This is a genomic window from Pseudomonas sp. RV120224-01b (assembly GCF_003208145.1).
Lineage (GTDB): Bacteria > Pseudomonadota > Gammaproteobacteria > Pseudomonadales > Pseudomonadaceae > Aquipseudomonas > Aquipseudomonas monteilii.
Window position 1 is genome coordinate 53654 of the sequence record NZ_QKMQ01000005.1, and the last position, 55050, is coordinate 108703.

62 protein-coding genes and 3 pseudogenes (2 of these 65 only partly in view) are annotated in these 55050 nt (G+C 59.5%); 52 read left to right on the forward strand and 13 right to left on the reverse strand.

Going from position 1 to position 55050, the window contains the following annotated elements:
• The 23 genes and pseudogenes from N436_RS10245 to N436_RS28705 all read left to right on the forward strand — a co-directional run.
• Positions 1–539: the 3' portion of a phage portal protein gene (locus N436_RS10245; RefSeq protein ID WP_371920903.1), read on the forward strand. Its footprint begins 703 nt before the window's first position; only the last 539 of its 1242 coding nucleotides appear in the window; the start codon falls outside the window, past its left edge; the stop codon is at positions 537–539.
• 16 nt (positions 540–555) lie between these two features.
• Entirely contained in the window at positions 556–1413 is an 858-nt protein-coding gene (locus N436_RS10250; protein ID WP_110740940.1) for a head maturation protease, ClpP-related, read from the forward strand.
• A gap of 2 nt (positions 1414–1415) precedes the next feature.
• Complete coding sequence (locus N436_RS10255; protein ID WP_110740941.1) at positions 1416–2597, forward strand: phage major capsid protein; 1182 nt, start codon at positions 1416–1418, stop codon at positions 2595–2597.
• 47 nt (positions 2598–2644) lie between these two features.
• Positions 2645–3130 (forward strand): hypothetical protein, encoded by a 486-nt coding sequence (locus tag N436_RS10260; protein ID WP_110740942.1) that lies wholly within the window; start codon positions 2645–2647, stop codon positions 3128–3130.
• A 4-nt stretch (positions 3131–3134) separates the two neighbouring features.
• Positions 3135–3476, forward strand: a complete 342-nt coding sequence (locus N436_RS10265) for a head-tail connector protein (RefSeq protein WP_110740943.1) — start codon at positions 3135–3137, stop codon at positions 3474–3476.
• Positions 3477–3502: 26 nt separating this feature from the next.
• Positions 3503–3793, forward strand: coding sequence for a phage head closure protein (locus N436_RS10270; protein WP_110740944.1), 291 nt, complete (start codon positions 3503–3505; stop codon positions 3791–3793).
• Positions 3769–4260, forward strand: a complete 492-nt coding sequence (locus tag N436_RS10275) for an HK97-gp10 family putative phage morphogenesis protein (protein WP_218277656.1) — start codon at positions 3769–3771, stop codon at positions 4258–4260. Before N436_RS10270 ends, N436_RS10275 begins: the two co-directional genes overlap by 25 nt.
• A 4-nt stretch (positions 4261–4264) precedes the next feature.
• Positions 4265–4612 carry a DUF3168 domain-containing protein gene (locus N436_RS10280; protein ID WP_110740946.1) on the forward strand — a complete coding sequence of 116 codons (348 nt, stop codon included), beginning with the start codon at positions 4265–4267 and terminating at the stop codon, positions 4610–4612.
• Between the two features lie 8 nt (positions 4613–4620).
• Positions 4621–5091 carry a phage tail tube protein gene (locus N436_RS10285; RefSeq protein WP_110740947.1) on the forward strand — a complete coding sequence of 157 codons (471 nt, stop codon included), beginning with the start codon at positions 4621–4623 and terminating at the stop codon, positions 5089–5091.
• Positions 5091–5558 (forward strand): phage tail assembly chaperone, encoded by a 468-nt coding sequence (locus tag N436_RS10290; RefSeq protein WP_110740948.1) that lies wholly within the window; start codon positions 5091–5093, stop codon positions 5556–5558. Before N436_RS10285 ends, N436_RS10290 begins: the two co-directional genes overlap by 1 nt.
• A 23-nt stretch (positions 5559–5581) precedes the next feature.
• Positions 5582–5878: a DUF4035 domain-containing protein gene (locus N436_RS10295; protein WP_110740949.1), complete on the forward strand. Its 297-nt coding sequence runs from the start codon at positions 5582–5584 to the stop codon at positions 5876–5878.
• Between the two features lie 62 nt (positions 5879–5940).
• The gene (locus tag N436_RS10300) at positions 5941–6297 is read left to right on the forward strand and encodes a hypothetical protein (protein ID WP_110740950.1); all 357 of its coding nucleotides are present in this window, start codon (positions 5941–5943) and stop codon (positions 6295–6297) included.
• 37 nt (positions 6298–6334) lie between these two features.
• Positions 6335–9706, forward strand: a complete 3372-nt coding sequence (locus N436_RS10305; RefSeq protein WP_110740951.1) for a tape measure protein — start codon at positions 6335–6337, stop codon at positions 9704–9706.
• A complete protein-coding gene (locus tag N436_RS10310; protein WP_110740952.1) occupies positions 9703–10182 on the forward strand; it encodes a DUF1833 family protein in 480 nt (159 codons plus the stop codon). Before N436_RS10305 ends, N436_RS10310 begins: the two co-directional genes overlap by 4 nt.
• Positions 10179–10559 carry a nitrite transporter gene (locus tag N436_RS10315; RefSeq protein ID WP_110740953.1) on the forward strand — a complete coding sequence of 127 codons (381 nt, stop codon included), beginning with the start codon at positions 10179–10181 and terminating at the stop codon, positions 10557–10559. The genes N436_RS10310 and N436_RS10315 overlap by 4 nt, the downstream gene beginning before the upstream one ends.
• The gene (locus tag N436_RS10320; RefSeq protein WP_110740954.1) at positions 10556–13555 is read left to right on the forward strand and encodes a host specificity factor TipJ family phage tail protein; all 3000 of its coding nucleotides are present in this window, start codon (positions 10556–10558) and stop codon (positions 13553–13555) included. The genes N436_RS10315 and N436_RS10320 overlap by 4 nt, the downstream gene beginning before the upstream one ends.
• Before the next feature lie 9 nt (positions 13556–13564).
• Positions 13565–14047 (forward strand): hypothetical protein, encoded by a 483-nt coding sequence (locus N436_RS10325; protein WP_110740955.1) that lies wholly within the window; start codon positions 13565–13567, stop codon positions 14045–14047.
• Between the two features lie 44 nt (positions 14048–14091).
• Complete coding sequence (locus N436_RS10330) at positions 14092–16395, forward strand: hypothetical protein (RefSeq protein WP_110740956.1); 2304 nt, start codon at positions 14092–14094, stop codon at positions 16393–16395.
• A 125-nt stretch (positions 16396–16520) separates the two neighbouring features.
• Positions 16521–18269, forward strand: coding sequence for a hypothetical protein (locus N436_RS28390; RefSeq protein WP_146232423.1), 1749 nt, complete (start codon positions 16521–16523; stop codon positions 18267–18269).
• Between the two features lie 62 nt (positions 18270–18331).
• Positions 18332–18820, forward strand: a complete 489-nt coding sequence (locus tag N436_RS10335) for a glycoside hydrolase family protein (protein WP_110740957.1) — start codon at positions 18332–18334, stop codon at positions 18818–18820.
• Positions 18817–19035 (forward strand): DUF6527 family protein, encoded by a 219-nt coding sequence (locus N436_RS10340; protein ID WP_371920902.1) that lies wholly within the window; start codon positions 18817–18819, stop codon positions 19033–19035. Before N436_RS10335 ends, N436_RS10340 begins: the two co-directional genes overlap by 4 nt.
• 82 nt (positions 19036–19117) lie before the next feature.
• Complete coding sequence (locus N436_RS10345; RefSeq protein ID WP_110740958.1) at positions 19118–19633, forward strand: DUF2514 domain-containing protein; 516 nt, start codon at positions 19118–19120, stop codon at positions 19631–19633.
• Positions 19634–19646: 13 nt separating this feature from the next.
• Positions 19647–19870: pseudogene (locus N436_RS28705) on the forward strand (hypothetical protein).
• Here the strand turns inward: N436_RS28705 and N436_RS10355 are convergent.
• Positions 19867–20610 carry a hypothetical protein gene (locus N436_RS10355; RefSeq protein ID WP_110740959.1) on the reverse strand — a complete coding sequence of 248 codons (744 nt, stop codon included), beginning with the start codon at positions 20608–20610 and terminating at the stop codon, positions 19867–19869. The pseudogene N436_RS28705 and the gene N436_RS10355 overlap by 4 nt on opposite strands.
• 127 nt (positions 20611–20737) lie before the next feature.
• Between N436_RS10355 and N436_RS10360 the strand changes: the two are divergent.
• The 3 genes and pseudogenes from N436_RS10360 to N436_RS28710 form a co-directional block, all read left to right on the forward strand.
• Positions 20738–20980, forward strand: a pseudogene (locus tag N436_RS10360) (DUF2514 family protein); the annotation flags it as partial.
• Between the two features lie 12 nt (positions 20981–20992).
• Positions 20993–21202: a hypothetical protein gene (locus N436_RS10365; protein WP_110740960.1), complete on the forward strand. Its 210-nt coding sequence runs from the start codon at positions 20993–20995 to the stop codon at positions 21200–21202.
• Positions 21203–21223: 21 nt separating this feature from the next.
• Positions 21224–21430 (forward strand): hypothetical protein, encoded by a 207-nt coding sequence (locus N436_RS28710; RefSeq protein WP_110741061.1) that lies wholly within the window; start codon positions 21224–21226, stop codon positions 21428–21430.
• Here the strand turns inward: N436_RS28710 and N436_RS10375 are convergent.
• The gene (locus N436_RS10375; protein WP_110741060.1) at positions 21393–22112 is read right to left on the reverse strand and encodes an SOS response-associated peptidase family protein; all 720 of its coding nucleotides are present in this window, start codon (positions 22110–22112) and stop codon (positions 21393–21395) included. The genes N436_RS28710 and N436_RS10375 overlap by 38 nt on opposite strands.
• 103 nt (positions 22113–22215) lie before the next feature.
• Here N436_RS10375 and N436_RS10380 point away from each other — a divergent pair, with 103 nt between their 5' ends.
• The 5 genes from N436_RS10380 to N436_RS10400 all read left to right on the forward strand — a co-directional run bounded on the left by N436_RS10380 (position 22216) and on the right by N436_RS10400 (position 25925).
• Positions 22216–22644 carry a LexA family transcriptional regulator gene (locus N436_RS10380; protein ID WP_110741062.1) on the forward strand — a complete coding sequence of 143 codons (429 nt, stop codon included), beginning with the start codon at positions 22216–22218 and terminating at the stop codon, positions 22642–22644.
• Entirely contained in the window at positions 22634–23908 is a 1275-nt protein-coding gene (gene umuC / locus N436_RS10385; protein ID WP_110740961.1) for a translesion error-prone DNA polymerase V subunit UmuC, read from the forward strand. The genes N436_RS10380 and umuC overlap by 11 nt, the downstream gene beginning before the upstream one ends.
• Before the next feature lie 397 nt (positions 23909–24305).
• Entirely contained in the window at positions 24306–24482 is a 177-nt protein-coding gene (locus N436_RS28475; RefSeq protein ID WP_158286270.1) for a hypothetical protein, read from the forward strand.
• 4 nt (positions 24483–24486) lie between these two features.
• Positions 24487–25635, forward strand: a complete 1149-nt coding sequence (locus N436_RS10395) for a radical SAM protein (RefSeq protein WP_256589940.1) — start codon at positions 24487–24489, stop codon at positions 25633–25635.
• 74 nt (positions 25636–25709) lie between these two features.
• Entirely contained in the window at positions 25710–25925 is a 216-nt protein-coding gene (locus N436_RS10400) for a hypothetical protein (protein WP_110740964.1), read from the forward strand.
• Positions 25926–26533: 608 nt separating this feature from the next.
• Here N436_RS10400 and N436_RS28395 read toward each other — a convergent pair.
• The 3 genes and pseudogenes from N436_RS28395 to N436_RS10420 form a co-directional block, all read right to left on the reverse strand.
• Entirely contained in the window at positions 26534–26953 is a 420-nt protein-coding gene (locus N436_RS28395) for a hypothetical protein (protein WP_146232422.1), read from the reverse strand.
• An 821-nt stretch (positions 26954–27774) separates the two neighbouring features.
• Positions 27775–28017: pseudogene (locus N436_RS28720) on the reverse strand (site-specific integrase); the annotation flags it as partial.
• 693 nt (positions 28018–28710) lie between these two features.
• On the reverse strand, positions 28711–29046 hold the full coding sequence (locus N436_RS10420) for a hypothetical protein (protein WP_256589928.1): 336 nt from the start codon (positions 29044–29046) through the stop codon (positions 28711–28713).
• 341 nt (positions 29047–29387) lie between these two features.
• Between N436_RS10420 and N436_RS10425 the strand changes: the two genes are divergently transcribed.
• The 4 genes from N436_RS10425 to N436_RS10435 all read left to right on the forward strand — a co-directional run bounded on the left by N436_RS10425 (position 29388) and on the right by N436_RS10435 (position 31602).
• Positions 29388–29945 (forward strand): GNAT family N-acetyltransferase, encoded by a 558-nt coding sequence (locus tag N436_RS10425; protein WP_110740966.1) that lies wholly within the window; start codon positions 29388–29390, stop codon positions 29943–29945.
• A gap of 548 nt (positions 29946–30493) precedes the next feature.
• Positions 30494–30634: a hypothetical protein gene (locus tag N436_RS28560; protein WP_177410303.1), complete on the forward strand. Its 141-nt coding sequence runs from the start codon at positions 30494–30496 to the stop codon at positions 30632–30634.
• Positions 30635–30788: 154 nt separating this feature from the next.
• Positions 30789–31163 carry a hypothetical protein gene (locus tag N436_RS10430; protein ID WP_110740967.1) on the forward strand — a complete coding sequence of 125 codons (375 nt, stop codon included), beginning with the start codon at positions 30789–30791 and terminating at the stop codon, positions 31161–31163.
• A 130-nt stretch (positions 31164–31293) separates the two neighbouring features.
• A complete protein-coding gene (locus N436_RS10435; protein ID WP_060501703.1) occupies positions 31294–31602 on the forward strand; it encodes a hypothetical protein in 309 nt (102 codons plus the stop codon).
• Between the two features lie 280 nt (positions 31603–31882).
• Here N436_RS10435 and N436_RS10440 read toward each other — a convergent pair whose 3' ends face one another.
• Positions 31883–32101 (reverse strand): hypothetical protein, encoded by a 219-nt coding sequence (locus N436_RS10440; RefSeq protein ID WP_105948040.1) that lies wholly within the window; start codon positions 32099–32101, stop codon positions 31883–31885.
• A gap of 158 nt (positions 32102–32259) precedes the next feature.
• Positions 32260–32460 carry a hypothetical protein gene (locus N436_RS10445; RefSeq protein WP_105948041.1) on the reverse strand — a complete coding sequence of 67 codons (201 nt, stop codon included), beginning with the start codon at positions 32458–32460 and terminating at the stop codon, positions 32260–32262.
• 200 nt (positions 32461–32660) lie between these two features.
• Between N436_RS10445 and N436_RS10450 the strand changes: the two genes are divergently transcribed.
• Positions 32661–33020 carry a hypothetical protein gene (locus N436_RS10450; RefSeq protein ID WP_016715626.1) on the forward strand — a complete coding sequence of 120 codons (360 nt, stop codon included), beginning with the start codon at positions 32661–32663 and terminating at the stop codon, positions 33018–33020.
• A gap of 1 nt (position 33021) precedes the next feature.
• On the opposite strand, the gene osmE is transcribed toward N436_RS10450, so the two are convergent.
• Together osmE and N436_RS10460 are read right to left on the reverse strand one after the other, a co-directional pair.
• Positions 33022–33378 carry an osmotically-inducible lipoprotein OsmE gene (gene osmE / locus N436_RS10455; protein WP_105948042.1) on the reverse strand — a complete coding sequence of 119 codons (357 nt, stop codon included), beginning with the start codon at positions 33376–33378 and terminating at the stop codon, positions 33022–33024.
• A gap of 34 nt (positions 33379–33412) precedes the next feature.
• Positions 33413–34648 (reverse strand): NADH:flavin oxidoreductase/NADH oxidase family protein, encoded by a 1236-nt coding sequence (locus N436_RS10460; RefSeq protein WP_105948043.1) that lies wholly within the window; start codon positions 34646–34648, stop codon positions 33413–33415.
• A gap of 111 nt (positions 34649–34759) precedes the next feature.
• On the opposite strand from N436_RS10460, the gene N436_RS10465 reads away from it, so the two are divergent.
• The gene (locus tag N436_RS10465; protein WP_110740968.1) at positions 34760–35179 is read left to right on the forward strand and encodes a MerR family transcriptional regulator; all 420 of its coding nucleotides are present in this window, start codon (positions 34760–34762) and stop codon (positions 35177–35179) included.
• A 27-nt stretch (positions 35180–35206) separates the two neighbouring features.
• Here the strand turns inward: N436_RS10465 and N436_RS10470 are convergent, their stop codons facing one another.
• Entirely contained in the window at positions 35207–35413 is a 207-nt protein-coding gene (locus N436_RS10470) for a hypothetical protein (RefSeq protein ID WP_105948204.1), read from the reverse strand.
• Positions 35414–35640: 227 nt separating this feature from the next.
• Here N436_RS10470 and N436_RS10475 point away from each other — a divergent pair, with 227 nt between their 5' ends.
• The 6 genes from N436_RS10475 (at position 35641) to N436_RS10505 (ending at position 41068) form a co-directional block, all read left to right on the forward strand.
• The gene (locus N436_RS10475; protein WP_110740969.1) at positions 35641–36621 is read left to right on the forward strand and encodes a quinone oxidoreductase; all 981 of its coding nucleotides are present in this window, start codon (positions 35641–35643) and stop codon (positions 36619–36621) included.
• Positions 36622–36634: 13 nt separating this feature from the next.
• Positions 36635–37483: a TauD/TfdA family dioxygenase gene (locus tag N436_RS10480; RefSeq protein WP_019097549.1), complete on the forward strand. Its 849-nt coding sequence runs from the start codon at positions 36635–36637 to the stop codon at positions 37481–37483.
• A gap of 54 nt (positions 37484–37537) precedes the next feature.
• Entirely contained in the window at positions 37538–38590 is a 1053-nt protein-coding gene (locus N436_RS10485) for a 3-keto-5-aminohexanoate cleavage protein (RefSeq protein WP_110740970.1), read from the forward strand.
• Positions 38591–38806: 216 nt separating this feature from the next.
• Positions 38807–40087: an MFS transporter gene (locus N436_RS10495; RefSeq protein ID WP_105948047.1), complete on the forward strand. Its 1281-nt coding sequence runs from the start codon at positions 38807–38809 to the stop codon at positions 40085–40087.
• A 4-nt stretch (positions 40088–40091) separates the two neighbouring features.
• Positions 40092–40745: a DsbA family oxidoreductase gene (locus tag N436_RS10500; protein ID WP_110740972.1), complete on the forward strand. Its 654-nt coding sequence runs from the start codon at positions 40092–40094 to the stop codon at positions 40743–40745.
• On the forward strand, positions 40742–41068 hold the full coding sequence (locus N436_RS10505) for a Rieske 2Fe-2S domain-containing protein (RefSeq protein ID WP_110740973.1): 327 nt from the start codon (positions 40742–40744) through the stop codon (positions 41066–41068). Before N436_RS10500 ends, N436_RS10505 begins: the two co-directional genes overlap by 4 nt.
• On the opposite strand, the gene N436_RS10510 is transcribed toward N436_RS10505, so the two are convergent.
• On the reverse strand, positions 41065–42075 hold the full coding sequence (locus N436_RS10510; RefSeq protein WP_110740974.1) for an AraC family transcriptional regulator: 1011 nt from the start codon (positions 42073–42075) through the stop codon (positions 41065–41067). The genes N436_RS10505 and N436_RS10510 overlap by 4 nt on opposite strands.
• Positions 42076–42269: 194 nt before the next feature.
• On the opposite strand from N436_RS10510, the gene N436_RS10515 reads away from it, so the two are divergent.
• The 9 genes from N436_RS10515 to N436_RS10555 all read left to right on the forward strand — a co-directional run bounded on the left by N436_RS10515 (position 42270) and on the right by N436_RS10555 (position 54733).
• Positions 42270–42848, forward strand: a complete 579-nt coding sequence (locus N436_RS10515; RefSeq protein WP_110740975.1) for an alpha/beta hydrolase — start codon at positions 42270–42272, stop codon at positions 42846–42848.
• Positions 42849–42922: 74 nt separating this feature from the next.
• On the forward strand, positions 42923–44878 hold the full coding sequence (locus N436_RS10520; protein ID WP_110740976.1) for a DUF1302 domain-containing protein: 1956 nt from the start codon (positions 42923–42925) through the stop codon (positions 44876–44878).
• A gap of 38 nt (positions 44879–44916) precedes the next feature.
• On the forward strand, positions 44917–46275 hold the full coding sequence (locus N436_RS10525; protein ID WP_110740977.1) for a DUF1329 domain-containing protein: 1359 nt from the start codon (positions 44917–44919) through the stop codon (positions 46273–46275).
• A 22-nt stretch (positions 46276–46297) separates the two neighbouring features.
• Positions 46298–47293 carry a YCF48-related protein gene (locus N436_RS10530; protein ID WP_110740978.1) on the forward strand — a complete coding sequence of 332 codons (996 nt, stop codon included), beginning with the start codon at positions 46298–46300 and terminating at the stop codon, positions 47291–47293.
• 15 nt (positions 47294–47308) lie between these two features.
• Positions 47309–49774 carry an RND family transporter gene (locus tag N436_RS10535; protein WP_110740979.1) on the forward strand — a complete coding sequence of 822 codons (2466 nt, stop codon included), beginning with the start codon at positions 47309–47311 and terminating at the stop codon, positions 49772–49774.
• A complete protein-coding gene (locus N436_RS10540) occupies positions 49767–51545 on the forward strand; it encodes an acyl-CoA dehydrogenase C-terminal domain-containing protein (RefSeq protein ID WP_110740980.1) in 1779 nt (592 codons plus the stop codon). The genes N436_RS10535 and N436_RS10540 overlap by 8 nt, the downstream gene beginning before the upstream one ends.
• Positions 51546–51556: 11 nt before the next feature.
• A complete protein-coding gene (locus N436_RS10545; protein WP_256589932.1) occupies positions 51557–53197 on the forward strand; it encodes a fatty acid--CoA ligase in 1641 nt (546 codons plus the stop codon).
• 162 nt (positions 53198–53359) lie between these two features.
• Positions 53360–54160, forward strand: a complete 801-nt coding sequence (locus tag N436_RS10550; RefSeq protein WP_105948058.1) for a lipopolysaccharide biosynthesis protein — start codon at positions 53360–53362, stop codon at positions 54158–54160.
• A gap of 72 nt (positions 54161–54232) precedes the next feature.
• Positions 54233–54733, forward strand: a complete 501-nt coding sequence (locus N436_RS10555; RefSeq protein ID WP_105948059.1) for a methylated-DNA--[protein]-cysteine S-methyltransferase — start codon at positions 54233–54235, stop codon at positions 54731–54733.
• 4 nt (positions 54734–54737) lie between these two features.
• Here the strand turns inward: N436_RS10555 and N436_RS10560 are convergent, their stop codons facing one another.
• Positions 54738–54980 carry a hypothetical protein gene (locus N436_RS10560; RefSeq protein ID WP_019097539.1) on the reverse strand — a complete coding sequence of 81 codons (243 nt, stop codon included), beginning with the start codon at positions 54978–54980 and terminating at the stop codon, positions 54738–54740.
• A protein-coding gene (locus tag N436_RS10565) for a carbon-nitrogen hydrolase family protein (RefSeq protein WP_110740982.1) crosses the window boundary here: on the reverse strand, positions 54977–55050 show its final stretch. It continues 670 nt past the right edge of the window; the window shows 74 of its 744 coding nt (coding positions 671–744); its start codon lies beyond the right edge, outside the window — the gene reads right to left on this strand; it ends in the stop codon at positions 54977–54979. Before N436_RS10565 ends, N436_RS10560 begins: the two co-directional genes overlap by 4 nt.

Genomic DNA, 55050 nt, shown 5'->3' on the forward strand with positions numbered 1-55050 from the left:
GCAAGAGTCCAGTGCTTGAGCAGGGCGTGAAACCGGAGATGATCGGCATCAACCCTGCCGATGCACAGCTGCTGGAGTCGAGAGGCCACAGCATCGAGGAGATTTGCCGATGGTTCGGCGTTCCGCCCTGGATGGTGATGAAGACCGACAAGGGCAGCAACTGGGGCACCGGCCTGGAGCAACAGCAGATCGCGTTTCTCACGTACTGCATCATGTCCTTCACGGCGCCGATCGAGCAGTGCGTGAACAAGTGGTGCATGACGGCGGTGGATCGGATCAAGTTCTATGCCGAGTACTCACTCGAAGCGTTCCTGCGTGCGGACAGCGCAGGCCGTGCGGCTTATCTCAGCACGATGGGGCAGAACGGCTACATGACCCGAAACGAGGGTCGGCGGAAAGAAAACCTTCCGAGCATGCCGGGTGGCGATGTACTGACCGTGCAATCCAACCTGGTGCCACTTGACCAGCTGGGCAAGCAAAACGATAGCCAGGCCGCAAGGGCCGCTCTGATGAACTGGCTGCAACAGTCGGAACAGTAAATCTCGGGAGTAATCCATGAAACACAAGATCCAGTCTCGCGGCCTGCGCAGCGAGATGAGCCCGCGCGCGCTCGACAAATGGAATCCCGCGATCCAGGCGGCCGTTGAAAACACCTCGGACACCATCACGGTGTACGGGGTGATTGGTGAAGACTGGTACGGGGAGGGCGTTACGCTGAAGCGGATCGATGCCGCGCTGCGCGCCATCGGTGAGCGAGATGTGACCGTCTACATCAACTCGCCAGGCGGCGACATGTTTGAAGGCATTGCCATTTACAACCGACTGCAAGAGCACAGTCATCAGGTCACCACCAAGGTGCTCGGCATGGCGGCCAGCGCTGCTTCGATTGTTTTCCTCGCTGGGAAGAAGCGAGAGGTGGCCACCAGCGCCTTCCTCATGATCCACAACTGCTGGACTTGGCTCGCAGGCAATCGCAACTACCTCCGCGACATAGCCAACGACATGGAGGAGTTCGATGCGGCGATGGCCGACCTCTATGCCGAGACCAGCGGGCAGTCCGCAGAGGACATGGCCGAACTGATGGATGACGAGACCTATATCCGTGGCAAGCGCGCCGTGGAGCTTGGCCTGGCCACTGGGCTGTTGTCTTCCAGCGAAGTCACCGAACGCGAAACCGAAGACGCCGCCCAGAACAATGCACTCAAGGCCATGGATGTAGCCCTTGCAAAGGCCGGTATGCCTCGCTCCGAGCGGCGCGAACTGTTTGCCAGTTTCAAGTCCAGCATGCCTCGCGCTGCTGGCGGAGGCACGCGTCACGCTGCCTCGACCGATAAGCCCAGCGCTGTCGCGCCAGACCTCTCCGCCTCTCTGAGCGCGGCAACCAATCTCCTAAATTCTCTGAAAGGAAAATGACCATGGACTTTGAAGCCCAAGTCAAGGAACTCAACGCCAGCCTCAAGGGCATTGGTGATCAGATCAAAAGCCAGGCCGAGGCGACCGAGAAGCAAATCAAGGCTTCCGGTGAAATGAATACCGAAACCCGCGCCAAGGTCGATGAACTGCTGACCAAGCAGGGCGAGCTGCAGGCCCGCCTGGGCGAGGCCGAGCAAAAGCTTGTAAATGCAAGTCGGGATCGCAACCATCAGGAAGAGCCGCAGAAATCGGTAGGCGCTCTCGTGATTGAAAGCGAAGAAATGAAGGACATGAACTCGTCCTTCCGCGGCTCTCGTCGTGTCTCCGTGCCGCGCGCGGCGATCACCACCGCAACCGGCGGTGACCTGGTGCAGACCCAGCGCTTGCCGGGGATCATTGCCCCGCCTCAACGCCGACTGACCGTACGCGACCTGGTTGCACCGGGCACCACCGAATCGAACTCCATCGAGTACGTGCGTGAAACCGGCTTCACCAACAACGCCCGGACTGTGGCGGAGACCACGGCCAAGCCGTATTCCGACCTGACGTTCGGCCTGACCACTGCGAACGTGCGGACCATCGCCCACTTGTTCAAAGCCAGCCGCCAGATGCTGGACGATGCCAAGGCACTCCAGAGCTATATCGACGGTCGTGCACGCTATGGACTCAACATGGCGGAAGAAGCTCAGCTGCTTTATGGCAATGGCACCGGCGTGAACCTGCAAGGCCTTATGACCGTTGCTCAACTGTACGCCGCCCCGGCTGGGGTAGCCGTAGTGGGCGAGCAGCGCATTGACCGCCTGCGCCTGGCGCTGCTGCAAGCCGAACTGGCCGAATTCCCATCCGACGGCATCGTGCTCAACCCGATCGACTGGGCCGCTATTGAGCTGACTAAGGATGGGGAAGGCCGCTACATCATCGGCCAGCCACAGGAAGGCACCAACGCGAAGCTCTGGAATCGCCCTGTGGTTTCGACCCAGGCCATGACACAGAACGACTTCCTCGTCGGCGCGTTCAAGCTTGGCGCCCAGATCTTCGACCGCATGGAAATCGAAGTGCTGATCTCGACCGAGAACAGTGATGACTTCGAGAAGAATATGGCAACGATTCGTGCTGAAGAGCGCCTGGCCTTCGCCATCTACCGCGATGAAGCGTTCGTTACTGGTCCGCTGATCACTCCTTAATTCCTTGCGCTGGGGCGTCAGGAATGGCGCCCTACAGGAGTATTTCCATGGCACGTAAACAGGAAAAACCAGAGTCCACGGTTGAACCGAAGGATACTGCCTCGACCACTGAGTCGAGCGCCAGCCAGCCTCAAGATGGAGCGTTGTCCCTCTCGCCTGGTGAAGCCGCCTCGCCAAATCCTGGCGAGGCGAGCGCTCCCGCAACTGATTCAGTCTCGGGCGCAGAGCAGACACCGCCAGAAGCACCGGAAGAATCGGGGGGCGGATTGGGCGTCGCCGCAGGGGCATCGGTAGGTGATGGCCAGAGCGGGCCGACGGTGATCGAGGCTGGCGACGATACCGACCAGCCAGCTGCAGGGGATCTGGTTGCAGCTAACCCAAATCCAGTGACTCTTCAGATCTACCCGATGCGATCCTACATGGATGAGGGCGAGCTGCGCCGCCGGGGCGGTCCGGCCTATGTGGTGCCACGCAGGCACGCAGAGGAGCTTGTGCAGCGAAAGTTGGCATCGCTCGAACCGCTGAAGGAGTGAAGACATGCCGGTTATCAGCATGTCCATCGCCCGGCATCACCTTCGAGATCCGGACGATGATGACGAATACCTGGAGCTCCTGATCGATGCAGCCGAAGGGCAGGCAATGGACTTTCTGAACCGTCGCTTTTACGCCGACCAGCAGGCATTGGACGATGCTATCGCTCTTGGCGAGGCCGGCGACTCCCCAATTGTTATGAACAAACAGATCAGGGCAGCTTGCTTGTTGATCCTCGGGCGCCTCTACGCGAATAGAGAGGATGTCGTGACAGGGACGATCGCTACAGAATTACCACAGAGTTCACAGTCACTATTGACTCCTCACCGTATCGGGTGGGGCGTATGAGGGCCGGACCATTGCGGCATCGGTGCATGCGTCAGGGCTTCATCGAAGATAAGGATGCCTTGGGACAGCCGTCGAAGGTGTGGAGCGAGCTAGGCCCTATATGGGCAGAGATAAACATTCCGTCTGGCCGCATGTACCAAGCTGCGTCACAGATGCAGGTTACGGTCAGCGCTGAAATCAACATCCGCTACTGCAGCGATGTGGTTGCTGGTCAACACCTGATCCATCGGGGTACCACTTACGAGATCATCGCACCGCTGCCCACCAATCAGCGGGACATGATGAAGCTCATGTGCAAAACGGTGAAGAAGTCATGAGTCATGGATCGCTGACTGTGTTGGGGTTGGGCGACTTGCAGGTCGACTTCGAGCGTCTGGCGAAAGCTGCGGGTAACAAGATTGCGCGTGACGCGGTTATGGCCGGAGCCCGCGTTGCCCGGGATAAGGCCCGAGCAACAGCACCCGTACGAACCGGCAAGCTCAAGAAAAACATCACTGCAGCCCGGCTTAAACAGTCTGATACACCTGGATCGGTGACTGCCGGTGTTAGGGTGAAGAATCCTCCCGGGAAGAAAGCGAAAGCTCTGAAACGCCCAGGAAAGAAAGGGCGTACCACGGCAACGGAGTGGGACGCCCCGCACTACTGGAAATTTCTGGAGCTCGGTACTTCCAAGATGCGCGCCCATCCGTTCATCCGGCCAGCCTGGGACGGAAGCCTGCCAGAGATTGAAAAGGCTGTAAGTGACAAGTTGGCCGAAGGCATCGACAACGCTATCACCCGGTAATCCCATGATCGAGAAATCCCTTATCGACAGGTTGTCGCCTCTTGTCGAAGGGCGCGTGTACTTCGGCGTTGCCCCCGAAGGGACTGCCCAGCCGCGTCTAGTCATCCAGACAATCAGTGGCTTCACCGGATTCACCCTGGCTGGCTGGGACGGGTCAAGCGACCTGACCATCCAGCTATCCGCGTGGGGCGAAAGCTATCTGCAAGCGCTGACGCTCGCAGATGAAGCTTTCGGCGCCATGACAACCGACGGCGAAGACTTCACCACCGGCGCCGCCGATCGACTGCCTGACGAATTCGAAGATGACACCAAACTCTTCAGCGTGAGCTGGGAGTACACCCTGCAACCATAGGAGGCCCCATGGCCGCGCAGAACCCAACGAAAGCGAAGTTCGTAAAAACGCAGGGCACGGCTCTCAGCGTTTCCAAAACCACCACCCTCGACCCGGCCCAAGCCGGTCTGGAGTATGCCGACCTCTCGGTGACTATCAAGCAGCCTCAGTTCCAGGGCGGCCAGTCGGACGAAATCGAGGTGACCACATTGGCCAGCGAAGCCAAGGAGTTCACTGTAGGCCTGGCTGACAACGGCACCTTCAGCATGTCTGGCAACTGGAAAGCTGACGATGAGGCACAAACTGTGCTGCGCACCGCGCGTGACGACGGCGAGCCGCGCGCCTTCAAGTCGGTATTCAAGGACGGCACTTCCTCTACCTTCCTCGGCCTGGTCACCCAGTTCACCTGGGACGCGGCGCCCAACGGCACCGTCAATGGCACTTTCAATGTGCGCATCACAGGCAAGGTCAGCTTTGACGTGCCACCGGTGACCCCATAATGGCCCGTGCAAAGACGGCAGGCGTACAGAGCCTGCGCGCGATGGCGCTCGACCCGATCCGGAACTTCAAGCACGAGCCGCTCGATGTTCCGGAATGGGATGGCGCAAAGGTCGTGGTGATGGCCTTGAGCGCAGGTGACTGGGCCGAATACCGGCGCCGTGCTGCTGCGGCAGTAGCTGCAGCGCGTGCCGCTGTCGGCCTAGGTGAAGTGCCGGAGGAGGGTGGTGACGATAACCCGTCCGCTCGCTTGGTCGATATCGACACTTCGCCGCTGTACGCCTTCGTGCTGGCGCGCACCCTGCTGGATGACTCGCATGCCCGCATCTTCGAGGATGAGGATGTGCCGGTCGTGGCCAAGGCCTTCAGTCCTGTTCACGACCGCCTGGTGGGCAAGGCCTTCGAACTGAGCGGCGTCGAGGCAGGCGCTGGCGCTCAGGACCCAGTTGAAGCGGCGGGAAACGGCTGACGGAGGAACCAGAGCTGGCCTTCATGCTGACTCTGGCCCTCCGGCTTGGTATGACCCTTCAGGATCTCAAGCAGAGTATGAGCGCCGAGGAACTGTTCCTCTGGCAGGCCTACAACGAGGATTCGCCGCTGAGCGATGCTCGAGGCGACATCCAGGCTGCGATCGTAGCTGCTTCCACGCTGCAGGCTCAGGGCGCCAAGGTGACCCCGATGGATCTGCTGCCGCAATGGAAGTCGGAGAAGCCGGCTCTCGAGCAGGCTCCGGAGGAAGGGGAGGAGTTGTTCAAGGCCTTCTTGATGTCGAAATCGGTTGAGAGCTAGATCGACGAGTTTTTTTCGACATGGTGCATCGTGGTAGATTCCTCCGTTTCCAAGGAGGAAATATGAAGCGCTTATTATTTATTCTGCCGCTGTTGATCTCCGGTTGCGGTAACTCTGAGAGGCCAGACTCTGAGGTCGTAGTGGACGAGTCTGCCCTTTCTGTTTACACACGAGAAAATTACCCTAAAACTTTTCAGAAGTGGGGGGAATCTGGAATTGAACGAATCAAGAAAGTTGAGCGGACTGCTCTATTCAAGGCCAGCAAACAAAATCGATGCGATCAGGTGGAGTACGTTGGGCTATCTGAGAAGCTGAGTAGCGCTCCAGATAAAATCGTTGTGTATGCAGATTGCCGGAATCGATGGAGGTTTTACATCGATGAAGGTGATGAGATTATTCAAAGTGAAAGAACAAATTAACCCGCTTCGGCGGGTTTTTTAATGTCTGGAGAAATGCATGGCAGGGCAAACACTTCGCTCTCTGATCGTTAGCGTGTCCGCTGAGACCAGTGCTTATCAGCGCGAGATGGCCAAAGCTGGGAGAATGGGGCAGAACTATCTGCGTACCATTACGGCAGGCAATCGGGACTCGGTAAGCTCTTGGCGATCACAGGAAGCTGCGGTTCGCGCTCAAAGTACGGCCATGCAATCTCTAACGTCCTCTGTCGGAGGATATGCAACTGCGATGGCGGGGGCGCTGGCAGTCGGAAATCTGATTCACCAGGCAGATAGCTGGAATCAGGTTAACGCCAGGCTTAAGCAGGCGTCTACGAGTACGGAAGACTTTACCGTCAGCCAGAAAGCATTATTTGAAGTTAGCCAAAGAACCGGAACGGCCTTCGCAGATAACGCAAACCTATTTAGCAGATCTTCCGCATCCATGCGCGAGTTTGGGTTTTCCTCGAGCGATGTGCTGGGTGTAACTGAAGCTTTGGCGCTCGGCCTACAGCTATCGGGAGCGGGGGGCGCCGAAGCATCATCTGTGATCACTCAGTTCTCTCAGGCCCTTGGTCAAGGGGTACTGAGAGGTGAGGAGTTCAACTCTGTCAACGAAAACGGCGATCGAGTTATTCGAGCACTGGCAACAGGGATGGGGGTCGCTCGGAAAGACTTGAAAGCGATGGCGGACCAAGGGCTGCTTACGATTGATAAAGTTGTTCCAGCTCTGATCAGCCAGCTAGGTACACTTCAGGGAGAATTTAAGGAACTTCCCGGGTCCGTGGGTGCGGCCATGACTACCGTAAACAACTCGTTTCAGGCATGGGCTGGCGGGCTGGATGGCACCACCGGTAGCACGAAAGTTCTAGCGGCAGCTATTACGTTAGTTGCTGAGAACATGGATGTACTGGCTGCATCAGCACTGACGCTTGGGGCTGCATACGGCGGGAGAAAGGTTCTCGACTTCACCAAGGAACTGTTGGACCAGGTAAAGGCAATCCGCAGCGCTCAATCTGCAGAGATCGGAAGAACTGCTGCCCAGTTAGATGCGGCAACAATGGCGGTCCGCCGAGCAGCTGCCGAGACCATTGCAGCCGAAGCGCAGGTTGCAGCTACCAAGTTCACCGATGCTCATGCCGCCGCACTGAGCAGGCTGCGCCTGGCTCGACTTCAAGATGCCCAGGCCGCAGCCGCGCAGACCGCCGCTCAGGCTGCGAACAATGCAGCAACATCCCTGGTAAGCAGAGCGGGTGGTGCATTGTTGGGAGTTCTGGGCGGGCCTGCGGGTCTTGCAGTTACGGTTGGTGCAGTCGCGGCCAGCTACCTCCTTTTCAAAGACAGTAGCGAAAAAGTCCAAAAAGCCACCGTGGACCTCAAGCGGCCTGTCGAAGAGCTTCGTAAGGAGTTTGCCGAGCTAGGCAAGGAGCAGGCCCGCTATAAGCTGGCCGGCGTTCTACAGCAGCAAGCTGATGCCCAGATTGCGGCGCAGAGGGCGTTGCGGGAGATTCGCGCGTCGGCCCAGGGCAATGACAAATGGGGCGACACCTACGGTGCAAACCCATTCCAGCGTGATCAGGCAGTAACCCAGTTCAATCGTCGTGTTGCTGGTGGCCAGGATATTGATTCGGCCACCCAGCAGCTTGTCGCTGCCATCCGGCCAAACGAGGAGATGACCAAAACCATCAACGCCTCAGCTGCGGCGTACGGGGAGGCAATCAAGGCCTCGGGCGATTATGGCGACGTGGCCAACATGCTGCGCGGCCGGCTGGATGACGTTGCCGCTGCTGCGGCTGGTGCAAACGCTGGTTTGAAGAGCATGCCGGGGCCGGACCAGAGGACGGTCGACGGTTGGAACAGCTACACCAAGAACCTGGTGGAGCGGCTGCAATCTGTTCGTGACGGTGGCGATCTTCTGGGCGAAATCAACCGCCGGATCGAGCGTGAAGGGGTTGACCCGGGTACCGCTGAGGGCTGGCGAATCCTCGCCACCGCCATTCAAGGGTCCGAGGCAGCAGCCAAAGCATCCGAGGAAGCGCAGCAGCGGGCCAAGAAGGCCTCCGAGGATATTCAGCGACAGGCCGAGCGCCTGAACGACGCCTACAAGCAGACCCTGGCAAACCTCACTCAGCAGGTTGTGCTGTACGGCGAGACGACTGAGTTGGGCCGTCTTCGCTATGACCTGGCCAATGGTGAGTTGTCGCAACTGAGCCAGCAGAACAAGCTGCGCCTGGAGGGCAAGGCGATAGAGCTGGATGCGCTGAATGCGCGAAAGGAATACGACTCGCTCATGGCCAGTCTGCAGACGCAGGAACAAGCACTGCTGGCGACTACTCGCGAGCGGATGAAGGTGCTGGAGACGGCCAATCGCGCCGGCACGCTGAGTTCGGATCAATACCGCGCAGGTGCAGACGCAATCTCCAAAGCAACGCTCACGGAAGCACCCGAGTATGGCGGTCTTGATGCTTCGGTCGCCGGCGCATCGGGTGAGCTGATCAAAATCGCCGAAGCCGAGGCGGCTCTCAAGGAGTGGCATGACAAACAGCTGACCATGCAGGCCGAGCTTCGCGACCAGATCCTGGCTAACCAGCAGAGCACCAATGAGCAGCGTCTCGCTGCAGAACAGCAGTATCTGGATCGGGTCGCCGACATAACACGAACCAACAACGAGCGGCTGTCGAGCATCCAGGATTCGTACAAGGTTGCAGTGGTGAGCACTTTCGGTGAGCTCTCCGGTCAGGCTGCTGACATGGTGGGCAAAATTGCCGGCGAACAGTCTGGGGCATATCAGGCGTTGTTCGCTGCACAGAAAGCCTTCGCGGTTGCCTCGATCATCATGAATGCGCAGATCGCGGCGGCTAAAGCTCCTGCAGAGCTGACGATTCTTGGCGGTATTCCGGTAGGTGCGGCGCTGCTCGCGGCTGGGTATGCGAACGCTGGCATGGTCGCCGGCATGGCCTTGGCGGGATTTTCCAGCGGCGGCTACACCGGCGACGGCGGCAAGTTTGAGCCGAAAGGCGTTGTCCACGGAGGTGAGTTTGTCCTGCGAAAAGAAGTGGTCCAGCTGCCGGGTATGCGTGATTACCTTGAAGGCTTAAACAAGCGTGGTTATTCGAGCGGAGGGTATGTCGGATCATCCCCGGCACCATCACTTTCGGCGATATCCGTCCCGGCTTTATCGGAGGGGCCATTGGTCAATCCTGGTGCCGCGCCAATGAATGTCGAGATTAATCAATATGTCCCGGCCCAAGTTGATGTGCAGCAGGACGGTGACCGCATGAAGGTGTTCATTCGCGAGGCCAAGAAACAGATTGCGGGCGACCTGGCCAGGGGGAATGGCGACGTGTCAAGGGCACTTGCCACGGGATGGTCAGTGAAGAGATCAGCGCGATGAGTATCCTGAAGCGACTCTACGCGAGCTCAGGCCCCGAGATCATCCATGAAGTGCTAGAAGTCAGCGATGGAGTTACCACTTACCGCATGACCCAGGGCTGGGATGAACTGACCGTCACACTGGAAACGGGGGAGGTGGTGGCCTGCACGCCGTGCGGCATGGAATTGGCTCTGCCGGCGCGCAATGATGACGGCACCCAGGACCTGACTTTTGCGCTGAGCAATGTGGATGGTAAGGCTTCCAGCTTCATCCGGGACGCCCTGAGTGAGCGGCGTACGATGTCGCTGATTTACCGGGCCTACACCTCTGACGATTTGGGCGCTCCTGCCCATGCGCCGCACCGATTCAGAATCAAGGGCGGCACCGTCACAGCAACCCAGGTTTCCGTCACCGCCGGCTATTTCGACCTACTGGACACCCGCTGGCCCCGCAACACCTACAACCTCAACGAATTCCCAGGGCTTCGCTACATATGAACATCGACAAATACACCCTCGGCATCTACGTCGAGGGCGGTCGACTGTGGCCGCGCGTTGACTGCTACGGGCTGGTATTGGAGGTTCGCCGCGACCTTGGCCTTCCCGCGTGGCCGGAGTGGGCGGAGATGCGTAAGGCTGATGGCGGCTTTGCTAGAGCATGCGACGAGATGATTCTGCACGCTGTTTCACTCTGCGAGCCTGGGCATGGTGCGGTTGCGGCGGCGTATCGGGGGCAGGTGCAAGACCACGTCGCCATCGTGCTGGAGGTGGCCGGGGCTCTGGAAGTGCTGGAGATCAACCAAAAACGCAATGTAAGCCTGACGCCACTGCGTCGTTTTGAACGCCGCTTTTCCCGTGTGGAGTACTACCGATGATCAGGATTTACCCGAGCCGGTTGCAGGGAGAGCCGCTTGAAGTCCATGTGATCGACAAGCCGGTCCTATTGGTTGAGTGGCTCAAGCGCTTGGCCCCTGACTTCACGCTGGAGCGCGAGCACCCGATTTGCATTGATGTGGATGGTGTCACTCTGCCGACAGAGGCGTGGCCAGCATTCATGGTTCAGCCTGAGACGGATCTCAAAATCTACCCGGTGGCAAAGGGGACAGGCCTTGAAGTGGCTGCCTGGGTTGCAATCGCCGTTGCCGCCGTGACCCTGGTCCTCGTCCTTTCGATGAAAACCCCGGGGATTTCACAGCCAGGGCAGGGCGAGTCCATCGACCTCAACCCGGCTAAGGCCAACCGCGCCAAAGTGAACGAACCCATACGGGAGATCCTGGGCCGCTATAAGGTGTACCCGGACTACGTGGTGCAGCCAGTTTCGCGGTTTGTGAACCAGCGCGAACTGCACGTTAGTCTGTGTCTGTGCGTCGGCGCAGGATCCCATGCGATCCTGCCGAGCAGCATCAAGATCGGAGACACCCCCTTGGCTGCCTTTGGGGCTGATGTGTCCTACGCGTTCTACGGTCCAGGCGAAAGCCTGGCCGGTGACTCGCGGGCCGAGAACTGGTACTCCGTGGGAGAGGTGGGTGGCACCGACGCCGGCACCTCGGGTCTCGACACGGCTTCCACGGCAACCGGGGGTACGTCGGCCATCGCTGATGCGCTGATTTTGGCCGGGCTGAGTGTCAGCCTCGCCGGTGATAGCCCTGAGTTTCCTGAAGAGTGGGGCGCTGGCGTGACGGTCACCATGCGCACGCCGAACAGCTACACCGTGTCCTCCGTTGGGGAATACGACCGAATCGCGGGGGCTCTCGGAGACTTGGCGCCATTCGTTGGAATGAAGGTCACGCTGTCCACCGACGTGGACTATGACCTGGTGGTGGCCAGCTACTCACCCTTCGTTCCTCCGGTGGCCGGGGTTGGTGGCAGTCCGTCCTCTGTGCGGGCCAGCGCCTCACCGACCCTCTATGACTTTTCCAGCACGCCTGCGGTCTGGACAATCACTTATCAGGGTGAGGCGCGGACGATTTCTCTAGCCTCCAACTACTTGAACATGAGCGGGTTGGTATCTGCTATCACCTCCCAGCTCGATGGCATGGGGCTGACAGCGCGGGACGACTCGGGACGTTTGCTGATTGCTGAGCCCGCCAGCCCTTATCGGGGAGGGGCGCTGTCTCAATCTAACGCTCCGGTGGCGGTATTCGGCGTGGCGCCGGTGTACAGTATAGGCGCCGCTTCAGCAGGGGGAACGCCCGAGAAGGCTGCTTACATTGAGCTTATGTATGAGAATGGCACGCCGTTCGCCGGTCTTGATGATGGGTCGCAACGCATCGCCCTGGGCTATCGTGGTCATCGCTATACCATCACGGCAATCGACGGCCTGACCATGACCCTGCAGCGTCTGACGGATATGGGGCTTGTTGATACCAGTTGGGCAGGGTTTGCCGCCCGAACGCTGTTGGACTATTCGCTTGGCGCCGATGGTGCGGCAGACGTGAATTGGCTCGGGCCTTTTATGGCGGTCCCGGAGCAGGAGCTCACCGACACCGTCGAATACGATTTCCATCTGCCTGGTGGCCTAGCCTGGTACAAGAGCAATGGTCACCGTCGGGCTGGATCGATCAATATCTTCGTGGAGTGGAGAGATGCGGCGATCGGAGGTGATTGGAATCGCGAAACGCATACCCTGCAAAGCAATACAGAGGACGCCATCGGCTTCACCTTCAGGCATAACCTTCCTCACAAGATGAGGCCTCAGTACCGGGTGAGGCGTGAAAATCCTGAGGGCGGCGGCAACACGCGCGATACGGTCTATTGGTTCGGTCTGCGATCGCGGTTGCAAGCGCCGGTTGCTTATCAGGGGGTGACTCTATTCACCGCCTCCATCAGGACAGGTGATCGCCTCGGCGCCCAGTCTGATCGCCGAGTGAGCATGGTCGCCGAGCGTTTGTATGAAGGCGCCCCCGGCCGTTCTATCAGTGGGGCATCACTGCATGTGCTGAATAGCTTGGGGATTCCCGTTGATCAAACGGACGTGGCCAAGCTGAACCAGTTAGAAGGTACCCACTGGACCCCGCGCGGCGAGACATTCGACCTGGAATACACAGAGTCCTCTTCGGTTCGAGAAGTGCTGCAGACCATTTTCGCCGCCGGTATGAGTCATCTCACCCTGACGGAGGGACTGATTAGCGCAATCAGGGAGGGTGTACAGCCTGTGCGGGGCACCATCACTAATCATGAGATGACGGAAGAGCTCACTGCTTCGTTTACAGCTCCAGGACAGGATGACTTCGACGGCGTCGACGTGAAGTACGTCGATCCGCGCACCTGGTCCGAGGAAACCGTCCCATGCCGCATTGGCGAAAGTCTTGGCCTGAAGGTCGACACGATCACCCTGGATGGGGTGCTGGATCGAGATCGCGCTTGGCGAATTGGGATGCGCGCTCTGCGAAAACACATGTATCAGCGCTGGGCCTACTCAAGCACTACCGACCTTGAAGCGCTCTGCTATGAGCGCTTCGATCATGTCGCTCTCGCCGACGACATTCCCGGTACCAGCCAGTCCGCTCTGATTGTCGGAGCCCAGCAGGTCGGGGAAATGGTTGTTCTCCAGCTCACCGAGCCTTTGGATTGGGAAGTGGAGAGCCCGCGCATCATGCTTCGCCGACACGACGGCTCTGCAACGCCACTGATTGTCCCCACCTATGTAGACGATTACACGATGAGCATCCCGGCGAGTGCGTTGGACTTTGACCTGATCACAGACCTCTCGATCGAGCCGGCAAGGCTTCTGTTCGCTGCGTCCACCCGGGTGGGTTACAGCGCGATGATGAGTGAGATCAGCCCAGGTAGTGATGGTAGTTGCGACTTTACCGCCTTGGAATATCGCGACGACTACTACGACGATGATGACGGCTTCGCTCCGACATAAGGACGGATCATGCTTGTTTACCCTGAAGGGCTGCCCTTGCCGCTGCGTGAGAGGTACGGCTTCACGCCGATCAGCCCAATTCGCCGATCCCCGAAAGTCAGTGGCAGGGCTGTGCAGCGCCGGCTCTATTCAAGCGTTCCAACCATGGTCAGTGTTTCCTGGATTTTCACAGCCAAGCAGGCGCGCTTGTTTGAGGGCTGGTGCAAATGGGGAATTGGTTACGCCGATTGGTTTCTTTGCCCGATAAAGAGTCCACTCGGCATACAGCCGACCCGCTCCAGATTTACGGATATCTATCAGGGCCCCGATCTGATTGGTGTCGACATGTGGCGCTACAGCGCCACACTCGAGCTATTCGAGCTCCCCATCGTTGATGAGGCAGAGTTCGCGGAGCTGCTCCTCGGCATGCCATTGCCAGTTATGAACGCAGCTCTAACCGCCGAGCTTATGCGTTGGTACACCAAGTCTTGGCCCGGCGCCCAGATGACCTGAATCTCTGCCCGCTGATCGCGGGCATTTTTTTGCCTGGAGTTTTTATGAGCGGAGCCACCGACGTTCAGCTTTTCAATCAGCTCGTGTCCAACGCTAACGCGCTGTTCTTGTCGGATGCTGATTTCGTCACGATCAACGGCACCACCAAGCCGACCCTGAAAAAGATCTATGCCGAGTTCCTGGCCAGCATTGGCACTTACCCAACAGTTGCCGAGGGCCTGACGAAGACCAACGGAACCGGGACTGACAACCGGTTTTTCACGGTGCCCTCTACCGGCGACAAAGCAGAAACCCGGTACCGCAACGATGCCGGAGTAGCGGTTGAAATCAACTCAATACTCTCGTTCATCGCAGACGGCTTAACCATAAACCGGGGTAAGGGATACCCGCTGCGTCAAAAAATTCGAGCGGGTGTGACATCTGCCCTGAGCGCTTCCTGGAACAAGTCGATTCTGGACGTGGTCGTGGTGAACGCCCGGCAAGGCGAGTACTACCGCATTTCTTACCAGGCGAACGAAAATGGTGGAAATGGGTTCAACTGGATCATCGAAAAGTACGATTCTGCCACCTACGCGACAACCGCAGCAGGTCGGGTGGAGTTGATCCCCCTTGCCGGGACGCAGCCGCAAATCACCCGGGCTGGCGGCATTCAAACGGTGGTGCTGGTTCCGACCTCCCGGCCGGAAATGCAGTTCAAGATCACGGTCGATCCCGCTGGCCTGCCTGCGGCTGGAACTCCGATCAACTCCAACTCCAACTCGGGGTTCGATGCCTGGTCGTGGATCATCGACGAGAGCTGCTACACCTACGCCTCCGAGTACAAATCGCCGCAGATCGACACGCTGTCTATCAATGCAAGCAAGGTGTTCCCGCTCAGCATGGCGACGCCACGCAACGCCACGGTGAGTGCCGACTACCAACCGTTTCGCGACCTCTTCCTCGACATCGAGGTGCTTGGAGCGGAAGACGGCAAGTTGTACCGGGTCGCCTACATTACCTGCGTTGCGGTGGTCGGATCTGGTGGGGTGGTAGTGACGGGCTTGTCGTCAATCGGCCTGATCCTTGAGGAATTCGACAAGGCAACCTATGAATCGGCATCTGTCGCGGTTCGCCTGCAGCACTTCACCACGATCGCCGGGACGCTCAAACGGGCAGGGGGCGTGCAGACGCTGACCGTGGCCACTACCGTCAAGCCGTACGTGAAGTTCAAGCTGACCGTGGACGGCAGCAAGCTCCCTGCTGATGGCTCTGCCTACGCGGCAGTAAACACGGGCTTTCCCGGCTACAGCTGGATCATCGACGAAAGCCGCTACAAGCAGGCAATCACCGCCATTCCATCCGGGGATGGCCAGAAGACAGGGGTTTATTACACCTACAACGCCACGACCAAGGCGCTGACTTACGCCTATGTGTCGGGTGATTACGCCTACCGCGTCACGGTCAGGCCGGCAGCGATCAACAGTCTCCCGAACCTGACAAGGATCGACAGGGCCCCCAAGGTCGCCGACCTCTCTGCCGCCACCTGGACGATGCTGAGTGACGTGGAAACCGACTACCTGCCGCCGATGATCGTTCAGGCGCTGAACAACGGCGATGCTGGGGCACGCTATTACACAGGTGGCGCTCATGGCAGCGACGGCAATGCCGGTGGTGAGGCGACCGCCAAGAACGTCCTGTTCGCCATCTATGCCGATGGGCAGCTCGTGGACAAGACGAACTCAGGCTATGTCACCAGCCTGGAATGCATGATCGTCAACCACCTGTTCGCCTACAACACCATCACCCTCGGACGCTATGCCTTGCAGCAGGCATTCTCGCTGGACATGTCGGGCAGCGGTATGCAGATCCATGCCCAGATCACCGCGCTTGAGGCCGTTGCCGTCAGCGTAGACAACGGGCCGCAGGCCTACTTCGGTGGGTTCAACGCGACCCAGATGCTGCCGGATTCTCAGTTGCCTGCGCGGGTCGCTCTTGACGCAACCCAGTCAAGCGGGGCGCGCACCGCCTATCCGAAGGCCTGGTTGCTGCTGATGAAGTCGAGCAACGGGACAATGGCCTGCTGGGTCGACCGTGCCTATGAGGCAGGCGACGGGCGCTACGTTTCCCCAAGCGCTTCTTTCATTCGCGGCGGCCAAGAGCCTGATGGGCCTCCGCGAGCGAAGTTCTATAACGCCATCGTCGCGGCGATGCCAGCAACGCTCAACGCGGGCGAGAGCTACAGGTGGCGGGGCGGATATCACTTCTTTTCCGATACAGCGGAGGCCGGTTTCGACACCAAGGCTGCGCTGTCTGTAGGCCGCCGTAAAATGGTCGCTGTGACAACCTCCGGCGTGAGCCTGGCTATTTAGATCTGACCTTTAGTGCCCGCCACGCGCGGGCTTCTTTGTGCCTGGAGAAAACCCATGCGTTACATCATCAGAGTCACTGTTCCTGTAGTCGCCCCCCTCGGACAAGTGGTAGAGGGGGATGCCTAATGACTGTCTCAGATAAAGTTGTTAATAAAACAAATGCCCTGCCTCAAGTTGGCGATGTCAATAATGCCGCAAATGTAATATATGATCCCAATGGTCCGGGGCAACTCAATCGTTCTGTCCAAGAAAGGCTACGCGATGTGGTGTCGGTTAAGGACTATGTCGATGGGGCTGGAGGTGGGGCAGAAGTGATCCAAGCCGGCTTAGAGTCTGCCACTGCTGTAGCTATTGCCAAGAGTGCTGATTTGTATTGGCCGGCGGGGTCGGAGCCGCTAGTAACTAATCAAACTATTCCGGGGCTTCATTCTGTTCGTCACCTTGGTGCAGGAAGTATTAAGGCTGGTTCAAATATATTTAATCTTCAGCCGTCAAGCACTGATGTGAACAGGCTTTATATGGCGCCAGGAGGTAAAGGGGATGGCTTGAGTCCTGAACGTCCACTTAATGGCTTTTCTGGGACTATAGCTGCGTTGCGGAATTATATGCCGCTTTCCGGGAGGTGGATCGTCGTTGGCGCTGCCGGAATTTATAATGAGTCTGTTACGTTGCCAGACTGGCTGGCCAATGGTGCAAACTACCTATCTTTTGAGTTTCCTTCGGTAGGAGGCTCTCAGGTCGAGCCAAGTGTCTACACCGCCTTTCTCGATGGATCTGGCTTGAGTGCCTTGAGCGGCTTCAACACTGGGCAGGGAAACCGAGTCAGCATTACTAATCTGTGCATGCGAAATTGGTACGATCCAGCTTTATCGAATGTTCAACAAGTTCGACGTGCATTGGCTGTTGCAGCAGGTAGCGTAGTATTTGTCCAGAATTGCGGGTTCTATGGGAACGGTTTATCCAATATATCTGCTCTGCCCGGTGGTTCAGTAACAGTCTCCGGAGGGATCTCAGATGGGGCTCGCTACGGTTTGGATAATACGGGTGGGCGCATGTCACTGAGTGCTACGAGTTCAACCTATACTATTGTTAGAAATGCGCTTGAATATGGCTTGTACTCAAAACATGACTCGAGCACTGTTTTCGACTATACCGAGTTTCGTAACAACGGTCGGTTGCCGGCCGCTGTAGCATATGGTTCAGCTCTGTTTGGTTATAAATCTAACTGTTCGATTGATACGAGAGGCTGTAAGTTCTATCAAAATAATATTTGCTGGAACCTACGTGGTGGGTTTGGAGCAGACAATCCAGGAATTCCAGATGTCTATGGTGTTGGGGGAGAAGCCAATATCCGACGGTACTTGTGTCGTGCTGGCGGGGTAGATGATCTTTCGCAATACAGGTCGAATCGATGGAGCGATATCACACTTAGGTTTGCAGGTGGATCGACCTCAGGTGTTGCAGAAGCCACCATTTTAAATGGTATCGCGACAACGCGTGTAGGGTATGTAGCTGATCAAGATCAGGCTATCCGTATGATCATAACCTGTCGGGCCCAATCGGCAGATGGGCTTTTTACACCAACTATTCGCCTAATTAGCGGTGAGGCCGTAGCTCTAGGTACCTACCGGGTTAACGCTGGGGCATATGGTCGTATTGAGCTTTTCATGCGTCCGACCAGTTCTCGAAGTGCCTTCCAGTTGCAGTTTTCGTGCTTGGGAGCATCCCAGAATCTTGGGCAGGCTGTGGGCCAACTCGTATCCGGATATATAGACCTCCCGAACGAGTCACTTACCTTCGAGGTCGCTGGTCGCTCCCTTAGTGATTCCGGCACAGCTGTGCTTAATAGTTGTAACGTTGAACTTAGCGGTTGAATTAGAGCGAAATAGAGTTTTATACGCCCGCCATCGCGGGCGTTTTCTTTTCTGGAGATAACATGGCTCGACTTAATTCTACTGCCGTCGGCGGTCTCAACGTGCTGGCATTTCTCGACTTGCTTGCCTGGTCTGAAGGTACCTCGACGGTCAAGGCCAGCGATGACGGTTATAACGTGCTTTATGGGGGCAGCCTGTTCCGTGACTATGCTGATCACCCTCGTCGAAAGCTTACCTTTCCCATCAACGGTAAATCGGTCACCAGCACCGCTGCTGGACGATACCAACTTCTTGAGCGTTACTGGGACGCCTATCGAGTAAGCTTGGGATTGCAAGGCGGATTTATACCGGAGAACCAGGACCGCATTGCTCTCCAGCAGATCCGCGAGCGCCGTGCGCTGGATGACATCAAGGCCGGCCGTATCCAGCAGGCCATCGCTAAGTGCTCGAACATCTGGGCCAGCTTTCCGGGCAACACCTACGGGCAGAACCCACACCGACTGGACAAGCTGTTGGCCAAGTGGAAAGAGCTTGGCGGGGTGCTGGCATGACCATCAAAACGATAGGCCGCTGCCTGGGCCAGGCCGATGACGGATCGCTGTGGTTCTTCTGCAATGGTTGCAACCTGCCGCATAGCATGAACGTGGGCGCAGGCCATGGGCCGCGCTGGGGGTACAACGAGAATGCTGACGCGCCGACCTTCACTCCGTCTGTGCTGTCCCGGTATCGCACGGCAATAAAGAAACGGTCTGCCATTCCTTCGTGACAGACGGTCGAATCCAGTATCTAGCCGACAGCACCCATGACCTGGCCGGGCAAACGGTCGACCTTCCAGAGTGGGAGGCAGCATGGGACAGCTGGTAGCGAAACTTTCACTCCCGCTGCGCTTACTGGTCGTGCTCCTGGTGGTCGCCTCCTACTGGGGCATATACCAGCATGGTCGGTCGATTGAGCGAGCAGAGGCTGGCCAGGCATCGGCGCAACGAGACAGTGGTGACCGGCTGGCCGAAGTGATCGGCGAGCGAGGCGCTCGGCAGGAAGAACAACGACGCGCCACGGTGCAAGAGGAGGCGAGAGCCCATGCCCAGGAAGAACGAACGATTGCTGATGCTGGCGCTGCTGACGCCGATGCTGCTGGCAAGCGGCTGCGCAGTGACGCCACCCAATTCGCTGCCGCCGTCAGTTGCCCCGGCCCGGATACCGCCGCTATCGCCCGAGGCCAGGCAGCCACCCGCGCCGCCATGGTGCTCTCCGACCTGCTCGAGCGGTCTGTCGCTACGAATCGAGAGCTGGCGCAGGCTTATGACCGCGCCCGAATAGCGGGGCTCGCGTGTGAAGCATCCTATAATGCGTTGATCAACTGACCGGAGCAGGACTGTGGACAAGCGGACGTCCATCGGGATGGTCGAGGCAGGCAAGCCGCTGATTCAACAAGCAATCGACGCACTGCGCCGAATCCACGAAGCGAATACGGTGGCGCCCCATCTTAAGAGATCGAGTGCCTACGGCTGCTGGCCGAGTCGCTTTTTCAGGTTGGGTCCGGTTACCAGTTTATGGTGATCGCCAAAGCGTGCGGAAAAGATTTGCCCCCTCTTCACTAGATACTGTTGGCAATCAAAGGCAGCAACAGCGGGGATACAAACCCCAACAGTGCGGTCGCATTTTCAGCGCCAGAAGCTAAATCGTTAACCTTTGACAGCATATCCCAAAACCGATGGAACAGCTCTTGGCCTTGTTCTGGCTCATCTCGGATACTAGCTCCGTTGCGATGAAGGGCTCCAATGGCACCGTCAAGAGCAGCCTCCAACACCTCGGGCCCCTCCACTTTGTAGCGGAGAAGAGCAGTGCGAAGCGCTTCGAGGTGTTTGATGAACAATTTCTTGATCGGATCAGAGAGGTCTGCTTCCAGAGCTTCCGCAAGGAGATTGTCTAGCTTTTCAATATACTGCCGTATCGCAACTGATTTTTCCGGGGACGACCCTGGGGAGAATTGCGACAGTGCATATGCTCCAAAATCGAGCGCAGTCAGGGTCGAGGCGTCAAGATAACTCCTGTAGTCGCTCCATAAGTTTGTCAGGTTCTGGGATTCGAACAATGTCTCCAGCTGTTGGATAGGTGTCACGAATCGCTCTCTATCGCCGGGGATAAAGGTAATCGCTTTGCGGGAGCGCTCCATTAGCAAAATGACTCTGTTTAGACCTTTTGCTACCTCAATCGAGTTCGAAGCCGAGCATTTCAGCACAGAAGCCCAGACGTCCAGAGTCTTATGCCCAGGGGACATGGCAACGGCCGCCTGCATCAAGCCGTGCAGTTCTTCAAAGGGATTTTCAATTTCGTCCATGGCATTACCGCTTTGGCATAGTGATCACGTAGGCTGTCATAAAGCTGGCATTCCCCAGCCAAAGCGGCAGATTTTACACAAAAAAGGCACTCGCGAGGTCTGAGCAAGTGCTGATTTTAAGGATGTTGGCACCGATGCTGCTGGCCAGCGGTTGCGCAGTGAAGTCGGCCGGTTCGTTGCCACCGACAGTTGCCCCGGCTCGGAAACCGCCGCTGTCGCCAGAGGCCAGGCAGCCACCCGCGCCGCCATGGTGCTCTCCGAACTGCGCGACCGGGCTGATGCACGAGCGGGAGAGCTGGCAAAAGCTTATGACCGAGCCCGAATAGCGGGGCAGCTATGTGAATCGTCCTATAATGCTCTGGCCCCATAGCTGGAGCAGACGATGAAAAGAACATTGGAAGGCATAGCTCTCGCCGGCGAACCCCTGCTTCGTCAAGCCTTGGAAGCTATTCGTGCTCATCGAGCAGCCGAGGAGGATGGTGCGTCCATCGACGAAATTGAGCGCCTACGCCTGCTGGCCGACTCGCTTTACAATGCAGCCATTGACTACCAGCTGGTCGCGGCTGGTCAGCCACCATCCACCATTCAATGACACCGGCCACGGTGGATGCAAATGAGCGAAAAATCGCCACCCCTGCTACCCGATGACCCCATGTACCGCGATGCTGTGGCTGCGATGAAGCGGTACCACGAAGCTCAGGCGGCAGGCGATTCTCCCGAAACGGTCGAGCGCTTGCGGCTAATTGCCGAATCGCAGTTCCAGGCGGTTAACGACTACCAGCTCAGAGCTCTAGGTCGCCCTGGCGGTTCTGTTCACTGACAGGTTCAATCAATTCGGGGCCTTGGTTCCTAACATTCCCCACCGCCTTGCCAACTGGAAACCATCGGAAGTCCTGTGCCGGCCGGCATCCAGCCTCGACAATGGCTTCCAAGCGCTCGCCTAATGTGGCTGGATCCAGCCATTCCCTTGCGGTTTCAGGCGAGAGCACCAAGGGCTTTCTGTCGTGGATGTCGATCAGGCCTTGATCAGCAGCGGCTGTGATGACGACAAATCCATCTCGCTCATCTGGCTCCAGACCCTGATGTACTTCTGCGAGCGCGGCAAAAAATAGCGGTCCGCCATCGGCGCTCGTGATGTAGTAGGGCTGCTTTCGCTTCGGGTCTGCAGGATCTGGAACCCATTCGAACCAGCCATTTGCCGGTGCCAAAGCTCTTCCATTCGGCCACAGAGCCTTGAAGAACTTTCCCATTACCGCCGTCTCTGCCCGGGCATTGATCGGGTCCGGGCGTTTCCCCTTCGCCCAGAAAGGCGACCATCCCCACTTGACCCTATCCACGCTCAGCCCCTCGTCTACTCTGCGAATGACCTCGACCCGGGTCGAAGGCGCCACATTGAAGCGCCTGATCGGTTCATGGTCGTAGCCATTGATTACTACCAGGTCCAGCGATAGCTGGCGCAGATAGTGATCCATCGCCTCATAGATCGAGTACCGTCCGCACATAATCACCCCTCTCGCCTGTCAGAATTTTCATCGCCCAGGATTGACCGGGCAGCCGATGCCGGATTTACTGTATATGCATACAGTTTGCTTCGGACCTTCCACCATGACTATCACTTTCTTGGGCACACCAATCGGCGGTACCGATTCGCTTCCGCTGTATTCCTTTCGTGTGCCGGCCGGATTTCCGTCGCCTGCTGCAGACCACTTGGAAGGCCATATTTCCCTTGATGAGTTATTCGACCTCCGCGCGCCACATGTGTATCTGGTGAAAGTGGAAGGCGATAGCATGCAAGGGGCTGGGATCTACTCCGGTGACATCGTCATCGTCGATCGCGGCCGCGAGGCTGAACACGGGGATGTGGTCATTGCCGCGGTCAACAGTGAGCCGGTATGCAAGCGACTGCACCGTCGTGACGGCGTGGTCATACTGAAGTCGGAGAACCCGGCGTATCCTCCGCGGTACATCATGGAAGGCGATGAGCTCGTCGTTTGGGGCGTTGTGCGTTATAGCGTGCGCGACCATGCGCAGTGACCAGGTGTTCGCGCTGATCGATTGCAACTCGTTCTACGCGAGCTGCGAGCGCGTGTTCCGGCCGGACCTGGCCAAGACCCCAATTGTTGTGCTGAGCAACAACGATGGCTGTGTAATCGCTAGGTCCTACGACGCAAAGCCATTCGTGAAGATGGGCGAGCCGTATTTCCAGGCGAAGGACAAGCTGCGCCGGCACGGCATCATGGCCTTCAGCAGCAATTACGCGCTGTACGGCGACATGAGCGAGCGAGTCATGACCCTGATCGAGTCCATGGTGCCGGCCACCGAGATCTACAGCATCGACGAATGCTTCGCTGACTTGTCCGGTATTCAGGAAAATCTGACTCAGTTCGGGCGGAAGGTGCGCTCGAGGATTTTCCAGTGCACGGGAATTCCGGTGGGCGTCGGCATTGCTGGCACGAAGACGCTCGCGAAGCTGGCCAACCATACGGCCAAGCGCCTGCAGGCACAGACGGGTGGCGTGGTCGACATCACCGATCCGTTCAAGCGTGATTGGGTGTTGCGCAATACCGAGGTGAAGGAAGTTTGGGGCATTGGTCGGTGTATGACCGCTCACCTTGAAGCGATGGGCATCCGCACAGCCATGGACCTTGCCAAAGCTGACGCCTGGACACTTCGCCAGAAGTTCAGCGTTGTGGTTGAAAAGACGGCCCGAGAGCTCGCTGGCACGCCATGCCTTGAACTTGACGAGGCCGAACCGCCGAAACAGGAGATCTGCTGCAGTCGGATGTTCGGAAAGCGGCTTACTGAGCTGGCACCGATCAAACAGGCCGTGGCCACTTACGTTGGCCGCGCCGCGGAGAAACTCCGGGCTCAAGGGTCAGTTTGCAAGCGCATGCGAATCAGCATCCGTACCGGGATGTTCAATCCGGAAGAAGCGCATCACGCCCAGGGTGCGCTGGTAGAGCTTCCTTACCCAACCTGCGACACGCTGCTGATGACTCGACTGGCCACCGATGCGGTCGAGCGGATCTTTAGGCCCGGGTTCCGCTACAGCAAGGCTGAGGTGCTGCTGATGGACCTGCGGCAATCAGGTGAGTTTTCAGAGGACTTGTTCACGCTCAAGCAGTCGGTGGCATGTGACCGACTGATGAAGGTGATGGATGACATCAACGAGCGCTGGGGGAGGGGGACTATGCGGGCTGCCAGTGTTCCGGCGACGCCGGACTGGGGAATGAGGAGGGAGATGATGAGCCAATCCTATACCACGCGGATCGATCAGCTGTGGACAGTCAAGTGTTGAGCCTGCCAGCGGCTTGGTTGGCCGAGCTGAATGACCAGTCGGCGATAGTGACTGATCCCGATGGGCGTGCAGCTGTGCTTGCTGAACTCGCTATATCTGCGCACCGACGGGGCGATGTTGGCGCCGATCAGCTGACTGACATGCTGGAGTTTGCTGAGGCGGCCAGGCTGTGGGCGCTCGCGCATGACCAGTCATGCGAACCGCTCTGAGTCAATTTGGTGTCAGAGCTTTCTATGAGTTTGGCACATCAATGGCTCCTGTAATAAATAATTTGAATAAGAAAAGAAGTGTAATAGCAAAATGATTTTGCTTTTCTCTGGACTTGACACAATTAGTATCTAGCATTGTTTTTGTAATCGCAGTTCCTCTAATGCTAAGTGTCATGGAGCGATTGGTCATGGTTGATAAAAGTGATGAGATTGCCGAGCTCTTGGAAAAGCTTAAAAAAGCAGGTGCAGATGTAAAAACCGGGTCCAATGCCGGGCCGACCGTTAGCAAAAAGTTTTTAGATGATCTTAAAGGAGCAACGACTCAAGACTTTGATGCCTGGATCTCTTGGACAAAGAGCTTCTAGTGAAATGGTCGGGCGACTGGAGATAATATTAAAGCTAACAGAAAGGTGCAATATAGCTTGCACCTACTGTTACTATTTCGAGAATGATGATAGGAGTGCGTTAACGCGGCCGTGGAGGTTTTTGGATGAGTCAGTCCCAATTCTGAAAGCTAGGATTCAAGATGCGTTGCTGAATGGTTTTTGCGATTCTGTTCGAATAATATTCCATGGAGGGGAGCCTCTACTTTTCGGTAAAGTTCGTTTTCGGGCGCTTTGTCTTGAATTGATGTCGATCATTTCAGCAAACAAAAAAGTTGCTTTGTGCATGCAAACAAATGCAATGCTTGTGGATGATGAGTGGATTGAGATATTTCAAGAATTTAAGATTGGCGTTGGGGTGTCAGTCGATGGGCCAAGAGAAGTCCACGATCGTTTTAGGCTTGATAAGCGCGGGAGAGCAACCTTTGACAAAACCGTTGCTGGAATACACAAATTGGTTGGCGCGGCTAAGGCTGAAAAGATAAGCCCCCCAGGCGCGTTGATAGTAATACAGCCAGCAGTAGATCCTGCTGTGGTGTATGATTTTGTAGTCAATGATCTTGGTATAAAAAATATGGATTTTTTGTTGCCGGATGCCACCTGCGAAAATCCAATAATTGGAACTTCGAGGGGCTGTGGTGAGTATCTATGTTTGTTGCTTGATCATTGGCTTTGCTACGGGCAGGGGAGTGTAGATATCCGCATTTTGACGTCGACCGTTTCGCTTTTGCTCGGTCGCCACTCTTTACTAGGGGGCTTCGGCCCGGCACGATCGACAGCGCTGACCGTGTTAAGCGATGGAGATATAAACGGCGATGACTTCCTCCGTCCATGTGGAGATCATGTAGTTGATCTTGGAATGAATCTGTCGTCGAACGGTTTGATGGAAGCCTTTGATAGTAATGAAGTGAAGCTATCGTCTTTAGGTGCGGATGAGGTGCCCTTAGCTTGCGGTGGTTGTGCCTACGAGCGTATATGCTGCGGAGGGCAGCTTACGCATCGATATAGTGTTAAAGATGGGTTTCGGAACAAGTCTATATATTGCAAAGATCTGAAAATTTTTTACGAGCACGTTTGTGGGTTGCTATATCGTTCCGGGGTGAATCTCGCTGAGATTGAATATGCGCTTCGCTGAAGACGAGAAACGTGTCGAGGAGATGGAAGGGGGGCTTAACGGCCAGTCGTGGTGGTGCAGGGCGGTGGGCGATTATGGCAACTGAGCTTCCGCAGGCCTGGCTGGCTGAGCTGAACGACCAGGTTGCCCTGGTGGCTGATCCCGATCGACGCGCAGCAGTGCTCGATGAGATGGCCTATGCCGCACGCCGGCGGCGAGAGGTCGATGACGGTGACCTGATCGACATGCTGGAGATCGTCGAGTCGGCCAGGCTATGGGCGCTGGATGAGTCTGAGAAGGATTTGGAGTAGGTCGGCAGAACGCCGGAGGAGGGTGGTGCTGGGTGTCTAAAACCGCTCAAAACCATCCCGGTTTTACTGGGCGAAAGTCGCCGAAACTGGCCGAACCATATTAGACAGGCTCGATTCGCAGGCCGCAGGGGGCGCGGCCTGAGGTCGATTTTTTCCGCTACTGCTGCATCATTGGTGTGTGCACAAAAGTTCTTACCTTTTGTCCCATTGATGGGGGAACACAACGTAATTAAGGTCGCACTCTCGCATGCGGTGATGGTAATGCATCATCACCAATCAGTTATTCTGAATGTTGCTTTTTAGCAGTTGTTAATGGGCACTTTTTGTTGGTTTGGGCAAGAATAGGGTGGTGGCGGCTTCTTGTCTACGCATACTACAGTATCTGCATCATTCATGTTGTCAAGTCGGTGAGTTTCTAGCGGCCTGAGCTCAAAGTTAGTTTGGCCGCCAGGCCAGCGCACGCTAACAAAAATTGATGCATTGGCGTTTTTGTTTTTTATACAGGCTGGCCCAGTCGCTGCCTCTACTTGAAAAAACGGCGTTAAGCCAATGGTTGCGACCAGTACGAGGCTATAGCGAAAGCTGGTCATGTTGTCGTCCCTTCGATATTAAGAAAAATCAAGTGTGGAATCTAAGCTGATGTCCGTAGCTGCAGGATTTGTTACACCTAATACAAATGAAGCTTGCAAAAGGCATCTGTCAGGACCGGAAGGGTATTTGGTCGCTGAAACAGTTTTTGTATCGTTCCGACCTTCTTGGCGAACGGTTATGGTCCCAAAAACGCTTTTGCAACATTTCGATGAGCATGCCGACATTAAAACGGTAGACTGCCCACTTGTTAAATCAACGCTCTTTGGCCCCAGCTGCTGAGTGGTCCCATCTTCATATTTAACTATTGCTCCTATTGCGATTATATGAACCCTGTGGGCTGCAGCAACATTGTTTTGAAATGCTGCATTAGTAATGTCGCATTGCAGGTTTGGCTGATTCATCAACTCAAGCAAAGAGGTTTCGGTTATTTCTGACATGATAGAGGCCTGTGTCATGGGTACTAGGGTTCATGAGGTAAAGGTCAAGCGATTTTAGGTTCGCTAATTATTTGAGCGATATAATTTTGTGCGCGTAACGTATTAAATCTTAAGTTAGACTACCAGAGGTAAAGCGTTAGTATATTCAGCTATAGCTTTTTTGACTTTGATATCGATTTGGGAGTTAAGAAACTACCGGTCCATCACTAGGTGCCGCGCAGGTTCTGTGAGGGTTGTGCGTTTCCGGCACGGGAGTTCATGGTTGATCGCCGGACCAATTCCCGAACCAACTGATGTATTTCCGTGAGGGGGCAAGGGTAGTTTGGGCCAGCAAAATCAACACATCCCCACCCGCTAAACCCCATGGCATAGCGCATGGTGATGTTGACGGTAGACGTCAGTCACTGCTCTTGGGGGGGCGAAATGGGTTAAGCCGGTGCTGAGGTTGTCTTAGGCGCATTCGTGCAGCACTGCAAACCGGACGAAAGGAGACCCAAATCAGTTCCGCAACTGACTAGCGACCCCTTGATTTTATTGGCTTGCAGCGCAGTTCAAAACGCTTCGATGCGGAATCGAAATATTTGTAAGCTTCTGAAATACAAGGAAATACAACCCGGATTGCAAATCCGGGAAACCGCTCGGCCTAGGTCTCAAAACTGCGAGCGATCCTTGGGCCAATTCTTGGGCCAATGCATGCGTTTTGGTGCGTTGTTGAGAGGCTGAAACCCCCGAAAACATTGCACTCTACACCGCTCAAAACCGCGAAAATAATCGCATGGTGATGTTAGCGGTGGAGATCAAAGGGCTTACCTATCAGTAACTTACGACGCTGGGCTTTCAGCTGATACCGATTTGATACCAATCTTGAGCTTTTCCAGCTCGCTCCAGTCGGAGCTTGAGTTAAGCCAACGGGCATACGTCGACAGCAGCATCTGAACGCTGTGACCCAGCTGTTGGGCGATAAATGCGGGGTTGAGGCCGGACATTGCGCGCATTGTCGCATAGGTGTGACGGCAGTTGTATGGGGAGCGACGCTTGATCCCCAATTCATTCAGTCTCGGCACCATCGCTCAGCCGCACAACAGGCCTTCAGGCACTTGGCTGGACGCTTGTGGTTCTGCGCCGCCTTCACGGGGTGGCGTTATTGTTGAACAGGGGTGATATGCTTCGCCGCTTACCTGGCAGGGAGAGCGGTGATGCGGGTTAGCGAGAGACTTCGGGCGTTCCAGGCGTGGTTCAATCCGAAGCGCAGGAGGCGCGCAGGCGTAGCGTTGATCGTCCTTGGCCTGGTTGGGATGGTTATCAACCCGCAAAGCCGGTGGAGCCTGGTCTTCGGGACGGGGATCTACTGGTTCTTTACTGCCTGGTCGCCCGGTCTTCGTCGCAAGCGCTAGGTTTTGTCGAAGTGATACAGGTGCAATAAGGCTCGAAACAAAGGCTGAAGCAGGGAGCGCGGTGATGGGTAGACGGCTGGAAGAATTTCGAGAGTGGTTGACGCCACGGAAGCGGCTGTGGTCCGGGATGGGCCTTTTTGTTTTTGTCATTGTGGTGACGGCAAAGTACCCCGAGTCGCACCTGACTTGGCTTATCGGTCCTGCTGCCGTACTCATCACCGGTAGTTTCATGGGGGCGCCGAGTAAAAGGCGATAGGCACTGGCGGGCCGCGCCGGAGGGAGCGCGCTCCTGAGGGAAATCGACACGGTGACCTTCGCGCCTTTACGCGCCAAGTGATAAGCCACTTTTGTAATCAACGTCTCCTAAGGCGCGTTGCCTAAACGCTTGCGGGTTTCGACTTCCAGCTTTCGACAAGCATCAGAGAATATGCTTTTCCCTACTGCTGGGCCGGAGTAGCTGTCTAGTTTCTCGCGGCATAGTTCGACGGCATCTTGGGCCTGTATTCTTTCCTTGTCTGCTGGCGTGTCTCCGGCATAAAAGCCGAAAGCCCAGTACAGGGTGATGGCAATGATGATCCCGACGATAGCCTTGTTGACAGAGCCCATTCTCCTTACTGACGGTAGTGGGCCCCAAGGTGGATTCCGTATTGGTTGCCTGAGGTCAGATTGGCAGTGCTTGCATAAAATGGCTTCAGCCATGATGGCTTCCGCGCAATAGGGGCAGCTCTTTTTTCCAGTCTCCACAGATGAAACTCCTTTTTCAAAACAGGATTCTATCATTGGGCCTGAGGGCTGTGAGGGAGGTGTCTCTGTTTTCCACCAAAGGATCTTCTGGAGGCGGAATGCCTCGCCAACCCAATAAGTCAGGCAAATAAAAATCCGATTTGAATGACAGCTCCTGGCCGGTTGCTGCCCTTCGCGACTGGCGTCATCGACCCAATGCCTCCGGTAGTGACGTTTCACAAATCAGGGAGCGGTCGACACAAACAAGCCCTGTACTGATAATCACCGTCTCACAGGGATGCCCGGGAACGAATGTCATGGACTGTCTTCCGACGCTGATCACCGATCGGCTGGTTCTCACGCCCCTCCAGCTGGAGGATTCACCCATCATTCAGGCGCTATTCCCCTGCTGGGAGGTGGTTCGCTACCTGGATCGTCGTGTCCCATGGCCGTATCCAGAGGACGGGGCGCTGGTCTATGTCCGAGATATCGCCCTGCCTGCCATGGCAGCAGGTCGTGAAAGGCACTGGATGATCCGCATGCGCAACGATGCTGGCTGCACCCTGGGTAGCATCAGTTTGTATGATCAGCCTGGAAACAACAGAGGTTTCTGGCTCGCACCACAATGGTGGGGAAAGGGCTACATGCGTGAGGCATGCCGGATTATCAATGCTTATTGGTTCGAGACACTGTCGCGTCCGGTCATGCAGGTTCCCAAAGCGGTTGCCAACGACGCATCTCGCAAGGTCTCCAAACATGAGGGTATGCGCTTGGTAGACGTGCGGGCAGGAGAATTTGTATCTGGACCGATGGAGGTCGAAATATGGGAAATGACGCGTGCTGACTGGCTAGAAAGGTCGACTGCCAGTCGCTAGTTTTCACGCACTCAGTCGCCGCCAGCTTCGAGTTGTAAGCTGCCCTCCGAAGGGCAGCTTTGGGTCAATTTCGGACCGTCAGCGACAGCTATCAGGCGATATCTGCAGGGTGCATCCAGGCCAATACCTGCTCTACGTAGCAATAACCGGAGTAATCATCCTGATGGGAAGTTGGCAGTTCGTGCCGGAATCCAGGCAGTAAGGTGCGGACAGCTAACGCTGCATTGCTTTAATACAGCGCTGGAACAGGAATTGCTGAGACCCTGAGACATTGAACATGCGGGGTACGCAGAAATGACTCAGGATGACCGCTATTACATGATTTTCAGCGTGGTGGCTGTGCTGGTGCTGGACCTGGCGGCGACTTATGTGTTTCTCAATGTCATATCCTGACCCCGGTTGTGGGGCACGCCATACGCGTAATCGGGGCCAGCCGCTACATGAAACCTGTCGGGGAAGATGACCAGCGGCTTGCGCCTGCCTGAACATCCCGATTGAGTGTGGTCCAACGTAAGCAAGCCTTGGCTTCGCTTGTCGGAGGTACGCACATGAAACGCAAGACTGCATGGGTTGTGGTGTTGTCCGGTTTGCTGCTGCTCAGTGGCTGCTGGCCATACTGGCATGACGGGCGGCATCATCGCCATTATTACGACGGTGATCATGGCGGGCAGGAGTATCGTCGCTACTGATGGCGGGCGCGAGGGGCGCCCCGAGGTCCATATAGCCAATAAGCCTGATACCGGGTTGCCTTCCAGCAGTAACATGGGCACACGATAACCAAAACAGGGCGGCTGGCTGGTAATGACTTTACCTGTTTCTCATGGGGCAACAGGAGCGTGTCGCGTGAAGAGCTCAAGATCGCGAGCAGGCGCAATCGCAATATTTGTGTCCGGGTTCGCTATGGTGTTCATGGCAGGCTGCGCACAAAACCCTGATGTACGTGACAGCCACGATTATACCGTTGGCAGTACCGCGAAAAGCCCACCCGTGTATCTGGGGTGCGTCAAAGACGAACTTCAAGGCAATGTGAAAACCTACGAAGTCCAGAGCGATAATGCGGTCAGGCTGTTCATCGAAAGCACCGACCCCGACAAGGCGCAGGGGCTTGTAGAGTTGCGGGGCACGGGAACTCAGCGCCAGTTCACGGCTTATCAACGTGATGCCTGGTACGACCATGGCAGGTTGCTGGATGCCGCACTGATGTGTTCCAAGGCGTGATTGTTAGCACTGGAAAACACAAAAAGCCCGCTGTTGAGAGCGGGCTTTTTGCATTTGCGGGCCACGGCCGCAATAATCCGCCTATTTGGAAGGAGAATCGCGGGTGCAAGCAAGAAGCGTTGTCGCCGAAATGTTCATTGGGATCCCGACGCATTTCTGGGTGTTGCCCGTTGCAGGTCTGGTTGCGTACTACGGCTTGAAGTGGTCCGCCAGATCCAGCAGTCGCGCGACCCTGCTGCAAGCCTCGACTTATGTGTTGCTGCTGGCGCTGGCGGTGCTGCCCAACGGTTTTTATGCGCTGTTTCCCCCTGCGCCCGACCCGGATGTGTTGTTGAATAACGCGCCGTTGCCCAACTATGCAGGGCGCCTCTACCTGGATGCGTTCTACGTCTTCGGTGGTTGGGCGCTGAGCAAAGTGGTGAAGCTCAAGTTCAGCTGAGTCGCTGCCCGGGTACCTGATGCGCCGACTGGAACGGATATTGCTCGTACCCTTTCAAACCGGCGCATTTGGGGGATACGGCAATGCTTCCTGAAGACCTGTATGTCATGTTTCTGTTTGTCGCCAGCGTGCTGGCCCTCGATGTAGCGGCCATCGTGCTGTACCGGGGAGCCAAACCCTGACCCGCGTTTGGGGGGCTGGCACCCTGAACCGGGTATGTAGTCAAGGTCAGGCATGGATTAGCAGGCAAGCCAAGGCGTTTTCCGGGCTTTGAATTCAGTCAACAAGCGCCTTCAATGTCGTCGATTCTTGCGGCGACAGAGCGCAACTCGTCCGCAACCACATCGATGGACTTGATGTGCGCAGCAACATCCACCTCGTTTTGCGAGCTACCACGCGCCGCCATGAACCTGGCGTGACCACTCATGGCCTGACTGAGTTGGTCCAGGTGATCGGCTGTTCTGACCAGGTCTGACTTGATGCTATGAAGCGTTTCCATGGTGTTAAAGGCCTTCCTTGTCAGTTGCTTCAACGAGCCTGTGAGCATCGCCGCAGGGCAGGGTGAAACGCAACCGATTTATAGAAGGCGCTTTCTCGCCCAAACCCGGAAGAGCTTACGCGATGCTTGCTGGGGCGTAGGAGAGCCCCTGGTTTTTTTCAGCTGTCTGTTTCCACCTGCAGTACCGAACCTTTATCGTCCGTTACCAACAATCCGACGGACTGGATACCATCTGATTGTTGCTCGGCAAGTGGCACGTCCGAGTGGCGAAAAATGCTACGGTTCTGTTCACCGGTTTTAAGGGTGATGAGTTTGCCATTCTGATAGAAAAGAAGTGTTTTGTTGGCGTTATTTTGCATTGCATAACTCCTTGCCGACGTGTGGGTTGACCCCGTTACTGTCGCAGCCTCCACCTGCTCACGCTACTGGCAGAATTATCAGGTGCTTACCGTCGACCCCTGTCTGGCCTCATCCAGCAGCGCGCTATTGCTGTGTCAATTGCGCGAAAACCTGCAGCCAGACCTTGGTTGATTAGTAACTCGGCGCAACCCCCGTTAGAATGCAGCGTATCCCTAATGGCCAATTGCAAATGCCTACCTTTCGTATCTTTATCACTTCTGCGTTAGTTGCCAGCCTTGCCGGCTGCGCAACCCCCGGCAAACCCACGGCCAGTAAACTGACCAAGAAATCGCCGCAGCAGTACGCCGCCTGTGTCCTGCCCAAGTGGCAGGCACTGGCGCCCCAGGCTACGCAGAAGTCGATAGCCCACGGTTATCGGCTGACGGCGCCCAGTGCCGTAGCGAGCGACGATGTGCTGGACGTGGTCGATTCTCGCGATGGCAGCCGCGCGACGTTCTACAAGGGCAGCTTCCTGTCGGGCGACAAATTGCGCCAGGCTGCCCGAGAGTGCCTGGACTGAGTCAGTAGCCCGAGCCGCTCGAACCGCCCATGCTGGGCAGGCGGGCCTTGTGCTGGGCATTGCTCCATTCGGCGCAGGTCATGAAGGCGGTCTTGTCCACCTTGCCGTTGGCGTCGAAGCTGACGCTGTAGGGTTGCCGGTTTCCGGCCTTGGACAGCATGTAGTCGAAGCACGTGCCGGGTACGACGGTGCGTTCGGACTCGGCATCAGGTTTGCCGCCTATTTGCACGACCTGGTCTTTGCTCATGCCGGTATCGACCTTGGCCACCAGTGGCTGGTCGTGGTACAGCGCAGAGCTGGATGAACAGGCAGCAAGTGCTGCCAGGGTGAAAAGCAGCGCGTAAAGGGGTTTGTTCATGGCAGTGCTCCAGTAAAGGGCAGTGCACCACATATCAATCCACTCGGCTTTTCATCATACGCCTGTACTGCCTTACCCGCAGTAAGGTGCAGCCTTGCTCCAGCAACAAGGCGCGCAACGGTGACGCATGGGCCTTGGGCTGGCTGCCTGCTGCCAGCCGGCGCATCTGCAGCTTCACCAGGGCCATGTACGCCAGTGCGGCCAACGCCTTGCGCTTCCAGCGAATCGGCTTCAGCTCGGCACTGGCTGTCGCCTCGCCCTTGTGCCAGCGCCGGGGCAAGCCAGGTTCGACAGCCAGCGCCGTGGCGATGCCGGCCATGGCCACGCCACTGGCGAGCACCTGCTCGACCACCGGCAGCCGGCGAATACCCCCCGTGACCATCACCGGCATCTTCGCGATAGCGGCGATATCCCGGGCAAACTCCAGAAAGTAAGCCTCGCGGGCCAGGGTGCGGCCGTCGCGTGCGTCACCTTGCATGGCCGGTGCCTCATAGCTGCCGCCAGACAGCTCCACCAGGTCCACTGGCAACGTGTTCAGCCACAGCACCACTTGGCGGGCATCCGCAGGTTCGAAGCCACCGCGCTGGAAGTCGGCCGAATTCAGCTTCACTGCCACGCCGAAACCGGGCGAAACGACCTCGCGCACGGCCTTGACGACTTCCAGCAACAGCCGTGCGCGGTTCTCCAGGCTACCGCCCCAACGGTCTTGACGCTGGTTGCTCAACGGCGACAGAAACTGGCTTAGCAGGTAACCATGAGCGGCATGTATCTGCACGCCACTGAAGCCGGCCTCTTCGGCCAGCGCTGCGGTACGGGCGAAGCGCTGGATCAGGGCCACGATCTCGGCTTCGTCCAGCGCCTTGGGCAGGGGGAACAGCCTGGACAGGCCACCCATGTTCAAGGCCACGGCCGACGGCGCCACGGTGGGTTGGCCAAGGTTGGCCTGCATCTGCCTTCCCGGGTGGTTGATCTGCATCCAGAATTGCGCGCCATGGGCGCGGCCGACACGGGCCCAGTCGCGAAAGCGTTGCAGCGGCTGGCTGGCATCGAGCATTACCCCGCCCGGGCCGGTCATCGCGCTGGGGTCGACCATCACATTGCCGGTCAGCAACAACCCGGCACCACCTTCGGCCCAGGCCTGGTACAGGCGCAGCAATGAGTCGGAAGGGGTCTGGTCGGGGTTGGCCAGGTTTTCTTCCATCGCCGCCTTGGCGATGCGGTTGGGAATGACACTGCCATTGGGCAGTTGCAGCGGCTGGAAGGGTGTCATGGCGATCTCCGGACAGGGTTACCACGCATCGGTTACTGACCGCGTGGGCTAGGTTGCAGAGAAGGCTAAGGTTAAAGTCAACTTTAAGGTCAATAGGGGAATGACAGTGAAATGAAAATTGGTGAGTTGGCACGACGCACGGGCCTCAGTGCATCGCGTATCCGTTTTTACGAAGCCAGCGGGCTAATTGCCGCCCGGCGCCTGGGCAACGGCTACCGGGATTACCCGGAGCAGGTCGTGCGGGCACTGGAAATCATTACCTGTGGCCAGCAGGCGGGGTTCAGCCTGGATGAAATGCGCAAGCTTACCGACGCGTCCGGGGCAGCACCGGGCGATCATGGTTTGTTGCTGGCCAGCCTCAAGCGCAAGGTGGCGGAGATCGAGGCGATGCAGCAGCGGTTGGCGCAGAACCGTGCTCAGTTGCTGGCGGTAATTGCCGGTATCGAAGGCAAGCCACAGGGGATGGACTGCGAACAGAACGCCCAGCGTTTGCTTGCCGGTTGGCAAGAGGTTGAGGCCTCAGGCGCTTGACCCCGGGTGGGGCGGCCTTGGCATGGTTCATCCCGCCTCACCGCGCTTGTTCATCTGCTCGCACTGCACCTGCGCATCCGTCCTGCTCGGGTAGCTCGGCTTGAGCCGCTCCTTCACCTGGTTATCGTAAATGTCGAACCCTCCACAAACGGTAGCGGCGTAATAGCGGCTGCCCATGCGGAACGACTCCTTTTCGATCGGCACAGCGGGAACGATAACGAATCTTGGTTGCATGTTTCGTGCCTCCCCAGGCAGAGACTTAAGTATTAGTCTCGCCATAGATAAGCATCAAGGAGGCTCATCAATAAAACGGCGTTCATGCAGGGCAGGGCGACGATCGCGCTGTCATCAAATGAAAACCTGCTGTCGTCCGATGCGAAGCACCCTGCAAGCCAAGGGCATACAGTCCAGTCATCCAGAACTGACGCCAGGCGTCCAGATCGATGAGTGGAGAGACAAGCATGTCCAAAGTCGTACGTTTCCATCAGACCGGTGGCCCCGAAGTGCTGCGCTACGAGGATGCCGAGGTGGGCGAGCCCGGCCCGGGCCAGGTGCGTTTGCGCCAGGTGGCGGTGGGCCTGAACTACGCCGACACCTACTTTCGCAATGGCACCTACCCGATCCCGTTGCCCAATGGCATCGGCGTGGAAGCTGCCGGGGTGGTAGAGGCCGTGGGCGAGGGCGTGACTCAGGTGAGGGTCGGTGACCGTGTCACCTATACCGGCTTCCTCAATACCCTGGGTGCTTATTGCACCGAGCGCCTTATCCCCGCCGCGGCACTGATAAAACTGCCGGAGACCATTGCCTTCGAGACCGCTGCCGCCATGACCATGCGCGGCCTGACCTCGGCCTACTTGCTACGCCGGCTCTATGACTTCAAGCCCGGTGACAGCGTGCTGCTGCATGCCGCTGCTGGCGGGGTGGGCCTGATTGTCGCGCAGTGGGCGAGGCTGTTGGGGCTGAACGTGATTGGCACCGTATCCACCGAGGCCAAGGCTGAAGTGGCCCGCGCCCATGGCTGTAACCACATCATCAACTACAGCGTCGAGGACGTGGCCAGCCGCGTGCGTGAGCTGACCGACGGGGTAGGGGTGAACGTGGTGTTCGACAGCGTTGGCAAGAACACCTTCATGGGGTCGCTCGATTCGCTCAAACGCCGTGGCCTGATGGTATGCGTCGGCACGGCTTCGGGCACCATCCCGCCGTTCGACCCGCAATTGCTGGCGATCAAGGGTTCGCTGCAGCTCACCCGCCCGGCGCTGGCCGACTTCATTGCCGACCCGGCAGAAAAGGCCGACCTGGCCGGCGAACTGTTCGACCACGTCAGCAGCGGGCGCATCCGGATCGAAATCAACCAGCACTACGCCTTGCAGGATGCCGTTCAGGCCCACCGTGACCTGGAAGCCCGCAAAACCACCGGCTCGTCGATCTTCGTCATCTGAAGAGGGCAACAGCATGCACATCGAACAACTGACCTGCGCGATCGGTGCCGAGGTAAGTGGCGTCAACCTTGCCGACGCAATTCACGATGATGACCTGTTCGCCCAACTGCGCCAGCAGTTGCTTCAACACCGTGTGCTGTTCCTGCGCGACCAGCACTTCAGCCGTGCCGAGCATGTGGCCTTCGCCCGCCGCTTCGGCGAGCTGGAGGACCACCCGGTGGCCGGTAGCGATCCAGAGCACCCAGGGCTGGTGCAGATCTACAAGCGCCCGGACCAGCCCAACGACCGTTATGAAAATGCCTGGCACACCGACGCCACCTGGCGCGAGGCGCCCCCCATGGGCTGCGTACTGCGCTGCGTCGAATGCCCCCCGGTGGGCGGCGATACGATGTGGGCGAACATGGTGCTGGCCTATGAAAACCTGCCAAGCGACGTAAAAGCCAAAATCGAAGGCCTGCGCGCCCGCCACAGCATCGAGGCCAGCTTCGGCGCCGCCATGCCACTGGACAAACGCCTGGCGCTGAAGGCGCAGTTTCCGGATGCCGAGCACCCGGTGGTGCGCACCCACCCGGAAACGGGTGAGCAGGTGTTGTTCGTCAACGCCTTCACCACCCATTTCAGCAATTACCACACCCCACAGCGGGTGCGGTTCGGCCAGGACGCCAACCCAGGTGCCAGCGACCTGCTGCGTTACCTGATCAGCCAGGCGTACCTGCCCGAATACCAGGTGCGCTGGCGCTGGAAGCCCAACAGCGTGGCGATCTGGGATAACCGCAGCACTCAGCATTACGCCGTCATGGACTACCCGCCGTGCCACCGCAAGATGGAGCGCGCCGGGATCAAGGGCAGCCGCACGTTCTAAGCCTGTCGCTGTCACTGGCGGCAACCGCACAATAACAATAGCGAGGACTACAGCATGCAATTCTTCGACGATTCGTTGCACCCGGAAAACATGGAAAAGGTGGTGATCACCGTGGCCCCCTATGGCCCGGAGTGGATGCCCGAAGACTTCCCTGAAGACATTCCGCTGACCATGGACGAGCAGGTGCAGAAGGCCGTCGACTGTTACGAGGCAGGCGCCACCGTGCTGCACTTGCATGTGCGTGAACTGGACGGCAAAGGCTCCAAGCGCTTGTCCAAATTCAACGAGCTGATCGCCGGTGTGCGTGAGGCGGTTCCGGACATGATCATCCAGGTGGGTGGTTCGATTTCCTTCGCTCCGGAAGGCGAAGGCGAGGCGGCCAAATGGCTGTCGGACGACACCCGGCACATGCTCGCCGAACTGACGCCGCGCCCCGACCAGGTGACGGTGGCGATCAACACCACGCAGATGAACATCATGGAGCTGTTGTATCCCGAGTACCTTGAAGGCACTTCGCTGGCCAGCCCCGCAATCCATGCAGCTTACAGCGAGATGACCGTGCCGGCCGGCCCGGCCTGGGTCCGCGAACACCTGCGCCGCCTGCAGGCCAGCAATATCCAGCCGCATTTCCAGCTGACCGGCATGCATGCCCTGGAAACCCTTGAGCGCATTGTGCGCCGGGGTGACTACATGGGCCCGCTGAACCTGACCTGGATCGGCATTGGCGGCGGTTTCGACGGCCCCAATCCGTTCAACTTCTTCAATTTCATCCACCGCGCACCGGACGGCTGCACGCTGACCGCCGAGTCGTTGCTGAAGAACGTGCTGCCGTTCAACACCATGGCTTTGGCCATGGGCCTGCACCCGCGCTGTGGCAACGAAGACACCATCATCGACCAGCACGGCAAACGCTTCACCTCGGTGCAGCAGATCCGGCAGACCGTGCGCGTGGCGCATGAACTGGGTCGCGAGATTGCCACTGGCAAAGAGGCCCGCGTTATTTACCGCATTGGCCAGCAGTACGACAGCATCGAGCAGACCCTGAAGGCCAACGGCATGGCGCCGAATCGCCAGCCGGGGATCAAAGGTGTACCGCAACGTACCTGAGCCGATGATCGGTATGGCCAGGATGCTTTTTGTGGGAGCGGCCTTGTGTCGCGATAGGGCCGCAAAGCGGCCCCGGCAATTTGAATGCTAACGCGGGGATTTTGGGGGCGCTGTGCGCCCCTATCGCGACACAAGGCCGCTCCCACAAGGGCTGAGCAAGCTTCAGCAACAGTGCATAACAACAAGAAAAACCCACACCACACCCAAGGAGGCAACATGGCCACCTACCTCGCCAGCGCCGAAGACGCCGGCAGCGAATCCGTCCACAGCGTGCCCCGGCGTTATGCCTGGGTGGTCTTTGCCCTGACGTTCGGCTTGCTGATCTCCGACTACATGTCGCGCCAGGTACTCAACGCGGTGTTCCCGCTGCTCAAGGGCGAATGGGCGCTCAGTGACAGCCAGTTGGGCCTGCTCAGCGGGATCGTCGCGCTGATGGTCGGCCTGCTGACGTTCCCGCTGTCACTGTTGGCCGACCGTTTCGGCCGGGTACGCAGCCTGGTGTTGATGGCAGTACTGTGGAGCCTGGCGACGCTCGGTTGCGCCTTGGCAGAAAATTACCCGCAAATGTTCATTGCGCGTTTTCTGGTCGGGGTCGGAGAGGCCGCTTACGGCAGTGTCGGCATTGCCGTGGTGGTCGCCGTGTTCCCCCGCGACATGCGCTCGACCCTGGCCGGGGCGTTCATGGCCGGTGGCATGTTCGGCTCGGTGCTGGGCATGGCCCTTGGCGGCGTTTTGGCTCAGCACCTGGGCTGGCGCTGGGCATTCGCCGGTATGGCACTGTTCGGCCTGGTGCTGGCGATGCTGTACCCCATGATCGTCAAGGAGGCACGCATTGCGCCCAAGTGCGCGCAGCAGGCGCTGGGCAAGGTCAGCCGCCCGCTGCGCAGCCTGTACAGCAGCCGCTCGGTCATCGCCGCCTATGTCGGCAGCGGCCTGCAGTTGTTTGTTGGCGGCACCTTGATTGTGTGGATGCCCAGCTACCTGAACCGCTATTACGCCATGGGCACTGACCGCGCCGGTGCGGTCGCCGCTGTCATCGTGTTGTGCAGCGGCGTCGGCATGATCCTCTGCGCCATGCTCTGCGACCGCCTGGGCCGGCAGCGCCCGGACCGCAAGATCAGCCTGGCCATCGGCTACTGCCTGGGCAGCTGCGTGCTGCTGAGCATGGCCTTCGCGTTGCCCGCTGGCACCGCACAACTGGTGCTGATCTGCCTGGGCATGATGATTGCCGCCGGCACCAACGGCCCGTCCAGTGCCATGGTTGCCAACCTGACCCACGCCTCGGTACATGGCACCGCTTTCGCCACCCTGACCCTGGCCAACAACCTGCTGGGCCTGGCCACCGGGCCGCTGATCACCGGCCGGGTGTCTGACCTGATCGGGCTGCAAGCGGCACTGCAGTTGGTACCGCTGACAAGCCTCGCGGCGGCGGCGGTGTTCTTGTTCGCTAAACGCCATTACCACCGCGACATGGATTGTCTGCGCACCAGGAGTTGAAACCGTGAAACAGCTGTTGTCCGTCGAGGTGTTCTTCGATTTTGTCTGCCCTTGGTGCCTGATTGGGCAGCGGCACCTGCAAGCGGCCCTGTTGTGGTTGCAACGTGAGCAACCCGAGGTAGAGGTGCAGGTGCACTGGCAGGGCGTGCAGTTGCTGCCTGGGCTGCCTGCCAATGGCGTGCCGTTCAGTACGTTTTACCTGCAACGCCTGGGCAGTGAACAAGCCGTGCGCGAGCGCCAGGCCCAGGTGCGCGCCGCTGCCAGCGTGGTGGGCGAGGATATCGATTTTTCGCGCATCCGCCGCATGCCCAATACCGGCAATGCTCACCGGTTGATGCAACGGGCCGGCAGCCTGCTCGGTGCACCGCAACAGGAGGCGTTGCTGGCGCGGTTATTCATTGCCTATTTCCATCAGGGCCGTGACCTGGGGGACAGCGGCACCTTGCTCGGTATTGCCCAGAGCTGCGGGCTGCAGGCCGCACAAGTGGTCGACTGCCTGCGTGACGACGGTAGCCCGTTTCTCGATGGGGCAGGGCGCGCAGGCAGTGCCGTGCCGCGCTACCGCTTCAATCAGGGGCCGTTGATTGCAGGCGTGCGGCCGGCCGAGGCGCTGTTCGCGGCCATGAACGACGCCTTGCTGGAGGTGGCGCAGGCATGAAGCGACGTATGGCACTGGCCCCCGATCAAGTACCGCAACGCAACGGGCGGGTGCTGTTGGACCTTGAAGGCCACAGCGTGGCCTTGTTCAACATTGCCGATTCGTTCTATGCCGTCGATGACAGTTGCCCGCACCAGGGGGCATCGCTGTGCGGCGGTCGCCTGGAAGGCCGCGTCATCCAGTGCTGTGCCCACGGGTTGCGTTTCGACCTGGCCAGCGGTTATCTGCAGAACTCAACCGCGCTCAAGCTGAACACGTACCCTGTCGAGCACGAGAAGGGTGAGGTGTTTATCCTCATCGATGAGCCTGCAACGGGCGGTTAATGCAACTGCCCATTGTGCTGTGCGCGCCAGTTCGCCGGCGGCATGCCGTACTGGGCAATGAACCAGCGGGTGAATGAGCTGGGCATCGAATAACCGAGCATGTCGGCAATACGCCCCAGCGAATAGGTGGGGTTTTCCAGGTAGCGCATCACCAGGTCACGGCGCACGCTGTTGATCAGGTCCTTGAAGGTCAGCGCGTTCTCTTCCAGCCGCCGCTGCAGGGTGCGCACGTTCATGCCTTGGGTCTGCGCCACTTGCTCGATGGTGGCACGGCCCATGGGTAGCAGCAGGTAGATGGTCTTGCGCAGCTCCAGTTCCAGCGACGGCACGCCGCTGGCCGGCAGCGTGTCCAGGTAGCGCCGTGCCAGCCGGGCCATGGCCTCGTTGGCCTGCGGGCTGGCGCTGTCGAGGTCGGCAGCGGGGCAGACGATGCCGTTGAATTCGCTGCCGAACACCAGTGTGCAACCGAAAATGCGCCGGTGAATGGCCAGGTCGGCAGGGGCTGCGTGGGTGAAGTTGGCACTGATCGGGTGCCAATGGGCGCCCAGCAGCGCCGCGCACAGGCGCATCATCACGCCGATGGCCAACTCGGTGGCCTGGCGGCTGCACGGCGCTCGCTCGTTGATCACCTCTTCACGAATAACCACGGTCTTGCCGGCTTCCTCGATATGGATGGCCAGCGCGTCGTTGAGCAGGTGGCGGTACTGCACGATCACTTGCAGCGCATCGCGCAGGTTGCGTTGGTGGCTGAGCAGCAGGCTGATTTCGCCGAAGTCCGACAACTGGCGCAATTCGGCCATGCGCAAACCGAAACTTTCGCACTTCGTGGCGCTGGCAGAGGCCTCCAGCAAGCTGATGACGCTGGCCACCGGGATACGCCGGTTGGGGTCGTCGAGCAGCGCGGCGCTCAGGCCAACCTGTGCCAGCAGTGCATGGGGGTTGAGGCCCAGGTGACGGGACACTTCCAGGTAGTTGGTCAAGCTGGCGGCACGGACTAGAGCAGGCATTTTTTATTGTTGTCCCTAAAGCACGGGGGTTGCAGGTCCACTGGTTTTATAGCCTGCGTGTCATCAATTGAAAAGCAAAGCCCTGTTTTGACCGTTGTCATCAAATGAAAAGCGCCTGACGCCCAATGTAAAGCACCCGGGGGGAGGCCTGTTTACTGTGACCTTCAAGCGCTACATCGCACATGAGGTTCACCGTGGAAAAACTGCAAACCACCGCCACCGTGCTGATTGTCCCCGGCCTGCGCGACCACGTCGCGGAGCATTGGCAAACCCTGCTTGCCGGCCGCCTGGCCAAGGTGCGCAGCGTACCGCCGCTGCAGGTTGACGGCCTGTGCTGCAATGCCCGGGTCGAGGCGATCCAGCGCGAGCTCGATCAGATCGAAGGAGAGGTAATCCTGGTCGCGCACAGCGCTGGCGTACTGATGGTCGCCCATTGGGCGGCACGCTACCGGCGCCCGATCAAGGGTGCTTTGCTGGCGGCCCCGCCAGACCTCAATGCCCACTGGCCGGCGCATTACCCAAGCCCGGCCAGCCTGGCCGAGAAGGGTTGGTCACCGCTTCCCTCCACGTCGCTGCCATTCCCAAGCATTGTCGCGGCCAGCAGTAACGACCACCTCGCCAGCTACGCCGCTGCCGGTGAACTGGCCCGGCGTTGGGGCAGCGAGCTGGTTGGCCTGGGCGCTGTTGGTCACCTTAACCCGGCTTCCGGTTTCGGCCCTTGGCCGCTGGCCGAGGCCCTGATCCGCCGACTGGACGCCGCAAACCTGCAGTAACGCATGGACGCCCCAGCCACGCCCGCAGCAGACGGGCGGCGTAAAAAACAATAACAATACGTGGAGCCATCGTAATGCCAGAACACCGCATTCACCGTGCTGTGAAGCCACAGCGCTGCCTGCTTGCCTGCGCCATCGGCCTGCTCACGCTGCCTGCCGCCCAGGCCTTCGAAGTCGATACCGGCAACGAAGACTGGGCCGTGCGCTTCGACAATACCGTCAAGTACAACTACGGCGTGCGCACCGAAAGTGCCGACAAGCGCCTGCTGGGAACGCCCAACAGCAACGACGGCGACTACAACTTCCGCAAGGCGGGCACCAACGTCACCAACCGGGTCGACCTGCTGACCGAGCTGGACGTGGTGTACCAGGGCAACACCGGTTTTCGCGTCAGCACTGCCAGCTGGTACGACAAGGCCTACGACAACACCGGCTCCAACAGCAACCCGTTCGTCAACGGCAACGGTGACCAGTCAGGCATCAACCCCAGCCTCAATGGCCTGCCGGGCACCGGCATACTGCTGGGCAGCCCGCACCTGAGCAACTACGCCCAGCGTTACTACAGCGGCCCCTCGGGCGAAGTGCTGGATGCCTTCGTGTTCATGAGCCGTGACGTGGGCGAAGCATCACAGGTCAGCGCCAAGCTGGGCCAGCACAACCTGTTCTGGGGTGAAACCCTGCTCAATCCGGTGCATTCGTTGAGCTACGGCCAGTCCGGCCTGGACCTGGCCAAGCTGGCGGCATCGCCGGGCACCGAGGCCAAGGAGCTGTTCGTGCCCCGTAATCAGTTGTCCACTTCGTTTCTGGTCAATTCCGAGCTCACCCTGGGTGCTCAGTACTTCTTCGACTGGGACGCGGCCCGACTGCCCGAGGCGGGTACCTACTATGGCGGCTCCGACGTGGTAGGCGAGGGCGCGCAGAGTTTTCTGCTGGGCCATACCGGCACCCCGGGGCTGATCCCGGTACGTGGCGCGCTGACCAGCATTCGCCGTGGTCATGACCTTACCCCTGGCAAAAGCGGCGACTGGGGCGTCATGGCCAAGTGGTCGCCGGAGTGGCTGGGCGGCACCCTGGGTTTCTACTACCGCAAAACCTCCGAGATCCTGCCCCAGGCCTGGCTCGATGCGCGTGGCATGACCGTGGCCAACGGTCCGTTCGGCAACCCGCCGGGCAGCCGCCAGGGCGCGGTCGGCAACCTCTACAACTCACTGCAAAGCACCACCTACCAGTTCGCCTATGCCGACAACATCGACATCTATGGGCTGAGCCTGTCCAAGGATGTGGCGGGCATCAGCGTCGGCAGCGACTTGAACATCCGCCACAACATGCCGCTGGCGAGCATCCCGGCAATCGTCAGCGCCCCCGGCCAGGCAGGCCTGGGGGGCGGCTTCGGCCTGCTGCCGGCGCGCCTGCCCAGCAGCGGGGTGATCTACGACGTGCCCAAGGACGGCGACAGCCTGAGCGCCACCGGTGACACCCTGCACTTCACCCTCAACGGCCTGATGACCATCGGCGACACGCCGCTGTTCGACTCCGCAACCCTGCTCGGCGAGCTGTTCTACAGCAACCTGCTCAAGCTCGATGGCCACAACGAGGCCTTGTACAAGGGCAAGAGCAGCTACCGCGGTATCGACAAGGCCACCCGCGATAACTGGGGCGTCGCCGTCAACTTCACCCCCACCTGGTACCAGGTGGTGCCGGGCATGGACCTGAGCATGCCGCTGTCGGTCAACGTCGGCATCGACGGTGTGTCGCCGGTGCAGGGCGGCGGTGCCGAAAACACCGGCAACTACGCGGTGGGCGTGAGCGCCGCGATCTACAACCAGTACTTCGTCGACCTCAAGTACGTCGACAGCTTCGGTGAGGCCAAGGCCTGCAAGGATGGCCAGACCGACGGCAGCACCCCCAATGCCCTGGACGGCGAACAGGATTACACCTGCTACGGCGGCGGCTACGCCTCCTTCTCCGGTGGTGGTGCCACCACCGAGGACCGTGGCGCCCTGTACCTGACCGTCAAGACGACCTTCTGAGTCATGTTTCCTACCGCCTACACAGGAAGACAACCATCATGAATTTCGTACGTACCCTGCTGGCCTCGTGCCTGTCGCTGGCCGCGCTCAACGCCGCCCAGGCCGCCGTTTCCCCTGACCAGGCTGCCCGCCTGGGCGCCAACCTGACCGCCATTGGTGCCGAAAAGGCCGGCAATGCCGACGGTTCGATCCCGGCTTACCAGGGTGGCCTGCAGACGCCGCCTGCCAACTTCCAGAGCGGTGCCAGCATGCGCCCCGACCCGTTTGCCAGCGACAAGCCGCTGCTGGTCATCGATGGCAAGAACGCCGACCAGTACAAGGGCCAGCTGACTGCCACCACCCTGGAACTGCTCAAGCGCTACCCCAGCTACCGTGTCGACGTGTACCCGACTCATCGCAGCGTAGCGCTGCCGCAAGCGGTGCTGGACAACACCCGCAAGAACGCTACCGCTGCCAAAAGCCAGGAGGGTGGCACGGCGGTGGACAACGTGCTGCCGGGCATCCCGTTCCCCATTCCGCAAAACGGCGCCGAGGCCATGTGGAACTTCCTGCTGCGCTACCAGGGCGTGAGCATGACCGCCAAGTACGACTCATGGAACGTCGATGCCGCCGGCAAAGCGTCACTGTCGACCACCGGCCAGGCCAATATCAGCTACCCGATCTACGAAGACATGGCCAAGCCGATCGGTGCCAAGGACACCTATTACCAGATGAAGCTGGTGTACACCGGGCCCGCGCGCCGAGCCGGCGAAGCCATGATGCTGCGCGACGCCGCCAACCCGCTGGTGCAGCCACGCAGCGCCTGGCAGTACCTGCCGGGCCAGCGCCGGGTCAAGCTGGCACCAAACCTGGCCTACGACACGCCCAACCCGGGCACCTCGGGCTCGGGCACCTACGATGACGTGTTCGTCTTCAATGGCGCGCTGGACCGCTACGACTGGACCTTGGTCGGCAAGCAGGAGATGTACGTGCCGTACAACACCTACCCGCTCACCTACAACACCGACGTCAAGCAACTGATCACCCCCAACCACCTGGCCCCGCAGTTCGTGCGCTGGGAAAAGCACCGCGTGTGGGTGGTGGAAGGCAAGCTCAAGGACGGCGCACGCCACATCTACCACAAGCGCCGCTTCTACCTTGACGAAGACAGCTGGATCGCCCTGGCCTCGGACCAGTACGACGCCCGTGGCCAGCTTTATCGTGGCTCGTTCGCTTTCCTCACCCAGAGCTACGACAAGCAGACCCCGGACGCCACGCCTTTCATGATCTACGACCTGATCGGCGGCACCTACAACCTCAACGGCGTGGTCGGTGCCTACGGTGGCATCCGCTACATCGACCCATTGTCGAAAACCCAGTGGTCGCCCGAGTCGCTGGCCGGCAATGGCATTCGCTGAGCGCACGGAGCAGAGGTTGCCAATGTCTGTCTTCAAACGATGCAGCGTGGTGATGCTGGCCCTGGCGGCGCTGCAGGGCACGGCGCAGGCCGCGCCCTTCACCGACGTGCTGGATGTGCCCGCCATGCCCAGTGCCCTGGCCAGCAGCAGCGCCCTGCGTGACGTGACTTTGGCCGGGCCGCGCCTGGTCGCGGTCGGCCCGCGCGGGCACATTCTGTATTCCGATGACCACGGCGCGCACTGGCAGCAAGCCCAGGTGCCCGTCAGCGCCGACCTGAATGCGGTGAGCTTTGCCACGCCCGCACTGGGCTGGGCGGTCGGCCACGACGGTGTGGTGCTGCACAGCCGCGATGGTGGCGTGCACTGGCACAAACAGCTGGATGGTCGCGCGCTGGCCGAGCAGTTGCCTGCGGCGGCCACCGACAATGCCTTGCTCGACGTGTGGTTCAGCGATGCCCGCAACGGCTATGCGGTGGGTGTGTTCAACCTGTTGCTGCGCACCACCGACGGCGGCGAGCACTGGCAACCCTGGCTCGACCACAGCGACAACCCACAAGGCCTGCACCTGACCAGCCTGGCGGCGGTGGGTGATGACCTGTACATCACCGGCGAGCAGGGCCTGCTGCTGAAGTGGAGCGGCGCACGCTTCAGCCGCGTCGACACGCCCTATGCCGGTACCCTGTTCGGCGCCGTCGGCAAACCCGGTGTGCTGCTGGTCTACGGCCTGCGCGGCCACATCTACCGCAGCACCGATGGCGGCCAGCAGTGGCAGCCGGTCAACACGGGCATCAACACCAGCCTCACCGCCGCGGGCATCGACCGTGATGGCCAGCTGTGGCTGGCCAGCCAGGCCGGCGACCTGCTGCTCAGTCGGGATGACGGTGCCAGCTTCAGCCAGGTGCCGCAAAGCGCCCGTGGCCCGGTGACCGCGCTCGTCAGAGACACCGGCAACGGCCTGGTGCTGGTGGGCGAGCGGGGCGTGCGCAACCAGGCCGGTAACCCCACGCAACACCCATAACAAGAGAAGACCCTGATGGCCGCTACCCGCCAAGATACCCTTCCGGTAATCCGCAACCTTGCCGACTTCGATCCACATTCGGGCAACGGCCTGGAACGCCTTGTGTTCAACCACCGCCTGCCATTTCTGCTGTGCATGCTGGTGGCGACGCTGGTGCTGGGCTTCATGGCGCTGACCCGCCTGGAACTGCGCCCCAGCTTCGACAAGATGCTGCCGCAGAGCCATCCCTACATCCAGAATTACCTGGAAAACCGCGCCTCGTTGCGCGGCCTGGGCAATGCGGTGCGGGTAGTGGTAGAGCACACTCAGGGCGACATTTTCGCCCCGGGCTACCTGCAGACCCTGCGTCACATCAACGACGAGCTGTTCCTCAGCCAGGGGGTGGACCGGGCCTGGGTGAAGTCGCTGTGGAGCCCGGCGGTGCGCTGGACCGAGGTCACCGAAGAAGGCTTCCAGGGTGGCCCGGTCATGCCTGACAGCTATCAGGGTGCGGCCGGTGACATTGAACAGCTACGGCAGAACATCGAACGTGCCAACATCGTCGGCAGCCTGGTGGCGCGCGACTTCAAGTCGAGCATGCTGGTGGTACCGCTGCTCGACCAGGATTCGGCCACCGGCAAAGGCCTGGACTACCATGCCTTTTCGCAAAAGCTCGAACAGCTGCGCAGCCAGTACCAGGCCAGCGGCCAGTACCGTATTCATGTGATTGGCTTCGCCAAGCTGATGGGCGACCTGATCGATGGCCTGATCGAGGTGATGGCGTTCTTCGCCCTGGCGGTGTTGACCAGCCTGGTGATCATCTACTGCTATACCCGCTGTATACGCAGCACCTTGCTGGTGGTGCTGTGTTCGCTGACGGCGGTGGTATGGCAACTGGGTATCGTCGCCTGGCTGGGCTATGCCATAGACCCGTATTCGATCCTGGTGCCCTTCCTGATCTTTGCCATCGGCGTGTCGCATGCCGCGCAGAAGATGAACGGCATCCTTCAGGACATCGGTCGCGGTACCCATCGGCAGATCGCCGCTCGCTATACCTTCCGCCGCCTGTTCGTGGCCGGGGTGACCGCCTTGCTGGCCGATGCCGTGGGCTTTGCCGTGCTGATGATCATCGATATTCCGGTGATTCAGGACCTGGCGATTACCGCCAGCATTGGTGTGGCAGTGCTGATCTTTACCTCATTGCTGCTGATGCCGGTGGCACTGTCCTATGTCGGGGTAGGCCGCAAGGCCGCCGACCGGGCGCTGCGTATCGATGCCCGCGCGGCTCGGCACCGTGGCTTCGGTCGGCTGTGGGACCTGCTCGACCGTTTCACTGAACGCAAATGGGCCAGCGCCGCTGTGCTGGCGGCCCTTGCCCTGGCCGCCCTGGGCATCTGGGGCAGCTTGCAGCTGAAAGTCGGTGACCTCGACAGTGGCGCCCCCGAGCTTCGCGCTGATTCGCGCTACAACCTCGACAATGCCTACATCACCCAGCATTACGCACTGTCCAGCGACACCTTCGCGGTCATGGTCAAGACCGCTCCCGAAGGCTGCCTGCAATACCCGACCTTGATCCTGGCCGACCGCCTCGCCTGGGAGCTGCAGCAACTGCCGGGTGTGCAGACCACTGTGTCGCTGGCCAACGCTGTGCGCCAGATCACCGCCGGTACCTACGAAGGCAACCCACGGCTGAACAGCCTGCAGCGCAACCAGGACGTGCTCAATTACGCCGCCCAGCAGGCTTCGGTCAACGCCCCGGAGCTGTTCAACAACGACTGCTCGCTGATGCCGGTGATCGCCTACCTCAAAGACCATCGCGCCGACACGCTGGCCGAGGTGGCTGCCGTGGCCGAACGCTTTGCCCAGGCCAACAGCAGTGCCGAGCACCAGTTCCTGCTGGCCGCCGGCAGCGCCGGTATCGAGGCCGCCACCAACGTGGTGGTACGCGAGGCCAACCACCGCATGTTGTTGCTGGTGTACCTGGCGGTCACGTTGTTCTGCCTGGTCACCTTCCGCAGCTGGCGCGCAACGCTGGTGGCGATCCTGCCGCTGATGCTCACCTCGGTGCTGTGCGAGGCGCTGATGGTGGCCATGGGTATTGGCGTCAAGGTTGCCACTTTGCCGGTGATCGCCCTTGGCGTGGGCATCGGCGTGGACTATGCGCTGTACCTGCTTAGCGTGCAGCTGCACTACCAGCGCGCCGGGCTGAGCCTGGCTCAGGCCTACCAGAACGCCGTGGCCTTCACCGGCCGGGTGGTGGGGCTGGTCGGCATTACCCTGGCCGCCGGTGTGGTTGGCTGGGCCTGGTCGCCCATCAAGTTCCAGGCCGACATGGGCCTGCTGCTGACCTTCATGTTCCTGTGGAACATGCTCGGCGCGCTGGTGCTGATACCCGCGCTGTCGCACTTCCTCCTGCATGGCCAGGGCGCCCCGGCGGCTGCCGAAACCCGGGCCGTAGCACTTTCGCAAACCCAAGAAACCGAGTGTTCGCCTCATGTCTGATTACCTTCCGCCACTGCGCGACATGGATTTTCTGTTCAACGACGTGTTCGACATCCCCGCCTGGTGGGCGCAAACGCCCGCACTGGCCGACGTGGTCGATGGCGACACTGCCCGGGCCATACTCGAGCAGGCCGGCAAACTGATTGCCGAGCAGGTGGCGCCGCTCAACCGCAGTGGCGACGAGCAGGGATGCCGTTGGGAGGCTGGCCAGGTTCGGACACCCGACGGTTTCGCCGATACCTACCGGGCATTTGCCGCTGACGGCTGGGTCGGGGTGGCCGGTGCGCCGGAATACGGCGGCATGGGCATGCCGAAAGTGATCGGTGCCCAGCTCGAAGAAATGCTCAATGCCGCCAACCTGTCATTCGGCCTGTACCCGATGTTGACGGCCGGCGCCTGCCTGGCACTGCTGAACCATGCCAGCGAGGCGTTGAAGGCGCTGTACCTGCCGCCGATGTACCAAGGGCGCTGGACCGGGTCGATGTGCCTGACCGAGCCCCACGCCGGCACCGACCTGGGCCTGATCCGCACCCGCGCCGAGCCCGTTGCGGATGGCGGCTTCCGCATCAGCGGCACGAAGATTTTCATCACCGGCGGCGAGCAGGACCTGACCGAGAACATCATCCACCTGGTGCTGGCGAGGCTGCCGGATGCCCCTGCCGGCCCCAAGGGTATCTCGCTGTTCCTGGTACCCAAGGTGCTGGTTGGCGCCGACGGCACGTTGGGCGAGGCCAACGCGGTGAGCTGCGGCTCGATCGAGCACAAGATGGGCATCAAGGCTTCGGCCACCTGCGTGATGAACTTTGACGGTGCCGTCGGCTACCTGGTCGGTGAGCCGAACAAGGGGCTCAATGCGATGTTCACCATGATGAACTACGAGCGCCTCGGCGTGGGTATCCAGGGTCTGGCCTTGGGCGAGCGTTCGTATCAGGGCGCCATCGCCTATGCCCGCGATCGCCAGCAAGGCCGCGCACCGACGGGGGCCGAAGTGCCGGCGCAGCATGCCGACCCGATCATTGTCCACCCGGACGTACGCCGCATGCTGATGACCATGAAAGCGCTGAACGAAGGTGGCCGGGCATTTTCCACCTACGTGGCATTGCAGCTGGACCTGGCCAAATACAGCGACGACCCGGTTGCGCGCGCGCAGGCTGACGCCAAGGTGGCGTTGCTCACGCCGGTGGCCAAGGCCTTCCTCACCGACATGGGGCTGGAAACCACCGTGCACGGCCAGCAGGTGCTGGGTGGCCACGGCTATATCCGTGAATGGGGCCAGGAGCAGTTGATTCGCGACTGCCGCATTACCCAGATCTACGAAGGCACCAATGGCATCCAGGCCCTGGACCTGGTGGGGCGCAAGCTGTTTGCCGATGGTGGCGAGGCGTACCTCGCTGTGTCCGATGAACTCACCACCTTTGCCGAGGCGCTGCCCGCCGCATGTGCCGAGTTCAGCGCACCGTTGCTCGCTGCCGTGCGCAACCTCGACGAGCTCAGTGCCTGGCTGCTCGACCGTGCCCAAGGCAACCCGCGCGAGCTTGGCGCGGCGGCGGTCGAGTACCTGCAGGTGTTTGGCTACACCTTCTACGCCTACCTGTGGGCACGCATGGCCGAGGTGTGCCAGCGCCAAGCGGCACTGGAGCCGTTCCACGTGAGCAAGCTCGGTACCGCGCGCTTCTACTTTGCACGCCTGCTGCCGCGCATCCATTCGCTCAGTGCCAGTGTCAGGGCCGGCAGCGACAGCCTGTACCTGCTCGAGGCCGGGCAACTGTGATGGCCGCGAACATGACCTCGACCCGCATCATGCCTGCGGCCGAGCAGGCGTATGCCTACCCGCTGCTGATCAAGCGCCTGCTGCTGTCGGGTGTGCGCTACCAGCCCAACCAGGAAATCGTCTACGCCGACCGGCTGCGCTACACCTACACGACGTTGCTGGCGCGCATTCAGCGGCTGGCCAATGCGCTCACCACCGCCGGGGTCAAACCCGGCGATACTGTGGCCTTGCTCGACTGGGACAGCCATCGGGCACTGGAGTGTTTCTTTGCCGTACCGATGCTGGGGGCGGTGCTGCATACGGTCAATGTGCGGCTGTCCACCGAGCAGGTGCGCTACACCATGAACCATGCCGAGGACCGGTGGGTGCTGGTGCATGACGACTTCCTGCCGCTGATGCAGCAGCTGCAGGCCGACCTGCCGACAGTCGATGGCTTCATCCGCCTCAGCGATGGCGCCCCCGACACGCAGGTGGTGCCTGTGCTGGGCGAGTATGAAGCCTTGCTGGCGGCTGCCGAGCCCCGGTTCGAATTCCCGGACTTCGACGAGAATTCGCTGGCCACGCTGTTCTATACCAGCGGTACCACCGGCAACCCCAAGGGCGTTTATTTCAGCCACCGGCAACTGGTGCTGCACACCTTGGTCGAGCAGGGCACCCTGGCCGCGTGCGGCGACGTACCGCTGCTGCGAACGGGCGATGTGTACATGCCGATCACACCCATGTTCCACGTACATGCCTGGGGCGTGCCCTATGTGGCCACCGCGCTGGGTATCAAGCAGGTCTACCCCGGGCGCTACGAGCCCAATCGCCTGGTGCGCCTTTATCGCGACGAGGGTGTGACCTTCTCCCATTGTGTGCCCACGGTGCTGCAGATGATGCTCGACAGCGAGCAAGGGCGCTGCACCGACCTGACCGGCTGGAAGATGCTGCTGGGCGGCAGCGCGCTGACCTTGGGCCTGGCCCAGCGGGCCAGCGAGCGGGGCATCAGCGTGCATTGTGGCTACGGCATGTCGGAAAGCTGCCCACTGCTGAGCATCAGCCACCTGAGTGCCGACCTGCTGGCACAACCCATGGCGCAACAACTGCCGCTGCGCATCGATGCCGGCGTGCCGATTGCTTTGGTGGACCTGCGTATCGTCGACAGTGAGGGCAGGGCGGTGCCGCACGATGGCGAAAGCCTGGGCGAAGTGGTGGTGCGCGCGCCGTGGCTCACCCAGGGCTACCTGCACGAACCGGAGCAAGGCGCGGCGCTGTGGCTGGGGGGCTGGATGCACACCGGTGACCTGGCCTGCATCGACGCAGCCGGCGTGGTGCGCATCCGTGACCGGATCAAGGATGTCATCAAGACCGGTGGCGAGTGGGTGAGCTCGGTGGCGCTGGAAAACCTCATCAGCCAGCACCCGTCCGTCGCCTCGGTGGCGGTCATCGGTATTCCTGACCCACAGTGGGGGGAACAACCGTTGGCCCTGGTGGTCTGTTGTGACGGTGTGCAACTGGACCAGCCAGCATTGGCCAGGCACCTGCAGCCGTATGTCGACAGTGGGCACCTGAACAAATGGGCGATACCACGGCAGCTACGCTGTGTGGACGAGATCCCCAGGACCAGTGTCGGCAAGATCGACAAGAAGCGCATTCGCCAGGCTGAAATCTAGGTTTGGCTTGCGACTTCCAGGGGCGCAAAGCGCCCCAAATCCCCGCCAGGCAAGGGAACGGCGGTTTGCTCATGTTCAGCCAGGTAAAGTTAGGTAAAAGCGGCCACGGCATATACACGGATCAGTATTGTGGTTTGTACTGTCCGGTCAAAGATGCCAAAGATGAACACACTTCCGTCGCAGCCAGGCGCTGAACGCGGGGCGTTCTCCAGTTTCGAGGCGTGTCGCAACACCCAGCAGGGCCCCGTGGTGATCCTTGCCTCCGGCGCTTCTGCCAGGCATTTTCCGTTGGGCGAGTTCGCACATTTGCCCATCATTGCCATGAACGGCTCGGTCGCCATGACCGCCAAACACGGTATCCATCCCTTCTTCTACGTGTGCACCGACAAAAGCTTCAGCCAGCAGCAGCCGGCCTTGTTTGCCACTGCCTTGCGCGACAGCGAACGCCTGGCACTCTGGCCCGAGCAGTACGAAGGTGCCGATGTGCCGGCGAGTACCGAGTGTTATGCCCTGCACAAAGCCGACACACCGGGCCTGCTGGACGGTTTGCGCGGCCATGGTGACAGTTGCGTGTGCAACCGCGCGCTGTGGAGCAAGCGCAGCCGCTCGATTGCCTTCAGCAAAGACCTGGCCCATGGTTTTTTCGATGCCCGCACAGTGGCCTATGTGGCCTTGCAGCTGGCGTATCACCTGGGCTTTGAAGAAGTGCTGCTGGTAGGGGTGGACCTGGATCAGACCGTGGGGCGCTTCTATGAAAACGGGCAGGGCCAGTGTTCGCCATGCGGGCTGGATCAGCACTGGGACAGCCGCATCCTGCCGTCGCTGACGCTGATGGCGCGGGAGGTGGTGAACGCGCATTTTCACGTCTACAACCTGTCGGCCACCTCACGCATCCCCGCCGAACTGATCCCCAAGGTCAACCTCAACGAAGCGCGGCGGATTGCCGGTTGTGCCATTACCTGAGCAAGAAAGCGGATGCGCACGGGGCTGTGGATGCGTACAGTACGCCCATCGCAAACAGGCAGGTAAACGCTTATGTCCAGCGCATTCACCCTCATGCAGTCGCCCGTCGGCACCTTGACCCTGGTGGCGCGCGGCGAGTGCCTGGCAGCCGTATTGTGGGAAGAAGAGCGGGAAAACCGCGTTCGCCTCGGCGACCTGTACCGTGACGACGAGTGCCCGGTACTGCGGGAAACTGCACGACAGCTGGGTGAGTACTTTGCGGGTAAGCGGCAGCGTTTCGAGCTGGCGCTGGATTTTGCCGGCACCGAGTTCCAGCGCCAGGTATGGGCCGCGTTGTTGGCGATACCCTTCGGTGAAACCCGCAGCTACAGTGACATCGCCCGGCAGATCGGCAACCCCAACGCCGTGCGCGCAGTAGGCGCCGCCAACGGCCGCAACCCGATTTCGATCATTGCACCGTGCCACCGCGTGATCGGTGCATCAGGCAGCCTCACCGGCTTTGCCGGCGGCCTGGCGGCCAAGCAGTACCTGCTGGCGCTGGAGGGCCGGCAAAGCCTGGCACTGGACCTGTAACGCGTCAGCTGAACCAGCTGGCGACCACGCAGGCCAGTATGGCCAACACCGACCCGGCCATCAGGGTGTAATGCCGGTGGGCCCGCCGTGCATGGGGCTTGACCTCGCGCAGGTACTCGCCGGGTGTAGGCGCGTCCGGCCTATGGCGTAAGCCTTCGGCCACATCGGCTAGTTGGCCCTGGATGAGCAGGCCGACCAGGTAGTAGGTGCAGGCGTAGCTCAGCAGCGCCAGTAACAGGTAGATCATGCCGGGCGTAGGTCCAAGGGCAGGGCCACGGCGCTGGTGTTGCCAGTGTCCAGCAGGATCAGCCCTTCAC

Excerpts from the sequence above, each read along its gene's own strand:
- N436_RS28475 (WP_158286270.1), top strand. The coding sequence starts at position 24,306 with ATGGTTGATAAAAGTGATGAGATTGCCGAGCTCTTGGAAAAGCTTAAA.
- N436_RS10325 (WP_110740955.1), top strand. The coding sequence starts at position 13,565 with ATGCTTGTTTACCCTGAAGGGCTGCCCTTGCCGCTGCGTGAGAGGTAC.
- N436_RS10440 (WP_105948040.1), bottom strand. The coding sequence starts at position 32,101 with ATGGAAACGCTTCATAGCATCAAGTCAGACCTGGTCAGAACAGCCGAT.
- N436_RS10395 (WP_256589940.1), top strand. The coding sequence starts at position 24,487 with ATGGTCGGGCGACTGGAGATAATATTAAAGCTAACAGAAAGGTGCAAT.
- N436_RS10480 (WP_019097549.1), top strand. The coding sequence starts at position 36,635 with ATGCACATCGAACAACTGACCTGCGCGATCGGTGCCGAGGTAAGTGGC.
- N436_RS28390 (WP_146232423.1), top strand. The coding sequence starts at position 16,521 with ATGACTGTCTCAGATAAAGTTGTTAATAAAACAAATGCCCTGCCTCAA.
- N436_RS10250 (WP_110740940.1), top strand. The coding sequence starts at position 556 with ATGAAACACAAGATCCAGTCTCGCGGCCTGCGCAGCGAGATGAGCCCG.
- N436_RS10420 (WP_256589928.1), bottom strand. The coding sequence starts at position 29,046 with ATGGCTGAAGCCATTTTATGCAAGCACTGCCAATCTGACCTCAGGCAA.
- N436_RS10525 (WP_110740977.1), top strand. The coding sequence starts at position 44,917 with ATGAATTTCGTACGTACCCTGCTGGCCTCGTGCCTGTCGCTGGCCGCG.
- N436_RS10560 (WP_019097539.1), bottom strand. The coding sequence starts at position 54,980 with ATGATCTACCTGTTACTGGCGCTGCTGAGCTACGCCTGCACCTACTAC.
- N436_RS10280 (WP_110740946.1), top strand. The coding sequence starts at position 4,265 with ATGATCGAGAAATCCCTTATCGACAGGTTGTCGCCTCTTGTCGAAGGG.
- N436_RS10550 (WP_105948058.1), top strand. The coding sequence starts at position 53,360 with ATGAACACACTTCCGTCGCAGCCAGGCGCTGAACGCGGGGCGTTCTCC.
- N436_RS10520 (WP_110740976.1), top strand. The coding sequence starts at position 42,923 with ATGCCAGAACACCGCATTCACCGTGCTGTGAAGCCACAGCGCTGCCTG.
- N436_RS10555 (WP_105948059.1), top strand. The coding sequence starts at position 54,233 with ATGTCCAGCGCATTCACCCTCATGCAGTCGCCCGTCGGCACCTTGACC.
- N436_RS28710 (WP_110741061.1), top strand. The coding sequence starts at position 21,224 with ATGAGCGAAAAATCGCCACCCCTGCTACCCGATGACCCCATGTACCGC.
- N436_RS28560 (WP_177410303.1), top strand. The coding sequence starts at position 30,494 with ATGAAACGCAAGACTGCATGGGTTGTGGTGTTGTCCGGTTTGCTGCTG.
- N436_RS10495 (WP_105948047.1), top strand. The coding sequence starts at position 38,807 with ATGGCCACCTACCTCGCCAGCGCCGAAGACGCCGGCAGCGAATCCGTC.
- N436_RS10315 (WP_110740953.1), top strand. The coding sequence starts at position 10,179 with ATGAACATCGACAAATACACCCTCGGCATCTACGTCGAGGGCGGTCGA.
- N436_RS10475 (WP_110740969.1), top strand. The coding sequence starts at position 35,641 with ATGTCCAAAGTCGTACGTTTCCATCAGACCGGTGGCCCCGAAGTGCTG.
- N436_RS10435 (WP_060501703.1), top strand. The coding sequence starts at position 31,294 with ATGTTCATTGGGATCCCGACGCATTTCTGGGTGTTGCCCGTTGCAGGT.
- N436_RS10290 (WP_110740948.1), top strand. The coding sequence starts at position 5,091 with ATGGCCCGTGCAAAGACGGCAGGCGTACAGAGCCTGCGCGCGATGGCG.
- N436_RS10530 (WP_110740978.1), top strand. The coding sequence starts at position 46,298 with ATGTCTGTCTTCAAACGATGCAGCGTGGTGATGCTGGCCCTGGCGGCG.
- N436_RS10535 (WP_110740979.1), top strand. The coding sequence starts at position 47,309 with ATGGCCGCTACCCGCCAAGATACCCTTCCGGTAATCCGCAACCTTGCC.
- N436_RS10355 (WP_110740959.1), bottom strand. The coding sequence starts at position 20,610 with ATGGACGAAATTGAAAATCCCTTTGAAGAACTGCACGGCTTGATGCAG.
- N436_RS10255 (WP_110740941.1), top strand. The coding sequence starts at position 1,416 with ATGGACTTTGAAGCCCAAGTCAAGGAACTCAACGCCAGCCTCAAGGGC.
- N436_RS10285 (WP_110740947.1), top strand. The coding sequence starts at position 4,621 with ATGGCCGCGCAGAACCCAACGAAAGCGAAGTTCGTAAAAACGCAGGGC.
- N436_RS10505 (WP_110740973.1), top strand. The coding sequence starts at position 40,742 with ATGAAGCGACGTATGGCACTGGCCCCCGATCAAGTACCGCAACGCAAC.
- N436_RS10260 (WP_110740942.1), top strand. The coding sequence starts at position 2,645 with ATGGCACGTAAACAGGAAAAACCAGAGTCCACGGTTGAACCGAAGGAT.
- N436_RS10320 (WP_110740954.1), top strand. The coding sequence starts at position 10,556 with ATGATCAGGATTTACCCGAGCCGGTTGCAGGGAGAGCCGCTTGAAGTC.
- N436_RS10305 (WP_110740951.1), top strand. The coding sequence starts at position 6,335 with ATGGCAGGGCAAACACTTCGCTCTCTGATCGTTAGCGTGTCCGCTGAG.
- N436_RS10545 (WP_256589932.1), top strand. The coding sequence starts at position 51,557 with ATGACCTCGACCCGCATCATGCCTGCGGCCGAGCAGGCGTATGCCTAC.
- N436_RS10460 (WP_105948043.1), bottom strand. The coding sequence starts at position 34,648 with ATGACACCCTTCCAGCCGCTGCAACTGCCCAATGGCAGTGTCATTCCC.
- N436_RS10400 (WP_110740964.1), top strand. The coding sequence starts at position 25,710 with ATGGCAACTGAGCTTCCGCAGGCCTGGCTGGCTGAGCTGAACGACCAG.
- N436_RS10310 (WP_110740952.1), top strand. The coding sequence starts at position 9,703 with ATGAGTATCCTGAAGCGACTCTACGCGAGCTCAGGCCCCGAGATCATC.
- umuC (WP_110740961.1), top strand. The coding sequence starts at position 22,634 with ATGCGCAGTGACCAGGTGTTCGCGCTGATCGATTGCAACTCGTTCTAC.
- osmE (WP_105948042.1), bottom strand. The coding sequence starts at position 33,378 with ATGAACAAACCCCTTTACGCGCTGCTTTTCACCCTGGCAGCACTTGCT.
- N436_RS10365 (WP_110740960.1), top strand. The coding sequence starts at position 20,993 with ATGAAAAGAACATTGGAAGGCATAGCTCTCGCCGGCGAACCCCTGCTT.
- N436_RS10465 (WP_110740968.1), top strand. The coding sequence starts at position 34,760 with ATGAAAATTGGTGAGTTGGCACGACGCACGGGCCTCAGTGCATCGCGT.
- N436_RS10540 (WP_110740980.1), top strand. The coding sequence starts at position 49,767 with ATGTCTGATTACCTTCCGCCACTGCGCGACATGGATTTTCTGTTCAAC.
- N436_RS10510 (WP_110740974.1), bottom strand. The coding sequence starts at position 42,075 with ATGCCTGCTCTAGTCCGTGCCGCCAGCTTGACCAACTACCTGGAAGTG.
- N436_RS10485 (WP_110740970.1), top strand. The coding sequence starts at position 37,538 with ATGCAATTCTTCGACGATTCGTTGCACCCGGAAAACATGGAAAAGGTG.
- N436_RS10300 (WP_110740950.1), top strand. The coding sequence starts at position 5,941 with ATGAAGCGCTTATTATTTATTCTGCCGCTGTTGATCTCCGGTTGCGGT.
- N436_RS10450 (WP_016715626.1), top strand. The coding sequence starts at position 32,661 with ATGCAGCGTATCCCTAATGGCCAATTGCAAATGCCTACCTTTCGTATC.
- N436_RS10330 (WP_110740956.1), top strand. The coding sequence starts at position 14,092 with ATGAGCGGAGCCACCGACGTTCAGCTTTTCAATCAGCTCGTGTCCAAC.
- N436_RS10345 (WP_110740958.1), top strand. The coding sequence starts at position 19,118 with ATGGGACAGCTGGTAGCGAAACTTTCACTCCCGCTGCGCTTACTGGTC.
- N436_RS10380 (WP_110741062.1), top strand. The coding sequence starts at position 22,216 with ATGACTATCACTTTCTTGGGCACACCAATCGGCGGTACCGATTCGCTT.
- N436_RS10425 (WP_110740966.1), top strand. The coding sequence starts at position 29,388 with ATGGACTGTCTTCCGACGCTGATCACCGATCGGCTGGTTCTCACGCCC.
- N436_RS10295 (WP_110740949.1), top strand. The coding sequence starts at position 5,582 with ATGCTGACTCTGGCCCTCCGGCTTGGTATGACCCTTCAGGATCTCAAG.
- N436_RS10340 (WP_371920902.1), top strand. The coding sequence starts at position 18,817 with ATGACCATCAAAACGATAGGCCGCTGCCTGGGCCAGGCCGATGACGGA.
- N436_RS10375 (WP_110741060.1), bottom strand. The coding sequence starts at position 22,112 with ATGTGCGGACGGTACTCGATCTATGAGGCGATGGATCACTATCTGCGC.
- N436_RS10470 (WP_105948204.1), bottom strand. The coding sequence starts at position 35,413 with ATGCAACCAAGATTCGTTATCGTTCCCGCTGTGCCGATCGAAAAGGAG.
- N436_RS28395 (WP_146232422.1), bottom strand. The coding sequence starts at position 26,953 with ATGTCAGAAATAACCGAAACCTCTTTGCTTGAGTTGATGAATCAGCCA.
- N436_RS10335 (WP_110740957.1), top strand. The coding sequence starts at position 18,332 with ATGGCTCGACTTAATTCTACTGCCGTCGGCGGTCTCAACGTGCTGGCA.
- N436_RS10265 (WP_110740943.1), top strand. The coding sequence starts at position 3,135 with ATGCCGGTTATCAGCATGTCCATCGCCCGGCATCACCTTCGAGATCCG.
- N436_RS10445 (WP_105948041.1), bottom strand. The coding sequence starts at position 32,460 with ATGCAAAATAACGCCAACAAAACACTTCTTTTCTATCAGAATGGCAAA.
- N436_RS10270 (WP_110740944.1), top strand. The coding sequence starts at position 3,503 with ATGCGTCAGGGCTTCATCGAAGATAAGGATGCCTTGGGACAGCCGTCG.